This is a genomic window from Bacillota bacterium, from assembly GCA_030019365.1.
Taxonomy (GTDB): Bacteria; Bacillota; Sulfobacillia; order JACIYH01; family JACIYH01; genus JACIYH01.
The window spans coordinates 1-57,671 of record JASEFA010000002.1 but is presented as its reverse complement, the minus strand read 5'-3'; the positions used below and the strand labels follow the sequence as shown (position 1 = coordinate 57,671).

At 67.8% G+C, this 57,671-nt stretch carries 47 protein-coding genes, 1 other RNA gene and 2 pseudogenes (1 of these 50 running past the window's edge); 43 read left to right on the top strand and 7 right to left on the bottom strand.

Features of this window, described 5'->3' with window-relative positions:
- Together QME70_03665 and QME70_03660 are read left to right on the top strand one after the other, a co-directional pair.
- Positions 1-486, top strand: the 3' portion of a protein-coding gene (locus tag QME70_03665; protein MDI6893704.1) for a TPM domain-containing protein. The gene continues 531 nt to the left of window position 1, outside the view; 486 of the gene's 1,017 nt are visible here — the last part of the coding sequence; its start codon lies off the left edge, out of view; its stop codon occupies positions 484-486.
- Positions 487-603: 117 nt separating this feature from the next.
- Positions 604-1,176, top strand: a complete 573-nt coding sequence (locus QME70_03660) for a LemA family protein (protein ID MDI6893703.1) — start codon at positions 604-606, stop codon at positions 1,174-1,176.
- A gap of 110 nt (positions 1,177-1,286) precedes the next feature.
- On the opposite strand, the gene QME70_03655 is transcribed toward QME70_03660, so the two are convergent.
- Together QME70_03655 and QME70_03650 are read right to left on the bottom strand one after the other, a co-directional pair.
- Positions 1,287-2,999, bottom strand: a complete 1,713-nt coding sequence (locus QME70_03655; GenBank protein MDI6893702.1) for a S8 family serine peptidase — start codon at positions 2,997-2,999, stop codon at positions 1,287-1,289.
- Between the two features lie 159 nt (positions 3,000-3,158).
- The gene (locus QME70_03650; protein MDI6893701.1) at positions 3,159-4,424 is read right to left on the bottom strand and encodes a PucR family transcriptional regulator ligand-binding domain-containing protein; all 1,266 of its coding nucleotides are present in this window, start codon (positions 4,422-4,424) and stop codon (positions 3,159-3,161) included.
- A 312-nt stretch (positions 4,425-4,736) separates the two neighbouring features.
- Here QME70_03650 and QME70_03645 point away from each other — a divergent pair, with 312 nt between their 5' ends.
- The 15 genes and pseudogenes from QME70_03645 to QME70_03575 all read left to right on the top strand — a co-directional run bounded on the left by QME70_03645 (position 4,737) and on the right by QME70_03575 (position 23,513).
- Positions 4,737-6,320: an ABC transporter substrate-binding protein gene (locus QME70_03645; GenBank protein ID MDI6893700.1), complete on the top strand. Its 1,584-nt coding sequence runs from the start codon at positions 4,737-4,739 to the stop codon at positions 6,318-6,320.
- A gap of 21 nt (positions 6,321-6,341) precedes the next feature.
- Positions 6,342-7,460, top strand: coding sequence for a DUF917 domain-containing protein (locus QME70_03640; protein ID MDI6893699.1), 1,119 nt, complete (start codon positions 6,342-6,344; stop codon positions 7,458-7,460).
- Positions 7,461-7,522: 62 nt separating this feature from the next.
- Complete coding sequence (locus QME70_03635; GenBank protein ID MDI6893698.1) at positions 7,523-8,569, top strand: aminopeptidase; 1,047 nt, start codon at positions 7,523-7,525, stop codon at positions 8,567-8,569.
- Between the two features lie 5 nt (positions 8,570-8,574).
- The gene (locus QME70_03630) at positions 8,575-9,546 is read left to right on the top strand and encodes an aminopeptidase (protein MDI6893697.1); all 972 of its coding nucleotides are present in this window, start codon (positions 8,575-8,577) and stop codon (positions 9,544-9,546) included.
- A gap of 51 nt (positions 9,547-9,597) precedes the next feature.
- Complete coding sequence (locus QME70_03625) at positions 9,598-11,112, top strand: aspartate/glutamate racemase family protein (protein ID MDI6893696.1); 1,515 nt, start codon at positions 9,598-9,600, stop codon at positions 11,110-11,112.
- Between the two features lie 55 nt (positions 11,113-11,167).
- Positions 11,168-12,187, top strand: a complete 1,020-nt coding sequence (locus QME70_03620) for an ABC transporter permease (protein MDI6893695.1) — start codon at positions 11,168-11,170, stop codon at positions 12,185-12,187.
- Position 12,188: 1 nt separating this feature from the next.
- Entirely contained in the window at positions 12,189-13,103 is a 915-nt protein-coding gene (locus tag QME70_03615) for an ABC transporter permease (protein MDI6893694.1), read from the top strand.
- 5 nt (positions 13,104-13,108) lie between these two features.
- The gene (locus tag QME70_03610) at positions 13,109-14,131 is read left to right on the top strand and encodes an ABC transporter ATP-binding protein (protein ID MDI6893693.1); all 1,023 of its coding nucleotides are present in this window, start codon (positions 13,109-13,111) and stop codon (positions 14,129-14,131) included.
- On the top strand, positions 14,128-15,093 hold the full coding sequence (locus tag QME70_03605) for an ABC transporter ATP-binding protein (GenBank protein MDI6893692.1): 966 nt from the start codon (positions 14,128-14,130) through the stop codon (positions 15,091-15,093). The genes QME70_03610 and QME70_03605 overlap by 4 nt, the downstream gene beginning before the upstream one ends.
- 481 nt (positions 15,094-15,574) lie before the next feature.
- Positions 15,575-16,729, top strand: coding sequence for an alanine--glyoxylate aminotransferase family protein (locus QME70_03600; GenBank protein ID MDI6893691.1), 1,155 nt, complete (start codon positions 15,575-15,577; stop codon positions 16,727-16,729).
- A gap of 5 nt (positions 16,730-16,734) precedes the next feature.
- Positions 16,735-18,324: a phosphoglycerate dehydrogenase gene (gene serA, locus QME70_03595; protein MDI6893690.1), complete on the top strand. Its 1,590-nt coding sequence runs from the start codon at positions 16,735-16,737 to the stop codon at positions 18,322-18,324.
- A gap of 12 nt (positions 18,325-18,336) precedes the next feature.
- Entirely contained in the window at positions 18,337-19,599 is a 1,263-nt protein-coding gene (locus QME70_03590) for a DUF1015 domain-containing protein (protein ID MDI6893689.1), read from the top strand.
- A 464-nt stretch (positions 19,600-20,063) separates the two neighbouring features.
- Positions 20,064-21,239, top strand: a complete 1,176-nt coding sequence (locus QME70_03585) for a glutamine amidotransferase family protein (protein MDI6893688.1) — start codon at positions 20,064-20,066, stop codon at positions 21,237-21,239.
- Positions 21,240-21,259: 20 nt separating this feature from the next.
- Positions 21,260-22,741 (top strand): glutamate synthase-related protein, encoded by a 1,482-nt coding sequence (locus tag QME70_03580; GenBank protein MDI6893687.1) that lies wholly within the window; start codon positions 21,260-21,262, stop codon positions 22,739-22,741.
- A gap of 40 nt (positions 22,742-22,781) precedes the next feature.
- Positions 22,782-23,513: pseudogene (locus tag QME70_03575) on the top strand (hypothetical protein).
- Positions 23,514-23,628: 115 nt separating this feature from the next.
- Here the strand turns inward: QME70_03575 and QME70_03570 are convergent.
- From QME70_03570 to QME70_03560, 3 genes are all read right to left on the bottom strand, one after another.
- Positions 23,629-24,651: an ABC transporter permease subunit gene (locus QME70_03570; protein ID MDI6893686.1), complete on the bottom strand. Its 1,023-nt coding sequence runs from the start codon at positions 24,649-24,651 to the stop codon at positions 23,629-23,631.
- Positions 24,648-25,394: an ABC transporter ATP-binding protein gene (locus QME70_03565; protein MDI6893685.1), complete on the bottom strand. Its 747-nt coding sequence runs from the start codon at positions 25,392-25,394 to the stop codon at positions 24,648-24,650. Before QME70_03565 ends, QME70_03570 begins: the two co-directional genes overlap by 4 nt.
- A 77-nt stretch (positions 25,395-25,471) precedes the next feature.
- Positions 25,472-26,665, bottom strand: a complete 1,194-nt coding sequence (locus QME70_03560; protein ID MDI6893684.1) for an NEW3 domain-containing protein — start codon at positions 26,663-26,665, stop codon at positions 25,472-25,474.
- 589 nt (positions 26,666-27,254) lie between these two features.
- Here QME70_03560 and rnpB point away from each other — a divergent pair.
- The 26 genes and pseudogenes from rnpB (at position 27,255) to trpA (ending at position 55,023) form a co-directional block, all read left to right on the top strand.
- An RNA gene (rnpB, locus tag QME70_03555) (RNase P RNA component class A) lies at positions 27,255-27,644 on the top strand.
- A gap of 110 nt (positions 27,645-27,754) precedes the next feature.
- The gene (locus tag QME70_03550; protein ID MDI6893683.1) at positions 27,755-29,149 is read left to right on the top strand and encodes an amidohydrolase family protein; all 1,395 of its coding nucleotides are present in this window, start codon (positions 27,755-27,757) and stop codon (positions 29,147-29,149) included.
- A 118-nt stretch (positions 29,150-29,267) separates the two neighbouring features.
- Positions 29,268-30,611: a putative aminohydrolase SsnA gene (gene ssnA / locus QME70_03545; GenBank protein MDI6893682.1), complete on the top strand. Its 1,344-nt coding sequence runs from the start codon at positions 29,268-29,270 to the stop codon at positions 30,609-30,611.
- An 11-nt stretch (positions 30,612-30,622) separates the two neighbouring features.
- Positions 30,623-31,171: pseudogene (locus QME70_03540) on the top strand (UbiX family flavin prenyltransferase).
- A 508-nt stretch (positions 31,172-31,679) separates the two neighbouring features.
- Positions 31,680-32,699, top strand: a complete 1,020-nt coding sequence (locus QME70_03535) for an AIR synthase family protein (GenBank protein ID MDI6893681.1) — start codon at positions 31,680-31,682, stop codon at positions 32,697-32,699.
- Positions 32,696-33,877, top strand: coding sequence for a uroporphyrinogen decarboxylase family protein (locus QME70_03530; protein ID MDI6893680.1), 1,182 nt, complete (start codon positions 32,696-32,698; stop codon positions 33,875-33,877). Before QME70_03535 ends, QME70_03530 begins: the two co-directional genes overlap by 4 nt.
- A 5-nt stretch (positions 33,878-33,882) precedes the next feature.
- Positions 33,883-35,289 carry an 8-oxoguanine deaminase gene (locus QME70_03525; protein MDI6893679.1) on the top strand — a complete coding sequence of 469 codons (1,407 nt, stop codon included), beginning with the start codon at positions 33,883-33,885 and terminating at the stop codon, positions 35,287-35,289.
- A 281-nt stretch (positions 35,290-35,570) separates the two neighbouring features.
- Positions 35,571-37,151, top strand: coding sequence for an ABC transporter substrate-binding protein (locus QME70_03520; GenBank protein ID MDI6893678.1), 1,581 nt, complete (start codon positions 35,571-35,573; stop codon positions 37,149-37,151).
- Between the two features lie 105 nt (positions 37,152-37,256).
- A complete protein-coding gene (locus QME70_03515; protein MDI6893677.1) occupies positions 37,257-38,177 on the top strand; it encodes an ABC transporter permease in 921 nt (306 codons plus the stop codon).
- Position 38,178: 1 nt separating this feature from the next.
- A complete protein-coding gene (locus QME70_03510) occupies positions 38,179-39,006 on the top strand; it encodes an ABC transporter permease (GenBank protein MDI6893676.1) in 828 nt (275 codons plus the stop codon).
- A gap of 76 nt (positions 39,007-39,082) precedes the next feature.
- On the top strand, positions 39,083-40,825 hold the full coding sequence (locus QME70_03505) for an amidohydrolase family protein (GenBank protein MDI6893675.1): 1,743 nt from the start codon (positions 39,083-39,085) through the stop codon (positions 40,823-40,825).
- Positions 40,826-40,865: 40 nt separating this feature from the next.
- On the top strand, positions 40,866-41,699 hold the full coding sequence (locus QME70_03500) for a M55 family metallopeptidase (GenBank protein ID MDI6893674.1): 834 nt from the start codon (positions 40,866-40,868) through the stop codon (positions 41,697-41,699).
- 96 nt (positions 41,700-41,795) lie between these two features.
- Positions 41,796-42,284: a BlaI/MecI/CopY family transcriptional regulator gene (locus QME70_03495; GenBank protein MDI6893673.1), complete on the top strand. Its 489-nt coding sequence runs from the start codon at positions 41,796-41,798 to the stop codon at positions 42,282-42,284.
- Positions 42,281-43,240, top strand: a complete 960-nt coding sequence (locus QME70_03490) for a M56 family metallopeptidase (protein ID MDI6893672.1) — start codon at positions 42,281-42,283, stop codon at positions 43,238-43,240. Before QME70_03495 ends, QME70_03490 begins: the two co-directional genes overlap by 4 nt.
- 50 nt (positions 43,241-43,290) lie before the next feature.
- Entirely contained in the window at positions 43,291-43,911 is a 621-nt protein-coding gene (locus QME70_03485; GenBank protein ID MDI6893671.1) for a Fe-S-containing protein, read from the top strand.
- Positions 43,912-43,928: 17 nt separating this feature from the next.
- Positions 43,929-44,432: a hypothetical protein gene (locus QME70_03480; GenBank protein ID MDI6893670.1), complete on the top strand. Its 504-nt coding sequence runs from the start codon at positions 43,929-43,931 to the stop codon at positions 44,430-44,432.
- 156 nt (positions 44,433-44,588) lie between these two features.
- The gene (locus QME70_03475; protein MDI6893669.1) at positions 44,589-45,824 is read left to right on the top strand and encodes an ABC transporter permease; all 1,236 of its coding nucleotides are present in this window, start codon (positions 44,589-44,591) and stop codon (positions 45,822-45,824) included.
- A gap of 29 nt (positions 45,825-45,853) precedes the next feature.
- Positions 45,854-46,609, top strand: a complete 756-nt coding sequence (locus QME70_03470) for an ABC transporter ATP-binding protein (protein MDI6893668.1) — start codon at positions 45,854-45,856, stop codon at positions 46,607-46,609.
- Positions 46,606-47,748 carry an ABC transporter permease gene (locus tag QME70_03465; GenBank protein MDI6893667.1) on the top strand — a complete coding sequence of 381 codons (1,143 nt, stop codon included), beginning with the start codon at positions 46,606-46,608 and terminating at the stop codon, positions 47,746-47,748. Before QME70_03470 ends, QME70_03465 begins: the two co-directional genes overlap by 4 nt.
- Before the next feature lie 555 nt (positions 47,749-48,303).
- Positions 48,304-49,878, top strand: coding sequence for an anthranilate synthase component I (gene trpE, locus QME70_03460; GenBank protein ID MDI6893666.1), 1,575 nt, complete (start codon positions 48,304-48,306; stop codon positions 49,876-49,878).
- A 6-nt stretch (positions 49,879-49,884) separates the two neighbouring features.
- Complete coding sequence (locus QME70_03455) at positions 49,885-50,481, top strand: aminodeoxychorismate/anthranilate synthase component II (protein ID MDI6893665.1); 597 nt, start codon at positions 49,885-49,887, stop codon at positions 50,479-50,481.
- The gene (trpD, locus tag QME70_03450; protein MDI6893664.1) at positions 50,481-51,518 is read left to right on the top strand and encodes an anthranilate phosphoribosyltransferase; all 1,038 of its coding nucleotides are present in this window, start codon (positions 50,481-50,483) and stop codon (positions 51,516-51,518) included. The genes QME70_03455 and trpD overlap by 1 nt, the downstream gene beginning before the upstream one ends.
- Positions 51,515-52,348 (top strand): indole-3-glycerol phosphate synthase TrpC, encoded by an 834-nt coding sequence (gene trpC, locus QME70_03445; protein ID MDI6893663.1) that lies wholly within the window; start codon positions 51,515-51,517, stop codon positions 52,346-52,348. Before trpD ends, trpC begins: the two co-directional genes overlap by 4 nt.
- A 6-nt stretch (positions 52,349-52,354) precedes the next feature.
- A complete protein-coding gene (locus tag QME70_03440; protein ID MDI6893662.1) occupies positions 52,355-53,035 on the top strand; it encodes a phosphoribosylanthranilate isomerase in 681 nt (226 codons plus the stop codon).
- Positions 53,010-54,224 carry a tryptophan synthase subunit beta gene (gene trpB / locus QME70_03435; GenBank protein ID MDI6893661.1) on the top strand — a complete coding sequence of 405 codons (1,215 nt, stop codon included), beginning with the start codon at positions 53,010-53,012 and terminating at the stop codon, positions 54,222-54,224. The genes QME70_03440 and trpB overlap by 26 nt, the downstream gene beginning before the upstream one ends.
- A complete protein-coding gene (gene trpA, locus QME70_03430) occupies positions 54,214-55,023 on the top strand; it encodes a tryptophan synthase subunit alpha (GenBank protein ID MDI6893660.1) in 810 nt (269 codons plus the stop codon). Before trpB ends, trpA begins: the two co-directional genes overlap by 11 nt.
- A 195-nt stretch (positions 55,024-55,218) precedes the next feature.
- Here trpA and QME70_03425 read toward each other — a convergent pair whose 3' ends face one another.
- The gene (locus QME70_03425; protein ID MDI6893659.1) at positions 55,219-55,782 is read right to left on the bottom strand and encodes a biotin transporter BioY; all 564 of its coding nucleotides are present in this window, start codon (positions 55,780-55,782) and stop codon (positions 55,219-55,221) included.
- A 332-nt stretch (positions 55,783-56,114) separates the two neighbouring features.
- On the bottom strand, positions 56,115-57,032 hold the full coding sequence (locus tag QME70_03420; GenBank protein MDI6893658.1) for a DMT family transporter: 918 nt from the start codon (positions 57,030-57,032) through the stop codon (positions 56,115-56,117).
- Positions 57,033-57,671: the final 639 nt, after the last annotated feature.

Below are 57,671 nucleotides of genomic sequence, written 5' to 3'. Positions count from 1 at the left end.
GGCGAGGGGCTGTCCGCCTGCGCCCGCGCCCTGGCGGCCGAAATCGGGGCCGCTCCGGCGGAGGAGGCGGAGCGTGGGCCCGCCCGGCCCGCGCCGGTTTCGGCGGTGGCCTTCCCGGTGCTGTTCGGGCTGGGCATGGCAGCATTTGTGATCTTCCTGGTGTACGTCCTGGCCCGCGCCGGTTCACCCCGCTGCCCTTCCTGCCACGCCCGCCTGCTGGTCCGGGAGAAGGTGGTGACCCCGGCCACCATGCTGGCCACCGGCACGGCCCTGGTGCTGTACACATGTCCCCGCTGCGGCTACCGGCGGGAGAAGAAGCGGGTGCTGACCCGGCTGGTCCCCGTGTACGGGACGGGTACCTCCCGCCGGGGCGGGCCGTTCTGGGGGCCTTTCGGTGGGGGAGGCTGGTCCGGACGCTCGGGCGGCAAGTTCGGTGGCTTCGGGAGAGGGCGCAGCGGCGGCGGGGGAGCCGGCCGGGGCTGGTGACCGCACCCCGGGGCCGGGGAGTGCCGCCCGCGGGGGCCCACGCTCGATACCGGGCAACACCAGATTGACAGTACCGGGCCCGCGCTGCCCGGAAGAAGCGGAGGAAGGGTGAGGAGATTGCGGAGAACGATTGTGGTGGTCCTGGCCGTGGTGCTGGCTATCTTCCTGGCGGCCGGTGGCACGCTGGCCGCCACCTACAACCGCCTGGTGAATGTGTCCGAGCAGGTCAACGAGCAGTGGGCGCAGATTGAGAGCCAGCTGCAGCGGCGCTATGACCTCATCCCCAACCTGGTGGAGACGGTTAAGGGATATGCCGCTCACGAGCAGGAGGTGTTCACCGCCGTCGCAGAGGCGAGGGCCAGGCTGGCCGGGGCGGCCAGCACCTCCGAGCAGGTGCAGGCGGCCAACCAGATGGAGAGCGCGCTGGCCCGGCTGCTGGTGATCGTGGAGCGGTACCCGGACCTGAAGGCCAACGAGCAGTTCAACCGCATGATGGACGAGCTGGCGGGTACGGAGAACCGCATCAACGTGGCGCGCATGCGTTACAACGAGGCGGTGAAACAGTACAACCGCATAATCCGCACGTTCCCCACCGTCCTGCTGGCCGGGGCTCTGGGGTTCGACCAGCGGCCCTATTTCCAGGCCCAGGAGGGGGCCGAGACCGCCCCCCGCGTGAACTTCGGCAAGTAGCCGGCGTCCCCGAGTTCAACTTCTTTTAAAGGAGGATCACACGGGCGCATCCCGGTCCCGCGATGCGCCTGTGCATACTCTGTGAGCCGTTGGCCCGGCCTGGATCTCCCCTATTTCCAGCTCACGTTGAACCAGTAACTGCCCGAGCCCAGGAAGGAATAGACCCTGATCAGGTAAGTCCCGGTAGCCGTGGGCTGGTAGAGGATCTGCTCCTGCCGCTTGGTGCCTGTGGAAGAAGCCACCAGGGTCCCCGCGGGATCGTACAGGTAGACATCGAAGTCCCTGTTCACCGCCCAGTCGACGATAACCAGCGTGATGCCGACCGGCCGGGAGGCATCGGTGACGTCGAACTGCCACCAGTCGGCATCACCCCTGCCGGAAAGGTATCCGGAAGCGTAACCAAAGCTGAGGCCATCGCTCCAGGTACCCGAGTACCCGCCCGCCTGCTTGACGGCATTGTAGCAGAGGCTGATGCCGTAACCGAAGTCGATGTCCTTGCCCGCGGGGCCGAAGTCCTTCACGTTGGTGCCGCTGTACAGGATGTCCTTCACCTGGGCGTCCGTGAGGCCGTAGTTCGCGTCCAGCATCAGGGCCACCACGCCCGCCAGGAAGGGCGTGGCCATGGAGGTGCCGCTGTAAGTGACGTAGCCGTTCCCGGAGTTGGCCTGTGCAGCCGTTATATAACGTCCGGGCGTGCAGATGTCGGGTTTCGTGCGGCCATCGGCCGTGGGACCCCGGCTGGAGAACTCAGCCAGCACCCAACCCTTCTCCCCGGGATCGTACAGCGCCCCAACGGTGATGGCATCGGCTGCGGCGGCAGGAGAACCGATGGTGTACGTGGCCGGCCCGGAGTTCCCCGCCGCCACCGCCATGACGATCCCGTTGCTCACGGCGTTGTTGACGGCCAGGGACAGTGAGTCGGTACCATCGGACGACCCACTGGAACCCAGACTCATGTTACCGACGCGGATGCCGTACGTGCTCTTGTTCGCGATCATCCAGTCGATACCCGTGATGATCCCGCTGGTAGTGCCGCTGCCGTTGGCGTCCAGCACCTTGATGCCTACCAGGGCGGCCCCCGGTGCCACACCACGGTATGCCGAGTTCCCTTCGCCGGTGCCCGCAGCGATGCTGGCCACGTGGGTACCGTGGCCGTGGTCGTCGTAGGGGCTGGTCAGGCCGTTGATCACGTCGTACCAGCCAATGACCTTGCCCCCGTCCAGGTCGACGTGGGTGGCATCGATACCGGTGTCGAGGACGGCGATCACCACGTCGTTGTTCGAGTACGAGTCCGGGTTGCCATCCCGGTCACCGGTCACCCCGAAGTCAGCCCACGCCTGCCTGACGCCCGTCCAGTACGTCGCTTTATCCAGCAAGGCGTGGACCTCACGGTCCCGGTCGATACGCGCCACGAGCGGGCTGCGGGCCAGCGCTTCAATCTGGCCACGGGTGAGCGTAGCGGCGAAACCGTTGAGGGCGTGTTTCCACTGCGTCCTCACCTGGAACCCGCCGGCGGTTTCCTCGACCCGAGCCATCACACCTTCCTCTGGAGCCTCCCTGAGGACCACCACCACCGGGACGCCTTCCCCGGGACCGACCCCGGTGAGGCATTCATCCAGGTCGTCTGCCAGACCGTTCCCGTCCCGGTCGCCCAGGAAAGGTAACGGTGCCCCTTCCGCCGGCGCCTTTGCCCCGGGCGCCTGGACCGGGACTGCCGCGTCCCCAATGGGTGCTGCCGGCACCAGGCTCTCTCCGGCGGCCACCGGGGCGGCCAGCACGAGCGCACAGGTCAGGGCCAGCAACACCAACGCAACTCTACGCATGCCTTCACCTCCTCTGCCGTGTTCTGCCATTATTGTAATTATACTACACGCACCGACCAATTCCTTCAACGACTGGAAATACCCCTAACATCTCCCATGCACAGCGGGCCCGAGTGAGGTGTGGTGGGTGCCGGCGCAATCGCTTGCCTCGCAGCGGGGTCATCGGGCATCGGCCCGGTTGCGTTCGGTCAGGATGCGATGGGCCTTGACGGCGAAGGCGAGGGAGGCGAGGCGTTCGCCTTCCAGGCTGGTCAGCCGTAAGAGTTGCTTGATCCGGGTAAGGCGGTACTTGAGCGAATTCCGGTGGACGTAGAGCCGGGAAGCGGCCCTCTCCAGGTGACATCCGCTGTCCAGGAATACTTCCAGCGTGCGCACAAGCTGGGAGCCCCGGCGGCGGTCGTGTTCGATGAGGGGGCCGATTTCTTCGCTCACGAACCGCTCCAGTTCCGCCTGCGGTCCGATCCTCAGCAAGAGGCGATGTATCCCCAGGTCCTGATAAAAGGCGATGCGGTCGCCTCCCGCCAGCCCGAGGCTGATGTTGAGGGCATCTCCGGCGGCTGCAAAGCTTTCTGCGATCTGGGAGGGACAGTTGCACAAGAGGCCTATCCCCACCGAGAGAGTGAGACCGGGCAGGACACGCGCGGCCGCCTGCTTAACCCTGAGGGCCAGGTCCTCGATGGTCGCCCGCGGGGCGGGGGGCAGGGGGCAGGGATAGGGGGAGGTGGGGGATAGGTTATCGTCGGGTACCTGGGCCAGGATCACCACGCTGTCGCTGCGGGGAGCCACCACGTGCTCTCCTGCCAGGGTCCTGTGGGTGGTCTCCGCCACTACGGCCAGGAAGCGCCTCTTCAATTCCTGGATGGCCCGCTCGGAGAGGCGGCCTGACAGGCAGAACGATTGGAAATCGTCCAGGTCAACGATGAGCACCGTGCGCTTGCCATCCAGCTTCCAGGCCAGGTACCTGGCCCGTTGCTGGATCGCCTCGGGTTTGACGTTGCCCTCCAGGAGGTCTTCCAGGAAATCGTCCCGGCTGCGCTTGCGGGTGAACACCGCTTCCAGCACCGGAGTGATGATGTCGATGTAGCTGGCGTCTTCCGGGATCTCGATGACGGGAAAATCGCACGACTCCGCCACCTCGAGTACCTGCGGGGGAGCACCGTTGAGGTAGCTCTTGGTATCGAGCGCTATGGCGGCTGCCCCGTGCGCGGCCAGGTAACGGATGAGGTCCTGCTGGGTCCGTAGATTGTCCCTGATGGCGTAGAAGCTGGTCAGATACAGGACGTTCGCTCGTACCCAGGGGTCGATCTCGGGCATTTCGATGACGTCCACGTGCTCGATGAGCCTGCCGAGCCCCCGGCGGCCGGCCAGAACACGGGCCCGCTGGAGTTTGCCTATGCGCAGCGCCTCCATGACACTGATGGCCACGGCCAGTCCCCCTGAGGGTGATTTCGCGCTGCCCGGGGTATTTCCCTGTGTATATCGGACAAGGCAATGACCCACTTTTGGTGCAAAAGGGAGGACCAGGACGGCAGGATGCCAGGCACGGCTGCAGAACACTCGCTAACCAAACGGGTTGCGGTGTTGCCCCGTCCAGCGGTACTGGCACCTGCCCCGGTGCCGGGAGAGAGCCGGCCCATGCGGCGGAGCCCGGCGGGCGAGCGGGGGAGCACAGGACACCCGGAGTGAGCCGGGCCGGGGTGCGGGCCCGGCCCACGCGCAAGCAAAGGGGGGACAGGGATGAACGGGCGCAAAGGTAGGTTAGGCCCACTGCTGGTGGTGATCCTGACAGTTTCCCTGCTGGCTGCCTGCAGCAAGCCGGCCCAGCAGCCGGCCAAACCCCAGGTCGCGGTCTACGCCAACTCGAGCGAGGTAATGGTGTTCTGGGACCCGAGCGACAGCTTCTCCAACGAGATCGTCGCCATGAACAACATGTACGAGACCCTGCTCCGCTACGACCCCATCGCTCAGAAGTTCACCCCGGTGCTGGCCACGGACTATTCCCATTCTCCCGACGGGCTGGAATGGACGTTCCACATCCGCAAGGGTGTGAAGTTCCACACCGGCAATGCCGTGGACGCCCATGCCGTGAAGTACTCCATCGAACGCACCATCCAGCGGGGGAAGGGAGCGTCCTTCATATGGGATTCCGTGGACAGGATAGAGGTGCCCGACCAGTACACGGTGGTGTTCAAGCTGAAGTACCCGGCTCCGCTTGACCTCGTCGTTTCTTCGGGGTACGGAGCCCATGTATTCGACCCCCAGGCGGTGAAGGAGCACGGGGAGGACTGGTTCGCGGCCGGGCATGAGGCCGGCACGGGTCCTTACACGCTGGAGAGCTACGACAAGGCCGGGGACCTGGTGCTCACCGAGTTCCCCGACTACTGGGGAGGGTGGGAAGGTAAGCACTTCGACAAGGTGGTGTTCAAGCAGGTTACCGAACCCACCACCCGCCGCCAGATGATCGAGGCGGGGCAGGCTGACTACACCAACCAGCTTCCCCTGGATCAAATCGCCGACCTGCAGAAGAATCCCAAGGTCAATGTGGTGGTGACCCCCTCCTTCCAGAACCTCCTGGGGATGCTGAATACGGAGAAGAAGCCGCTGAACAACCCGGATGTCCGGCGGGCCATCTCGTGCGCCGTGCCTTACCGGGACATCATCTCCACGGTCATGCTCGGTTACGCTTCCCAGGCCCGCGGGCCGGTGCCCAAGGGCTTGTGGGGCTACTCCGAGGAAGTGCCCCAGTACGCGTACGACCCGGACAAGGCCCGCGCCCTGCTGGAGAAGGCCGGCTACGGCAAGGGCGGGTTGAAGCTGACGCTGACGTACACCAGCGGGGACGACCAGGAGCGCAGGGTGGCGGAACTCATGAAGGCGTCCTTCGCCGAGCTCGGTATCGGCCTGGAAATCCGGGTCATGAACTGGGAGCAGCAGTGGGAACTCGCCAAGAATCCGGACCCCCAGAAGCGTCAGGACATCTTCCTCTTTTACTGGTGGCCTGATTACGCCGATCCGTACAGCTTCCTGGTCAACCTCTTCCACTCCGAGCCTGAGATCGTCTTCAACCTGAGCTACTACAGGAATCCCGAGTACGACCGGCTCATCGAGGAGGGGCGCCGGGTTTCCGGCATCGACCGGCAACAGGCCATCGCCAAGTACGTGCAGGCGCAGAAGATCCTGGTGGAAGACGCAGCTGCCCTGTTCCTGTACGACCTGGAGTACGTGCGGCCCGTGGCGGCGTCGCTGAAAGGCTTCGTAGACAACCCGGCCTATCCGCACGCGGTGTGGTGGTACGACTGTTATCGCGAGGAGGCAAAGTAGCCTCCCTGGGGGTGGTCTTCGTTGCGCAAGCTGGAGATCCAGGAAGCCAGGGACGTGCTGGATGGTTGTGCCCTGCTCGCCACCGGCGGCGGGGGAGATCCCTCCCTGGGGTGGGAGATGGTGCGGCGCGAGCACGAGGCGGGACAGGTGTTCTGGTTGGCCTCGCCACAGGAGTTGCCGGATGACGCCTCCACCTGCTCGGTGTACTTCACGGGTTCCACGGCTCCCAAAAGCCCGGAGGCATCCGCCCGCTTCGCCCGGTTGCCACGGCCCCAAGAGCTGCCCGCATACCTGGCCATGCGCGCCCTGGAGCGGCACCTGGGCCGTCCGTTTGCTGCCCTGGTGTCCATTGAGTACGGCGGGCTTAACACGGCGGTGGGGATGGCCGTGGCCGCCCGGGCCGGGATTCCCCTCCTGGACGCCGATGCCGCGGGTCGGGCTGTTCCCGACCTGCAGTTCTCCACGTACTACCTGCAGGGGCTGCCTATCTACCCGCTGGCCCTGTGCACCGATTTCGGGGAACCCGTGGTCATCGAGCGGGTGGTGGACGATTTCCGGGCGGAAGACCTGGTGCGGGCCGTCGCCGTGGCCAGCGGGGGGATGGTGGCTACGGCGGATCACCCCGCTCGGGTGGGGCAGTTGCGAGCGGGCGGGGTGATCCCGGGGGCACTGACGCGGGCCCTGGCGGTGGGACGGGCGCGGCGCGAAGCCTGGGAGGCGGGCCGGGATCCTGTGGAGGCGGTGGTGCGGACCGGCGGAGGGGAACTCCTGTTCCGGGGTGTGGTGCGCACCGATCCCCGCTGGGAAGACAGGGAAGGTTTCCTGTTCGGGGAGATGGAACTCGAGGGTACCGGTGCTTGGGCGGGTAGCAGGTACCGCATCTGGTTCAAGAACGAAAACATCATCTCCTGGAAGGACGGGCACGTGGACGTCACCGTTCCCGATCTCATCTGCGTGCTCCGCCAGGAAGACGGCAGCCCGATCCTCAATCCTCATGCCCCGGCGGGGACGGAGGTGGCGGTGGTCGGATTCCCCGCTCCCCGGGAGTGGCTCAACGAGCGGGGGCTGGGTATCCTGGTTCCTCGCTTCTTCGGGTTCGACGTGGACTGGGATCCCGGCCGGTTCGCCCGGCAGGGGTAGGTAGGGCTCTTGCCGGTGCCACGGTCTGGGAGAGACGCCCGACACGAGGACGGGTGATACCAATGGGCGCCTACGAATTTGAGTTGAGCGCGGCCGCCGGGAAGCTGGTACGGGAGTCCCTGCGGGTCAAGCCGGGGGAAGTGGTGGCCATCACGGCGGACACGCTGAGTGACGAGGAGGTGGTGCGGGCCACGGCCGCCGCGGTGCTGGATTCGGGGGGCAAGCCCCTGGTCCTGAAAGTGGCGACTCCCCGCGGGGTGGGTAAGGCGGCCGACCCCGACCTTCCCGTAGAAGCTCTGGCCCGGGCGGTGGCATCCTCCCAGGCCTGGGTGGAGTATAACCTCCAGTGGCTGCTGTATTCGGGGGTATACGAGCATGCTACGGCCGCCAACCCGGAACTGCGCTACCTGTGCCTGTGCGGCATGACTGCGGACCTCATGGTGAGGGCTGTCGGTCGCGTGGACACGGCCGCCCTGCGTCGCTTCCTGGAGAAGGTGCGCGACCTGACCTCCCGGGCCACCAGTGTGCGGATCACCACCCCTGCCGGCACGGAGGTGTCATTCCAGAACGTGGGGCCTGACCACTTCATCAGTTGTGACTGGGGAGATGCGTCCACCCCCGGCGTGTGGATGCTGGCCGGGCAGGTAGGCTGGTCCCCCCGGCTGGAGACGGTGGAAGGAACCATCGTGTTCGACGGGTCGCTGTGCCCGCCTCTGGGCATTCTCAAGGCGCCGATTTCCCTCGAGATACGGGAGGGCCGCATAGTCTCCATCGCGGGTGGCCCCCAGGCGGAGGAGTTCCGGGCCTGGCTGGAATCCTTCCGGGATCCCAATATGCTCCGGCTCGGCCACGTCTGCTACGGGTTTAACCCTGGGGCCAGGCTCACGGGAAACGTGCTGGAAGACGAGCGGGTGTGGGGGTGCACGGAGTGGGGCATCGGTTACATGAGCCCCATTGATGTCCCGCCCGACGGCATCCGGGCCGCCTCGCACTGCGACGGGATATGCCTCAATTCATCTGTGTGGCTGGATGGGGTCCAGATCCTGGACCGGGGCCGGGTGGTGGGCCCGGAACTGGAGGATCTGGGCAGAGCTGCGCGGGGCGGGTGAGGGATATGGATGCGGTGGACGTGATGGCAGGAGCCCGGCGGGCCCTCCAGGTGTGCCTGGGGGTGAAGCCGGGCGAGGTGGTGGCGGTGGTCTGCGACGCGCCCAGCCTCGAATTGGGGCAAGCATTTCGCCGGGCTGCCCGGGAACTGGGTGCGGAGCCGGTTCTGGTGCTCATGGAGGTGCGCAACCGGGACGGGGAGGAGCCGCCCGCCGCGGTGGCCGCTGCCATGGCTCACGCGCACGTGGTGGTGATGCCCACCACCTTTTCCCTGTCCCACACTTCCGCCCGACGGGAGGCCTGTGCGCGCGGGGCCCGCGTCGCCTCTATGCCGGGGATAACGGCGGATATGATGGCCAGGGTGCTCCCCGCCGACTACCACCTGGTGGCCCGGCGAGCGACGACGCTGGCCGACCTCCTCACCCGGGCGGGGAGGGCCCGCATCGTGAGTGCCGGTGGTACCGGCGTCACCATGTCTCTGGCCGGGCGGGTGGGTCATGCCGACACCGGGCTTTACCTGACCCCCGGGAGCTTCGGGAACCTGCCCGCCGGAGAGGCCTACATCGCCCCGGTGGAGGGAACGGCCGAGGGTGTGGTGGTGATCGATGGATCTCTGCTGGACGTGCGAGTGGATCAACCCGTGCGGGTATGGCTGGAAGGTGGCCGCGCGGTGCGGATCGAGGGCGGCCGGGTGGCCGCCGAACTGAGGCGGCTCATGGAAGAGGTGGGCGAGGGAGCTGCCAACCTTGCGGAGCTGGGGATCGGTACCAACGACCTGGCCACGGTGAGCGGGAACGTGCTCGAGGACGAAAAAGTCCTGGGTACGGTTCACGTGGCCTTCGGGGACAACGCCAGCATGGGCGGGCACGTGCAGGTTCCCCTGCACGTCGACGGCATCATCATGTCACCTACCCTTTTCCTGGACGGAGAGGTCATTCTGCGCGCCGGAGTCCTGGCGGAGATGTCCGGGTGGGCGTGAGCCGGCAGGGTGACGCAAGGCCGGGGAGGGGCCGGTACTGGGGGGACGAGTGTGGCCAGGTACCTTTTTGTCAATCCCGTGGGGACGGACGTCTGGGACGCCCAGGATGAGGCATACCTCCGTTCCCTCGTCGCACCCGGGGACGAGGTACGGGTGGCCAGCCTGAGGTACGGGCCCCCGGCGGTGGACAGGGAGACGAGGCTGGTGGAGGCCGAGTACGGGGTAGCGGCGTTGCTGGACGCTCTGGCGGAGGCGGGCGGGGCACCGGAACGGGGCCCGGGCAGAGACGCGTATGACGCCGTGGTCATCAACTGCTGCGCCGACCCCGGCCTGGCCCCCGGCCGCGAACTCCTCGCCTGTCCGGTGCTGGGGGCGGGCGAGACGGCCCTGGCCCTGGCTCCCCTTTTCGGGGAAGGGGTGGCGGTGCTGGCTCCCGACGAGACCGCCGCGGTCATGTTCCGCCGTTACGTGCGTCGCCTGGGTCTGCAGGGGACGGTGGGCGGCGTTTACCCCCTGGGCGTGGCGGTGGCGGATTTGGAACGCCAGCCCGACCGCACGGTGGAGTGCGCGGTGCGGGCCGCCTTGCGCGCCCACGAGGAGGCGAACGCCCAGGTAATGGTGCTGGGCTGCACCGGCCTGGCCCCGCTTGCCCCCAGGGTGGCTGCCGTCCTGGAGGGGATGGGGCTGGTGGTGCTGGAGCCGATGGCCCTTGCCTTCCGGGCCGCGCAGGTCCTGGCCAGGCTGGGATTGTCCCATTACCGGGGGGGCCTGTATGCCCCTTACCGGGAGCCGCGGGTTGGGAGGATCCAGGGTTGCGGCGCTGAAGGTACCAGCGGGCCTGGGGAGCAAGCAGGGGTGTTCGCGGGCGGGCCTGGCGGCAGGATCGGCGGGGATCCTGATCCCGTAGATGTTTTGCTGGTGAATCCGGTAGTCTCGCCCGGCCTGCTATCATGGGTACCGGAATATGCTCGCACCGTGCTGCCGCCCTGGACCAGGGCAAACGTGAAGGACATCAGCGCAGGACCGCGATGTATAGAAACCTTTTACCAGGAGGCATGTGCCCGTCCCGGTGTGGTGCGGGCAGCGCGCGGTGAGGGCGGGGCATTCGACGTCAGTGTGGTAAACTGCTTCGCCGACCCGGCCGTGCTGGCCCTGCGGGAGTCCACGGGCAGACCTGCTATTGGCCTGGCAGAGGCCAGCTGCAGACTGGCTCTGCTGCTGGGGCACCGCTTCGGGGTGGTATCGACGGGGCGGAACGCCGGCCCCTGGGCCGAGCTGCAGGTCAGGGAGATGGGGTTGACTCATCGGCTGGCGGGTGCGGTGGGGATCGACATAGGGGTCCTGGAACTTTCCAGTGACGAGGCCGTCACGGCGGAAGCAATCCTCTCGGAAGCCCGGAATCTGGTAGGACGGGGGGCGGAGGTGATTGTGCTGGGCTGCGGTGCGATGGCGAAGATGGCCCACGCGGTAGCCGAGAGACTGGACGTACCCGTCCTGGAGCCATTGGCGGTAGCTCTTAACCTGGCCGACCTGGTGGGGAGGGCGAGGCCTTGGCGGAAGAGATGACGCTGTCGGGAGGAAGTGGCGCTTATCGTGACACGGTCGGGAGGTACGGCAGGGGTTGAGAGCGTATATTGTTCGCAGGTTGCTGCTGGGAGTTGCGGTATTATGTGGGGTGACACTGGTGACCTTCTTCATCGCCAGGGTCATCCCCTCCGACCCCGCGGCGCGCTGGGTGGGAGGCCACCCCACCGCGGAGCAGATTGCCCGCGCCCGGGTAGAGCTGGGCCTGGACAAGCCGCTGTACGTGCAGTACCTGCGCTACATGGGGGACCTGTTGCGGGGGGAGTGGGGCAGGTCCATCCGCACCCACCGGCCGGTCATCGCGGATATTCGCGCCTTCCTGCCCGCCTCGCTGGAGCTCATACTGAGCGGCATGTTGATCGCCGTGGCGGTGGGGGTGCCGATGGGCATCCTTTCCGCCACCCGCAAGGATAGGCTGCCCGATCACGGTGCCCGGCTGCTGTCCATCGGGGCGGTTTCGGTGCCCACCTTCTGGCTGGCCATGCTGCTGCAATTGCTCTTTTTCGGCTACCTTGGGATTCTACCCCTGGGGGGCCGGGTGGACACCGTGGTGCGGCTCACCTATCCCATCCACCGCATCACCGGGTCGTATTTGCTGGACTCCCTCCTTACGGGTAACTGGCCGGTATTCAGCAACGCCCTCAGCCACATGGTGCTGCCGGCCGTCACCATGGCCGCATACCCCCTGGGGCTCATCACCAGGATGACCCGCTCCTCTCTCCTCGAGGTGATGAGCGAGGAGTACATCGTGGTGCCACGGGCGTACGGCATCCCGCGCCCGGTGGTGTATTACCGGTACGCCCTCAAGAACGCGCTGGGGCCCACCATTACCGTACTGGGGCTCACCTTCGCGTATTCCCTGGCGGAGACGTTCCTGGTGGAAAGCGTCTTCAACTGGCCAGGGTTGGGGCAGTACGCTTCCCAGTCCATCCTCTCGGCGGACTACCCCGCCATCATGGGAGTCACCATCGTGGTGGCATGTACCTACGTGATTGTCAACCTGGTGGTTGACCTCATCCTGGCCTGGCTCGATCCGCGCATCCGGCTGGAGGGATGACATGAGCGACGAGGCAACGCGCACTCCGGACGCCACACCGGATCACAACAGTCAAGAGCGCAGGAGGGCGGGGCTCGGCTATACGTGGTACCTTTTCCGGCGCAACCGCCTGACGGTGGCCGGCACGGCGGTGGTGCTGCTGCTTATCCTGGTGGCGCTGGCCGCCCCCTGGCTGGCGCCCTATCCAGGGGATGCCGGTACCGACGTGCATCCGGAGAGGGCCCTGCTTACGCCCAGCCGGGAGCACCCGTTTGGCACGGACGAACTGGGGCGCGACCTGTTCAGCCGGGTATTGTTTGGCTCCCGCATATCCCTGACGGTGGGGGTCATTGCCATCGGGCTGGCCCTGCTCATCGGGGTGCCCGTCGGCCTGGCGGCCGGGTTCTTCGGGGGAACGGTGGACGAGGTGCTCATGCGGGTGTGCGACGTGTTCATGAGCTTTCCGCCCTTGTTACTGTCGGTGGCCATATGCGCCATGCTGGGTCCCAGCCTGACCAACGTCATGATTTCTATCGGCATAGCGTGGTGGCCCTGGTACAGCCGCCTCATCCGGGGCCAGGCCCTCTCGGTGAGGGAGCGGGGGTTCGTGGAGGCCGCCCGCGCGGCGGGGGTCAAGCCCTGGGTGGTTATCTGGCGCCACATCCTGCCCAATACCATGGCTCCGGTGGTGGTGCAGGCCTCCATGGACTTCGGCGGGGTGATCCTCACTGCGGCGTCTTTAGGGTTCCTGGGGATGGGGGCGCAGCCCCCTACGCCTGAGTGGGGGCTGCTGGTGAGCATCGGGCGCAACTTCTTTCTTAACCAGTGGTGGTATGTTACTTTCCCCGGCCTGGCCATATTTGTGGCCGTGCTGGCATTCAACCTGGTGGGAGACGGGATCAGGGAGATTTCCGATCCCCGCACACGGGAGGCGTAGCCTGGTTGGAGCGGTTCCTCACGGCACCTGGTGCACCTGCGGCAACGGATGAGACCCTGGCCAGCGATCTCATGTCCATCCGGGATCTGAAGGTGGGTTTCCGCGTTTACGGCGGCACCGTCCAGGCGGTTGACCTGCACTACCTGTCCCTGGGAGCGGGTGAGGTGCTGGCCCTGGTGGGCGAGACCGGCTGCGGCAAGTCGGTGACGGCACGCGCCATCCTGCGCCTGCTGCCGCCCGGTAAAGCGGTGGTTTCGGGCAGCATCCTCTTCCGCGGGGAGGATCTCCTGCAAAAAGGTGAGCGGGAGATGGATCGCATGCGGGGCAAGGAGATATCGATGGTTTTCCAGGACCCCATGTCCGCCTTCAACCCCGTTTTCCCCGTGGGTGACGTCATGGTGAGGGCCATCCGCCTTCACCAGGGCCTGGGCGCGAGGGAGGCCCGGGAGCGGGCGGTCGAGATGTTCCGTCTGGTGCGCCTTCCCCGTCCGGAGGCCACCCTGCGCCTGTACCCCCACGAACTGAGCGGCGGCATGCGGCAGCGGGTGATGATCGCGATGGCCCTCTCGTGCCGGCCGTCGCTGCTCATAGCGGACGAACCCACCACCGCCCTGGATGTGACGATTCAGGCCCAGATCCTGCGGCTGCTGGTGGAACTGAGGCAGCAGGTGAGGGCGGCAGTCATATTCATCACTCACAACCTGGGGGTGGTGGCCGAGATCGCGGAGAGGGTGGCGGTGATGTATGCCGGAGACGTGGTGGAGTGGGGGCCGGTCGAGGACATCTTCTGTCATCCGACCCACCCCTACACCTGCTTGTTGCTGGCGGCAATTCCGCGCCGGGGCGGCCGGGGTAGGCTCAAGGTGATCGGGGGCGAGGTGCCCAATGCCCTGCGTTTGCCCCCTGGTTGTCGCTTCGCTCCCCGGTGCCCGCGGGCGCAAGAGGTGTGCGGCCGCGAGCGGCCGCTCCTGATGATCCGGGGTAGTCGGGCGGTGGCCTGCCACTTTCCGGGGGAGGGAGCCCCATGACCCCGCTCCTCGAGGTGAGGGGGCTGAAGAGGTACTTCCCCATCAGGACGGGAATGCTGCGTCGGGTGACGGGCTGGGTCCGGGCCGTGGACGGAGTCACCTTCACTGTTTCTACCCGGGGGGAATCACTGGGCATCGTGGGGGAGTCGGGTTGCGGCAAGAGCACCCTGGCCCGCACCGTGCTGCGTCTGGTCGAGCCCACGGAGGGGCGGGTGCTGTTCGAGGGTCGCGACCTCACTTCCCTCAGGGGGGAAGAGTTGCGCCGCATGCGCCGGCACGTGCAGATGGTGTTCCAGGACCCGTACTGGTCCCTGGATCCGCGTTTGCGGGTCCTGGACATCGTGGCGGAGCCCCTGCGCGCTCACGTGCCCATGGGCGGGCGCCAGCTGCGGGAGCGCGTGGCAGAGTTGTGCGCCCTGGTGGGTCTCCCCGGCGAGTTCCTGAACCGCTACCCGCACGAGATGAGCGGGGGCCAGCGGCAGCGGGTGGGCGTGGCCCGCGCCCTGGCGCTCAACCCCTCCCTGCTGGTCCTGGACGAGCCCACCAGTTCCCTGGACGTTTCCGTGCAGGCTCAGGTGCTGAACCTCCTCGCCGACCTGCAGGTCAGGCTGGGACTCTCGTATCTGCTGATTTCCCACGACATCGCCGTAGTGGAGCACATGTGCGACCGGGTGGGGGTGATGTACCTGGGGGTGCTGGTAGAGAGCGGGCCGGTTGAGAAAGTGCTGGGCACGCCGCTGCACCCATACACCCAGGCCCTGATCGGGGCGGTCCCCGTACCCGATCCCCGCCGGCGCACCCTGGGGGTTCCCCTCGAGGGCGACGTTCCCGACCCCTCGTCTCCGCCGCCGGGATGTCGGTTCTGGCCTCGCTGCCCGAGGGCCAGAGACGAGTGCCGGCGCGAAGTACCGGTCCTCCGTCCCTTTGCCCCTGACCACCAGGTAGCCTGCCACCTGGTCTGACCGGCTTCTTTCTCCACGGTGTCGACCGGGGCACGGTGCAAGCCGCCCCGGCCGGAGCGGGCGTGGGGCGAAGTTGCGGTACACTGACGATAGACGCCATCACGATAGAGGAATAGAGGCCTGCATGTTGACATTTCGGCGGCAAACCTGGTAGACTTTGCGCCAAGTAGCCTGATGAACCGTTGAGGGGCACAGTACCTGGAAAGCGTGGGGAATCAGAGAGCCAGCGGGAGGTGCGAGCTGGCCCCCCGTCTGGGGAATCCAGCCCCGAGGGCAGGCACAAGGCGGGTGCCCAAGCCCGGACGGAGGGCCCGTTATCGCCCAATGAGGGGTCGCGGCCGGAGCGCGCTCGGTTTCGGGAGTGCGCGCTTTCCGGCGCGACAAGCGGGGTGGCACCGCGGGAGAAAGCCTCTCGTCCCCGATCAGTGGGTGGCGAGTGGCTTTTTGCATGCAAGGGACGGTTTAGGAGAGGAGGTAGGACATGTTGCAAAGGCAGTGTCTCATGATCCCGGGGCCGACGCCGGTGCCGGCGCGGGCGGCGCTGGCCGAAGCGGCACCCATGATCAACCACCGGGGTCCCGAGTTCGGTGCCCTGCTCGGGGAAGTGACGGACGGACTGAGACGCGTGTTCATGACGGGCCATACCGTGCTGGTGTTCCCCGCCGCCGGTACCGGGGCCATGGAGGCGGTGGCCGCCAATCTGGTGGGACCGGGGGAGCGGGTGCTGGTGGCGGTGGCCGGCGAGTTCGGAGCGCGTTTTGCCGAAATCATGCGGGTGGCCGGCGCCGGCGTCCGCACCCTGGAGTTCGCGTGGGGGACTGCGGTCGACCCCGGGTCCGTGCGCGAGGCGCTGGAGGCGGATCCGTCCATCGGGATGGTGGTGGTGACCCACAACGAGACTTCTACCGGGGTGACCATGGACCTTCCCGCCATCAGGGCTGCCATTCCCCGGGACGACGTGCTGTTCGTGGTGGATGCCATCAGTTCGGTGGGCGCCATCGAGCTGCGCACGGACGATTGGGGCATCGACGTGGTGGTGGGAGCCTCCCAAAAGGGTCTCATGGCTCCGCCCGGCCTGGCCGTGGTGTCCGTGAGTCCCCGGGCGTGGGACAGGGCGAACCGGACCACCTGCCGCAGCGTTTACTGGAGTTTCGGGGCGGCGCGGCGCTTCCTGGAACGCCCCACGCCCCAAACGCCCTACACCCCGGCCGTGTCCCTGCTGTATGCCCTGCGGGAGTCGTTGCGGATGCTCGAATCCGAGGGCCTGGAGAGCGTGCTCCGCCGTCATGCCACCGTGGCCCGGGCCGTGCGCGCGGGGGTGCGCGCCCTGGGGCTCGGGACCCTGGCCCGCGACGAGTGCGCTTCCCACACCGTGACCGCGGTCACGGTGCCGTCATGGCTCGACGGGCAGAAGCTCCTCGGCCTCCTTCGGGAGAAGTACGGGGTGATCCTGGCCGGGGGCCAGGGACCGCTGGCCGGGCGTGTGTTCCGCATCGGTCACGTGGGCCAGGTGAGCTGGCAGGATGTGGTGGTGACGCTGGCCGCGCTGGAAATGGCCTGCCTGGATCTGGGGGCAGAGGTTGAACGCGGCCGGGCTGTGGCTGCTGCCGAAGAAGTGTTCGGCTGGGAAGGGTGAGGGCCATGCGCATCCTGGTAACCGACGGTATAGCGGAGGAAGGGGTTAAGGTCCTCAGGGAGGAGGCAGAGGTTGACGTCTGCGGGCCCCTGCGCGAGGAGCAGCTGATCGAGCGCATCGGCGAGTACGACGGGATACTGGTGCGCAGTTCCACCCGTGTCACCTCCCGCGCGATTGCGGCGGCGCCCCGGCTGCGGGTGATCGGACGGGCGGGGGTAGGAGTTGACAACATTGACCTGGAAGCAGCCACCCGCGCGGGCATCGTGGTCGTGAACGCTCCGGGTGGAAACACGGTGGCCGTGGCCGAGCACACCATCGGCCTTATCCTCTCCCTGGCCCGCAGGATCCCCCAGGCCCACCTGCACGCCAGATCGGGGAAGTGGGAGAGGAGCCGCTTCCTGGGGACGGAAGTGCGGGGCAAGACCCTGGGGTTACTCGGTTTGGGACGGATCGGTTCCGAGGTGGCCAGGCGGGCCCTGGCCCTGGGGATGAAGGTGATGGCATATGACCCCGCCGTCTCGCCCGAGCGCATGGAGGCCGTGGGTGTAATCCCGGCTGAGCCCGCCGTCATTTTCCCTGCCGCGGACTTCATCAGTGTGCACGTCCCCCTGACCCGGGAAACGCAGGGCCTGATCGGCGAGGAGGCCATCTCGCGGATGAAGCCGGGAGTGCACATCATCAACTGCTCCCGAGGCGGTGTGGTGGACGAGGAGGCCCTGGCCCGAGCGCTCCGGGAGGGAGAGGTGGCAGGGGCGGCGCTGGACGTGCTGGCGTCGGAGCCCCCTCCGCCCGACCATCCCCTTTTGGGCCTGGACAACGTGGTGATCACTCCCCACCTGGGTGCTTCCACCGCCGAGGCCCAGGCGAGCGTGGCCGTGGAAACGGCCCGCGCCGTGCTGGCCGTGCTCAGGGGAGAACTGGTACCCACCGCCGTCAACGTGCCCGCTCCCGCCCCCGAAGACGGCCAGCGCCTTGCCCCCCTGCTGCCGCTGGCGGAAACTCTGGGTGCCTTTTCGGCCGGGTGGTCAGAAGGCATGATCGGCGGCGTGCGCGTGGCCTGGTCGGGCGAGGTGGCGAGGATGGACACTCGTCCCCTGCTCTCCGCCGTGCTCAAGGGGCTGCTTCGTCCTCTCCTGCAGGACCATGTCAACGCGGTGAACGCCCCCCTGCTGGCCCGGGAGAGGGGAATCCGGGTCAGCGAGGTGAGGATGGATGAAGGCGACGGCTACCCGGGTGAGATATCTGTCTCCACGGTCACCAGTCGGGGCGAGCGGAGCGTGGCCGGGAGCCTGTCCCCCCGGGGGGAACCGCGCCTGGTGCGCATAGACGGATATCGTACAGATACCCCCCTGGCCGAGTTCATGCTGGTCTGCCCCCACGTGGACCAGCCGGGCATCATCGGTCAGGTGGGCACCATCCTGGGGGAAGCCGGCGTGAACATCTCCGGCATGCAGGTGGCGAGACTGGCGCGAGGCGGAGAGGCCATCATGGTGCTGGGCATGGACTCTCCCGCGCCCCCCGAGGCCCTTGCCCGCATCGCCCGGGTGCGGGGCGTCATTTCCGCCCGTCCCGTGTACCTGCACCGGCCGGCGTGAGGGGGAGTGAGGATGCCGCGACTTATGCCTTTCCGGGCGGTTCACTACGACCCCCGGCGCGTGGGAGTGGATCTCGGTGCTCTGATTTCACCGCCCTACGATGTGGTGGACGGGGAAGCGGCGGGCGGCCTTGCGGAACGGCATCCGTACAACTCCGTCCGCCTTGAACTCCATATCCCAAGCGCGGAAAGCCCTGCTGACCGGTACTGCCGGGCCGCAGCGCTGTGGGAGGCATGGCGCCGAGAGGGTATCCTGGTGCAGGATGAGGTGCCATCCCTCTACGTCTGCGAGCACGCCTTCTTCCACGAGGGCCGCCACCTGGTCCGCGCCGCCCTGGTGGGTTGCCTGGCGCCCGGCGTCATGGCTCACGAAGAGACGATGGCCGTGCCCAAACAGGATCGCCTGGAGCTGCTGCGTGCCTGCCACGCCCAGTTCAGCCCCATTCTCGTCCTGTACGAAGACCCCCACGGCCGGGTGGCGTCAGCGCTGCGTTCCGGGGTGGCGGGGAGACCGCCCGAACTGGAGGTGCACACAGGGGAAGAGGTTTTGCGGGTGTGGCGCCTGAAGGAGGACGCGGTCGCCCGGGTAACCGGGGTTGTGGCTCCCCTGCCCGCCGTGATCGCCGACGGGCATCACCGTTACGAGTCCGCGCGCCGGTTCGCGGAGGAAACGGGGGAAGAACGGCACGAGCGTGTGCTGGCTGCCCTCGTATCCACAGCTGATCCGGGGCTGCTGGTACTGCCCACCCATCGCCTCGTGCGCAGGGCGGGCCCGGGCGGTGCCGAGGGTCTCGTCGACGCCGTGGCTGCCGCGTTCGGCTGCGCGGAGGTCGTCGCCCGTGCCCCTCGGGCAGGGGCGGCTGCCTGGTGGGCACGCTTGGAGTCCCTCGTATCCTCTCGTTCTGGCCTGGTATCCTTGGCGGCGGTGACCGCAGGTGGGGCACGGGTGCTGAGCTATCAGGGCGAGACGGCTGAGGCCCTGAGGGTGCTGGATGGCGTCGTGCACGGGGGGCAGGGGGCAACGCAGCGGGCGACGCAGGGGCCGACGGCTGATGGTGAGGCGGGTGCCGCCCGGGCCGTGGAGTACACCAGGGATGCGGCTTACGCCCTGGACGAGGTCCTGGCCGGGCAGGCCGAGGTCACTTTCCTGGTCCCTGCTGTCTCGGTGGGCGAGGTATTCCGCAAGGCTCGGGAGGGTTACCGGTTCCCCCGGAAGACCACCTATTTCCACCCCAAGGTGCCCGCCGGGCTCCTGGTGTGCGACCTGGACGGCTGAGGGGGGAATTGCCTCCTGGCATCTGTTTTCTTGGAATGGTGCCAGAGATTTACTATGCGCGAAATCGTATGTTTAGCCACTTGAGCGGCAGGAGCTCAGATCTTGTCAGGGAACCTGACGCAGGATATTGACATTGCCTCCAGATGTGACTAGAATTCGCATCAAAAGGAATATGGATCTGGGGCCAAATCGCAGTGCTGGGGCGGGAGTGCGCCTAGGGTTCCGCATTTCCAGGCCGGTCTGGCGTGCTGCAGCCGGGGAATGGTCTGGACCAAGCGGCGCAATGCAGCGGATGCTGCAACACCGTGGGTAGTAGAAGACCCGAGCGGAAGGTTCCGTCTGTCGGAATTCCGCGCGGGTTTTTCTTATCCTCGGGTGACAGCCCCACAGCCTTCTGCAAGGCGAAGACAGCATGTGGGGGCGGGGAGCACCCGGCAGACGCGACGGGAGGGAGGACGGTAGGGATGGGAGCCAGAGTTGGGCTGCGCCGGGGTGAGACTGCGGACGGGATGCGCATCCCGTCCGGGTGCGGGGTTGCCGCCGTGGCGAGCACGAGGGGACGGCTCATTTCGGGGGCCACGGTCGCGTGCATGGTCTGCGCCATGCCCGAACGCACCAATGGCCTGGGGGCGGGATTTGCCGCCTACGGGATATATGCGGACCTGGCAGAGTGTTACGTGTTCCACCTCATGTATGAGGACGGCCAGGCCCGCACGGCGACCGAGGATCTGCTGCGGGCGAGGTTTCAGGTGGATGCTGCGGAACCCATCCCCACCCGGCCCGGAGTCCTGCCCGGGGCCCCCATGCTCTGGCGCTACTTTCTCAGGCTGCCGGAAGAGGTAGCCGCGCACTCCTGGGACGAACGCCCGGCCGAACGGGCACAGCGCGAGTGGTGCGGTCCGGACGAGTACGTGGTGCGGGCGGTGATGGAGATCAACACCGGGATTCCGGGGGCGTTTGTCTTTTCCAGCGGCAGGGAGATGGGCGTGTTCAAGGCGGTCGGTCACCCGGAGGCAGTGGCAGACTTCTTCATGCTCGACCAGTACCGGGGTTACTCCTGGCTGGGGCACTCCCGGTTTCCCACCAACACCCCTGGCTGGTGGGGCGGGGCACACCCGTTCTCGCTGCTGGAATGGTCGGTGGTGCATAACGGGGAACTGTCGTCTTACGGGACCAACCGCCGCTACGTGGAGTCGTTCGGGTACAGGTGCACACTGCTGACCGACACCGAGGTGATCGTCTACCTGGTTGACCTGCTGGTGCGCAGGCACGGCCTGGCCCTGGAAGTTGCATGCCGCGTCCTCACCCCTCCCTTCTGGAAGGAGCTGGACGGGTCGGGGGATCAGGCGGCGCTGCTCCGTGCTGCCCGCATCGTATACGCGGGAGCCCTGCTGAACGGCCCGTTCACTACCATATTGGGGCACTCCCGCGGGTTGGTTGGGCTTACCGACCGCCTTATGCTGAGGCCGCTGGTGGCAGCTACCCGGGGCGACCTGTCTTACCTCGCCTCTGAGGAAGCGGCCATCCGCGCCGTCTGCTCGGGCCCCGACAGGGTTTGGGCTCCCCTCGCGGGGGAGCCGATCATGGTCGAGGTGGGGCGGCCGCAGGTCGCCGTTTCCGTGGGGGTGGCGCGATCATGAGCGGCGCCATCCGGGACAGGATGCGCCACGCGTCCTACGTTCCACCCCAATTCAGTGTCAGGGTGGACGAGGCCCGCTGCAGGTCCTGCCACCTGTGCGTGCGGCAATGCTCTTTTGGTGCCTTGAGCTTCCAGGAACGGGTGACGCCGCAGGAGGGCAGCTGCGCCGGTTGCCTGCGCTGTGCGGCCGTCTGCCCCGCGGGGGCCATTTCGGTGGCGCCGAACCTCTGGCCCCTGAAGCCCAACGGTTTCTGGCCGGAGTGGGCGGTCCGCGGCATATGGCAGCAGGCCGCCAGCGGCGCGAAGAGCCTGACCGGATGCGGCAACGACAAGCCCTACCCCATCCTGTGGGATCATCTCCTGCTGGACGCCGCCCAGGTTACCAATCCCTCCATCGATCCCTTGAGGGAGCCCATGGAGTTACGGACCTACCTGGGGAGGAAGCCGGACAGGCTGGTACCGGGTGAGGCTCTGCAGCCACAGCTCGAGCTGGAGATCCCCATCATGTTCGCGGCCATGTCGTACGGGGCGGTGAGCCTCGACGTGCACCGCGCTCTGGCCATGGCTGCCCGCGAGATGGGTACGTTCATGAACTCGGGGGAAGGCGGCCTGCACCGGGACCTGCTGTCCTGTGGCGACCGCATCATCGTCCAGTGCGCATCGGGCCGGTTCGGCGTCGACCCCGATTACTTCCGGGCGGCGGCGGCAGTCGAGATAAAGATCGGGCAGGGGGCCAAACCCGGCATCGGCGGGCACCTGCCGGGGGAGAAGGTGACGCCCCAGATAGCGGCCACCCGCATGATCCCGGTGGGCACGGACGCCATCTCCCCTGCCCCGCACCACGACATCTACTCGATCGAAGACCTGCGCCAGCTCATCTACGCCATCAAGGAGGCCGTGGACTACCAGAAGGCGGTAGGGGTGAAGATCGCCGCCGTACACAACGTGGCCGCCATAGCAAGCGGCATCGTCAGGGCAGGGGCTGACTTCATCACCATCGACGGTTTCCGGGGCGGGACCGGTGCGTCACCCCTGGTTGTGCGGGACCACCTGGGTATCCCCCTGGAGGTTGCCCTGGCGGCAGTGGACCGGCGGCTGCGGGAGGAAGGCATCCGGCACCTGGTGTCGCTCGTGGCGAGCGGCGGCATCCGCAGCGCCGCTGATGCGCTGAAGGCCATTGCCCTGGGTGCGGACGCGGTGGCCATCGGTACCGCTGCTCTGGTAGCCCTGGGATGCCGCCTCTGCCAGAGGTGCTACACGGGCAGGTGCGCGTGGGGCATCACCACGCAGGATCCGGAGCTGGCCAGCCGCCTCGACCCGGAGGCAGCGGCTCTCCGGTTGGGTAACCTCCTGCGGGCCTGGGGCCTGGAGATAAAGGAGATGCTCGGGGCCATGGGCATCAACGCCATCGAGAGCCTGCGGGGCAACCGGGACCGGTTGCGCGGGCTGGGCCTGGACTCGTTGACCCTGGACATTCTCGGCGTGCAGCCCGCAGGCAGGTGAAGGATCTCTGGGCATTTTGCGAGGCAGCGAGGTGATCTCAATGGGCAGTGCCGACAGCGGAGGCGCGTACACGATCTGCGCAGGCGGGATGGACTTCCGCGAGCTGGGCAGGAATATCCGCCAGGCGGTGGCCGGGGGGGCACGGAGGATCTACGTGGAGGGCGTCTGCGGTCAGCGTTACATAGCTGCGGGCCTGGCCGGGGACGCCTCCGTCGTGGTGCGGGGGGTCCCGGGGAACGACCTGGGGGCCTTTATGGATGGGCCCCACATCAGGGTGATCGGCAATGTCCAGGATGCCGTTGCCAACACCATGAGCGGCGGTGAGATCGTGGTCCACGGCGACGCCCGCAACGTGCTCTGCTATGCCATGCGGGGCGGGCGGGTATACATCCGGGGTGACGTGGGTTACAGGGCCGGCATAAACATGAAGGCTGCGGGCGACCGGTGCCCCGTGCTCGTCATCGGCGGTGCGGCCGGGGGTTTCCTGGGTGAGTACATGGCGGGTGGGCGCATAGTCGTACTGGGAACGATTACCGGAGACTGGACGGGAGCGGGCATGCACGGCGGGGCTATCTGCCTGCGGGGAGGAGCCAGCGCGGATCGCCTATCACCGGACGTGCGCGTGTGCGAACTGGAAGACGCGGACTGGAGTCAGGTGCAGGAAGACGTATCGCAATACTGCCGGTTCTTCGACCTGGATCCGGACCAGTTCCTGGCCTCCTCCTTCGTCAAGCTGGTGCCCAGGCGCCTGCGGCCTTATGGCGACCAGTACACCCACGACCACAGCGTGCTCCGAGGCAGTGCCCTCCCTGAGGCGGGGAAATCACCAGCGGACAGTAACGGCGCCCCCTGGCGAGGCCGTGGAGGCCGCAGAGAATCGCCCGGGGTCAGGCCCGGATTTCCTGGCGGATGAAGAGGTAGTAGGCGACCCCGAAAACGCCCGCGGTGAGAGCGACGAGGGTCACCAGGTGGGGCCACACCAGGAGCAGGCTTTGCCCCGGGGACAGGAACCCGGCGATGGCGCCCTGCACCTGTTCCAGCAGGAAGGGACCCAGGGTGCGAATGCTGGGGTTGAGCAGGGTTATGATGGCCTCTTCGTAGAGGACGGTGGGGGAGAGGCGAGCCAGGCCCAGGTGCCAGCGGGCGTTGCGCAGGGCCACGTCCACCGGGGTGTCTTGCGTTACGGGGAAGAAGGTGTCCGCTATCAGACCGGCCAGCAGGCGGGCGAAGACGGCGAAGAACAGCCACACCGCGATGCCCGCCAGTGCCGAGCTGGCCGCCTGCCGGAATATGACCGAAAAGAGGATACCCAGGGCCAGCCAGAAGGCCACGTAGATTACCGTCACCACCAGGTAGGCCAGGACCCGCACCACCTCTTCCGTGGTGGGTGGCACTCCCGTCAGGATGAGACCCAGCCCGGCCACCAGCAGGCCCAGGGATCCCATCATCCATCCCAGCATGGAGATGCCAGCCAGGAACTTGCCGTTGATGACGTCATCCCGATATATGGGCTGGGACAGCAGGCGGCTGAGGGTGCCGCGAGTACGTTCGCCCACGATGGCGTCGAATCCCATGGCCAGTCCCACCAGGGGGCCCAGGAAGGACACAAAGGCGATGAAGGGGGGCAGGCTGCCCGAGGTGGTGAACAGGCGCAGGAAGACGAAGTGGCTCCCCTCCTGGGCCACGGTCTCGCGGATGCTCTGGGCCCCGACGTACATGCTGCTCAGTCCGGTGATGCCCACCAGCAGAAAGAGGATGAGGAAGCGGATGCTGGAGGTGTGATCCCCTATCTCTTTGGCGCACACCACTCCCAGGCCTCCGCTCGACCAGGAGGAAGTGCTGTGCTTCACCCTTTGCCATAGAGAGGAGAGCGCAGCCGGCGTAACGCTTGCACCCATGCCCGGCTTCACCGGGAGTCACCCCCCTGGAAATACTGGCGGTAGTAGTGATCCAGGCTCCGCCCGCTGGCCACCAGCTCCCGCACGGAGACGGGCCCGGGGTCGACCAGCCGTCCCCGCACGAAGATGGCCACGCGGTCGCATATCTCCTGCACCTGATACAGCAGGTGGGACGAGATCAGGACCGCGCGCTGTTCCTCCTGGGCCAGGCGGACGATGAGGGCCAGCACCTCCTGCACCCCCTCGGGGTCGATCCCCAGGGTGGGTTCATCCAGGATGAGCAGGCGGGGATCTTTGACCAGGGCGTCGGCCATCCCCAGGCGCTGGCGCATGCCCCGCGAGTACTCCCGGACGGCCCGGTCACCGACATCCCCCAGCCCCACCGTCTCCAGCAACCGCGCGATTTGCCTTTCTGCCTCCGGGAGCGGGATGTGGTTCAGTCGGGCGGTATAGCGGAGGTTCTCCCGTCCGGTCATGTCCTCGTAGAATCCCACGTTGTCGGGAAGGTATCCCACCATGGCCTTTACCGCCAGGGGCTCGCGGGCGGGATCGTGGCCCGCCACCCGCACCGTCCCCTCGGTGGGCTCGGTGAGGCCCAGGAGCATGAGGATGGTGGTGGTCTTGCCAGCCCCGTTCGGCCCCAGCAGCCCGAAAACCTCACCCCTGTAGATGTCCAGATCCAGGTGGTCCACCGCCACCAGGTTGCCGTATTTCTTCGTCAGTCCCCGCAGGCTGACGATGACGTCCTTTTCCATGGCACTACCCGCCTCAAGTGACCGACTTACAGTTCCGGATACCTGGGGCCCGCGCAGCTCGTGCTGTCCCGGGCGGGTCAGCGGCGGCCGTACTTGCGGAACGTGGCCCACACGCCCGCCATCACCGCTGCCACCAGGGCGATCCCCACCATCCCCCAGGCGGTGGGGGTGAGGACCGTCACCCGAAAGTCCGCGCTCTCCCACGCGCCCTGAGAGCTGGTGCTGAGGGTCACCACGTAGTCGCCGGCGATGGCGCGACTGTCAGGTTTGATGTAGGCGGTGACCTCCCGGCTTTCCCCCGCCCGCAGAACGTCAATGCTTTCGGGATCGAAACGCACCGACCAGCTGGGGGGCGGGCTGGAAGAGAAGGTGACCCGTCCCAGGTCGGCGCTGCCGGTGTTGTCCACCACCAGTTTGACCGGGGTTTCCCGCCCCGGGTTGGCGTCGGCGCTGAGCCGCCCCGAGGGGGTGGTGAGCTTCAGCTCGAAGGTTCCCAGGATGTTGAGCTCGAGGGCCGCGGACGCCTGGCTGGCTGCGGAGAGGGCCTGCACCGTGATGTTGTACCGGCCGGCCGCCACCTTCTGGGGGGGCCTGACCTGCACATCCAGGCCTCTGGTTTCCCCCGCGCCCAGGGTCAGGCCGGCGATCTGCTTCTGCTCGTATGCGGGACTGAAGGTGACCTGCCATCCGTCCGGGGCGTCGGCGCGCAGGCTGTAGGAGCGCTCGCGAGGCCCATTGTTGGTCAGATCCAGGCGGAAACTGAAGGTGGCGTTGCTCGGGCCGGTGAGGGAAGGATACTGGGTCACCAGCCGGTCGGGACCCGCCTCCTCGGTACTGACCCGGATGCTCACCTGCAGGCTGGCGGTTCCGGCGGCGGAACGGGCGCTCACCGTTACGTGCGCCTCGCCGGGCCGGGCATCATCAGGTACCTTGACCTGTAGCTGGACCTCCTGCTCCTGATCTGCGGGTACGTACACCTGGTAGACCTGGCGGCCCTCACCCAGGAGGAAGGCCTCCCATCCCTTCGGTTGCCCGGTCACGTACAGAGTCACTTTCTGGCCGCCCGGGCCCCGGGCAGAAAGGTGCAGCTGAAAGGTGAGGGTTTCTCCCGGCCTGGCCACCACCCCGGGGAAGGGCGTGAAAAGGACCAGGCCCTGGGCGCGGGCCCGTGCCGGCAGGCCCAGCGTGGCGCAGAGGAACAACACTGCAACCAGGGCGGGAACCAGCCGCTTCCCCCACCCGACTCCAACGACGCGATGCGCACCACCCATGGAACATCGACCTCCGTGCAAAAGCTCAAGACCGGCTACCCCCTTGAGTGCCGGCTCTTCGTCAGTATTCGACGTCGACCGCCCGCACTCCTTCTCGTGCCCGCTGCTCCAACCACCCCTCCTGGCCTCTGCCCTGTGCCGGTAGCAGGAATTCGTAGTACACCGCTGGGCCCGCATCAGGCAGGTCGCCGGGGCCGGTGAAGTCCCTCAACAAGGGGAGTGCGCCGAAAACTGGCGAACTCCCCTTCCCAGTATGAGCCAGATTCTGGCATACTGGTCCGCCTCTCCTGAGGCCGGAGGGTTCCTGCGAGATATGGAGGCTGGTGTCTCCAGAAAATGGTGGTATATACTTGAGTAACTGGGGTAGTTGTGCTCAGGTTTGGTAAGGGCAGATGGACAAGGTGGGTGGACTGGTTGGCGGACTCGTCCGTGCGCGCTTTTTCTGGCGCAGTTATTGGCTGAGTCTGGGCCAGTTTTCGGCACATTGCGCTGCCATGGCGGAAGTAGTACAGCAGTAGTGCTGTGCGAAGCAGTGGTGCAGCAGTACAGGGAAGTTGACGAGGTGGGGAAGGGATGTTAAGCTGTTCATAGAGCAGGTTGGGCAACCGCGGGCACAATGACCGCGAGGTCGTGTTCGAGGAAAGTCCGAACTCCACAGGGCAGGGTGCTGGATAACGTCCAGCGGGGGCAACCCCAGGGACAGTGCCACAGAAAGAAACCGCCTGCGGGAGTGTATGTCCCGAAGGTAAGGGTGCAATGGTGGTGTAAGAGACCACCAGGAGCCGGGCGACCGGCTCGCTAGGTAAACCCCACCCGGAGCAAGACCAAGTAGGGGGAGAATGAGGCGGCCCGTGGACTCCCCGGGTTAGGTCGCAGGAGGCCCCGGGCAACCGGGGTCCCAGATGGATGGTTGCCGCCCCGCCCACCGGTGCGGCCGGTCGCGGGGGCACAGAATTCGGCTTACAGACCTGCTCACCGCATTCGGGCGCGGACCCGCGAGGGTCCGCGCAACTGTTACATGGTGGCGGAGGAAAGACGCCGGGATGGGGCGAACTGTGAAGTGGCAGCGACCAAGGGGTGGGGTGGCCCGTGGATTTTGACCTGGTGGTGCAGGGCGGACGGGTTTACGGGCCTCGGGATTGGGGCGAAATCGACGTGGGTGTCCGGGCCGGACGGGTGGCTGCTCTGGGTCAGCTCGGGCGTTTCCGGGCCGGGAAGGTGGTGGACGCCCGCGGCCTCCTGGTGCTGCCCGGTTTGATCGACCCCCACACTCACATTGCGATGTCTTTGGCCAGCGGCATTGCCACCTGCGATGACTGGTACACCGGGACGGTGGCCGCCGCCTGCGGCGGCATCACCACGGTGAGTGACTTCGCTCAGGCGCGGCCCGGTCAAAGCCTTGCTGAGTCCCTCCAGGAGAGGCGGACGCAGGCCGGGGGACGCGCGGTGGTGGATTATGCCTTCAGCGTGACCATTACTTCCCCCGACCCCGACACCCTGGCCGAGGTACCCGCTCTGGCCGGCGGGGGAGTGCGTTCGTTCAAGCTATATACGGTCAATCCCGGCCTCATGGTGGATGACCGGGGCCTGCTGGCGTCCCTGGGTGCTGTCGGGCGTACGGGGGCCCTGGCCACCGTCCATGCCGAATCGGCTGCCGTGGTGGAGGCGATGACCGCGCGGGTGAGGGAAGCGCACGGCGGAGCTGCCCGGTTTCCCCACACCCGGCCCGCACTGGCGGAAGGAGAAGCGGTGTATCGTGTGCTCACCCTGGCGCGGCTGGAAGGGGCTCCCGTGTGCATCCGCCACCTGTCCAGCAGAGAAGGGCTGGCGGCGGTGATAGCCGCCCGCCGGGAGCAGGGGGCACTGCGCCGGAGAGGCGGCTCCGGCCGGGTCGCCTGGGTGGAGACGGCCCCCCACTACCTGGCCCTGGACGATTCGGTGTACGCGCGAGAGGACGGCCACCGCTTCATCTGCAGCCCGCCTCTGCGGACCTTGGAGGATCAGCATGCCCTCTGGCGGGGGATTGCCGCCGGCCAGGTGGATTTCCTGGGCACGGACCATTGCGCCCTGAGCGTGGCCCAAAAGGACGCCGCTCCCCACTTCCTCCGGGTTCCGGGTGGTCTCCCCGGGTTCGCCACCTTCCTGCCCCTGACGTACACGCTGGGAGTGGTGGCGGGGCATATTGACATTCCCCGGCTGGCGGAGCTGACCAGTACGGCCGCGGCCGGCGCCTTCCGCCTCTATCCCCGTAAGGGGACGCTCCTCCCCGGGGCGGACGCCGATCTGGTGTTGGTCGACCCCTGCGCCAGGCAGAAGGTGGGTATAGCGGGGTCAGGGCCTGCGCTGCGCTGGTCTCCCTATGAGGGGTGGGATCTGCAGGGCTGGCCGCGCATGGTGATCTCCCGGGGAGAGGTCATCGTAGAGGAAGGCGAGTTTTGCGGGCGGCCGGGCCGCGGCCTCTATCTGGACGTCCCGGCTGCGTGATGACGCCGGCTGGGGGCCTCCATCTGGACGCGCCGGCGGTGTGATGACGCCGGGTGCCCGACCGGGGCCGGCAGGCAGGGGCCAGTGAGGGAGCTGTCCGAGACCAGGGGGTGGGGAAGTGGGGACGGAAACGAGGACGCTGGTGGGCAACGGCATCCTCATCACCATGGAGGAACGCAACCGGTTCTTCCCCGACGGGGCGGTCCTGGTGGAAGGAGAAATGGTGAAAGAGGTCGGTGCCACGGCCGAGATGCGGGTCCGCCACCCGGGGGTGCCCTTCGTCGATGCGGGCGGGATGCTCATCCTGCCCGGGCTGGTGACGGGGCACACCCACCTGTACGGGCAGTGGGCGCGCGGCATTCCCGGCCGGGGGGAGCCGGCGGGGAGCTTTCGCCAGATCCTGGAGCGGCTGTGGTGGCGGCTGGACAAGGCCCTGACGCCGGAAGACAACTACTACCAGTCCCTGGCCGGGCTGCTGGAGGCCGTCCGGCACGGGGTCACCACGCTCTTCGATCACCATGCCAGCCCCCGCGTCTGCCCGGGAAGCCTGGACCAGGTGGCACGTGCCTTCACCGACCTGGGGGTGCGGGGCTGCCTGTGCTACGAGGTGTCGGACCGGGACGGCCCGGACGTGGCGCGCCGGGGGCTGGAGGAGAACTGCCGCTTCGTCGAGCGGTGCCGGAAGGAAGGTGGACCGCTCCTCAGAGCAGCCTTCGGGCTGCACGCTTCCTTCACGGTGGGCGAGGAGACCCTGCACATGGCCGCGGCGATGGGTAACAGTCTGGGGGCCGGGTTTCACGTCCATGTGGCGGAGGGGGAGGCCGACGTAGAGGAGTCGCGGCGCCAGTTCGGGAAGCATCCCGTGCGGCGCCTGGCGGAAGCGGGGGTGCTGGGGGAGAATAGCATCGCGGCTCACTGCGTCCTGGTGGGCGAAGAGGAGATCGCCACCCTGCGGGAGAGGGGATGCACGGTGGCCCACAACCCCCAGTCGAACATGAACAACGCCGTGGGTACGTCGCCCGTCCCCGCGCTGCTGGAGGCCGGGATCAACGTGGTGCTGGGCGGCGATGGCTTCCTCGACCTGTGGCGGGAGATGAACCTCGCCGCCATGGTCGCCCGCCTGGACCGGGAGGATCCCCGCGTGATGGGGGGCGAAGAGCTCAGGCGAGTGACCTGGGTGAACAGTGCCCGCCTGGCGGCCCGGTACTGGGACCGTCCCCTGGGACGGATCACGGAAGGAGGATACGCCGACATCATCCTGGTGGATTACCGGCCCTTCACTCCCCTGGACGAGACCAACTACATGGGTCACCTCACATACGGGGTGCCGGGGTCGGCCGTGGACACCGTGATGGTGGGGGGGCGCATCCTCGTGCGCGGTGGTGAGTTCCAGGCCGTGGATGAAGAGGCCATCCTGGCCCGGTCGCGGGAACGGGCCCGGGCCCTCTGGCAGCGGTACTGATGGTGGCAGAGATGGCGCGGGTCATAGTGGCCATCACGGGAGCTTCGGGGGCGGTGTACGGCGTCCGCCTCCTGGAAGTCCTGCGGGAGGCGGGAAGGGAAACCCACCTCATCGTCAGCCGGTGGGGATGGGAGACCGTGCGCCTGGAGACGGGGCTTCCCCCTGACGGGCTGAGGGGGATGGCCACCCATACCCACAGCCCCGACGACCTGGGCGCGCCGGTGGCGAGTGGAAGCTTCCCCGTAGACGGGATGGTCATCGCCCCCTGCAGCATGAAGACGGCGGCGGCCATCGCCCACGGCTACTCCGCCGATCTCATCGTCCGGGCGGCCGACGTGTGCCTGAAGGAGCGGCGGCGGCTCATCGTGGTTCCCCGGGAGACCCCGCTCAGTGCCGTTCACCTGGGGAACCTGTTGCGGCTGGCGCGACTGGGAGTGGTGGTCCTTCCCCCCATGCCCGCCTTTTACTGCCATCCTGCCTCCCCGGCCGACCTGGTCGACCATACCGTGGCACGGATCCTGGATCACCTGGGTATATCCCACCGGTTGAGCCCGCGCTGGGAAGGCCAGGGTGAAGCGGAGCAGCGCGAGGAGGCTGCCGCCCGGCCGCAGCACGAAGCAGGCACGAGCGGGGGCGGATGGTGGGAGCGCGAGGCGGGGGCGGCGGAGGGGCGCCTGCGGGAGTGGGAGGCGCGGGCGGGTGAAGGGCACCTGCGGGTGCAGGCCCGGGCCTGGGCCACCGACGACGGCTACGTGGTGGGGCTGTTCGGGGGCGACCGCACCCACGTGGGCACCGTGGTGGTGAGCGTGCCGCGACCCAGCCTGGCCGACCCGGAGAGGTCGAGCTGCACCTCCTCGGTGATCAACCTGCCGGCCCACAAGGAGGAAGAGGTGATCCGTCCCCTGGCCGACGAGCTGGCGCGGGTGACGTGCTCGCCGGTGGTGGGAGTGGCGGGCGTCCATGTGGACGGGGCTGACCCTTCCACCCTGGATTTGCTGGCCCGTAACTGCCGGGAGGCGGGAAGGCTTCTCCTGGGCCTCATCACCGCTAGATCCGGAGGCTGATTTCGTGGAAAGGCAGAAAACAGCGAGGGCGCCGGGGGGTAAGCTCCCTCCGGTGATCCTGGAGAAGATGGTGCTCGCCCATCAGGGCGCCCGGCGGCCGGAGGTCATCCGGGGTGCGGGCATCGGTGTGGATGCCGCCGTCCTGCGGCTGGGGGGCGGGATGTGTGTCTTTTCGGTGGATCCCATCACCGGCAGCAGCACCCGCACGGGCGAGCTATGCATCTACGTGGCGTGCAACGACCTGGCCGCTGCCGGGGCCGAGCCGGTGGCCGTGGGCATCACCCTGCTGGTTCCCCTCGAACTGGGAGAAGAGTACGTGGCCCGGTTCATGGCCGAGGCTGACGCCGCCTGCCGGAAGTTGAAGGTGGCCATCGCCGGGGGGCACACGGAGCTGGTGCCCGGCCTCCCCTTGCCCCTTGTATGTGTTGCCGCCCTGGGGCAGCCCTGGCCCGGTTGCCGGTTGCCCGAGGGGCCGCAGGCGGGCGATGCCCTGGTGCTCACCAAGGGGGCGGGGATCGAAGGGGCTGCCGTACTGGCTGTGGATTTCCCCGCCCGGCTGTCCGCTCTGGTCCCGGCGGATGTCATCGACCGGGCGCGGTCCCTGTTTGACTCATTGAGCGTTTTGCCCGAGGCGAAGGTGGCCGTGGGGTGCGGGGCTACCGCCATGCACGACGTGACCGAGGGTGGCGTTCTGGGAGCGGCCTGGGAAATGGCATACGCCGCCGGGCTGGGTGTGGAAATCCGGGCCGAGGAGGTCCCCGTCCCGCCCGAGGTGGATGCCATCTGCCGGGCTCTGTCGGTGGACCCCCTGCGTCTGGTTTCCAGCGGTTCACTCCTGGTGGCAGTGCCCGACCCGGGGCCGCTGCTGGGTGCTCTGGGCGGGGCGGGTATCCGGGCGGCGGTGGTCGGGCGTGTGGTGCCGGAAGGAAACTGGCTGCTCAAGGAAGGGGCGCGGGTCCCCATTCTTTCTCCGGAAGGTGACGAGCTGTGGCGGGCCCGAGAGATGCTGGCCGGGAGGGAATGACCGGTTACCGGCGGGTGCGGGAGGCCCTTGAGGGCCGGCCGCCCGATCGCGTGCCCCGGGGGGAGTTCCGGATGGCGGGAGTGCTGGTCCGGGCCCTGCTGGGAGGGCACGCACGTCCTCTCCCTGCCGGCGGGCCCGGCCGCTGGCAGGCGGAAGAGGAGGCCCTGCGCCTCCTGGGTGCGGACATGGTGGGCGTGCCGGTCCCATCGCTCCCGCCGCCAGGTCCGCGGGCGGTAGCGGCTGCGTGGCCGCCGGCGGGGTCTGCCGCCGGCGACAGCCCACCCCTGATCGCGCCCGTTGAGCCGGCGCCCCACTCGTCCTGGATCCAGGAGATTGCTCATTGGGCGGGGCGTGATCTCTTCGTATGGGCGGTGGTGGATGGGCCCTGGCAGGGCCTGGCGGGCCTGCTGGGCTGGTCGCAGGCCTTGCTTCTCCTGACCGGGGCGCACCGCCGCCCGCGGAGCGATGGGAGTGACTCTGGGTTGGGGGACGCCGGCTCGGAACTGGGTGAGGCGGGCTCCTCGTCGGGGCATGTCGGCTCGGGACTGGGGGATGCGGACTCGTGGTGGGAGGATGCGGACTCGTGGTGGGAGGATGCGGACTCGTGGTTGGGGGATGCGGACACGTTGCTCCTCGTGCAGCTTGACCGGGTGCTCGGCCAGGTGGCGCAGGCCCTGGCGGCGGGTGCCGACGGCATCGTGATGGGGGAGGACCTGGCATACACCGGGGGCCTGCTGCTTTCTCCCCGGGTCGTCCGGCATCGGCTCCGGCCGCTCTGGGCGGAGGTGGCCGCCCGTTGCCGCACTGCCCGCACCGCCAGGGGAGACATCCCCCTCCTGGTCTTCCACAGCGACGGGGCGGTAGCACCATTGCTGGCCGACATCGCGGCGGCGGGCTTCCACGGCCTGCACTCCCTGGAACCGGAAGCCGGGATGGACGTCGCCCGGCTGGTGGGGATGTGGCGGGGCCGACTGGGGCTGCTGGGAGGCCTGTCGGTAGACCTGCTCAGCCGCGGCACCCCGGAGGCGGTGGTGCGGGAAGCGATGCGGTTGGCCCGGGCCGCCCGGGACGGAGGGCTGGTGGTCGGTACCTCCTCGGGTCTGGTCCCGGAAGGGGTCTCGCCGGCCAACCTGGTCGCCGCCTACCGGGCCCTGGACATTCATGCCATGCGGGAATGAGACCCATGCGGACGTTGATCAGGAATGCGGACTGGATAGTGACCATGAACCCCCTCCGGGAGCGTGTCCGGGGCGGGAATGTCCTCATCGACGGCTGCCGGATTGCTGCCCTCGGTCCTGGCGCCGGGGAAGGGGAGACCGTGGACCGGGTCATCGATGCCTCCGGGTGGGCGGTGTTCCCCGGGTTCGTGAACACGCACCATCATCTCTACCAGACCCTCACCCGGGCCATCCCGGCCGTGCAGGACATCCCCCTCTTCCCCTGGCTGCTCGCCCTGTACGAGATATGGCGGGGGATCACGCCGGAAGCCGTGTATCTGGGCGCCCTGGTGGGGCTGGGGGAGCTGCTGAAGAGCGGATGCACCACGTCCACCGACCATCACTACGTCTTTCCCCGGGATCGGCCAGAGGGGTTCATCGAGGCCGAAATCGCGGCCGCCCGGCAGCTGGGCATACGGTTCCATCCCACCCGGGGGAGCATGTCCCTGGGGCGCAGCCAGGGGGGTCTGCCCCCCGACGAGGTGGCCCAGGACGAGGACGCCATCCTGGCCGACTGCGAGCGCCTGCTCGACCGTTACCACGATCCCGCCCCCTATGCCATGTGCCGCCTGGCCCTGGCGCCCTGTTCGCCCTTTTCCGTCACTCCCCGCCTGATGAAGGAGACGGCGGAGCTGGCCCGCTCCCGGGGGGTTCTCCTGCACACCCACCTGGCGGAGACCAGGGACGAGGAGCGCTTCTGCCTGGAGAAGTTCGGATGCCGGCCGGTGGCCTACCTGGAGCAGTTGGGGTGGCTGGGTCGGGACGTCTGGTTCGCCCACGCCATTCACCTGGACGATGGCGAGGTCCGCCTCCTGGGTGAGACCCGCACCGGGGTGGCCCACTGTCCTGCGTCCAACATGAAGCTTTCCTCCGGGGTGTGCCGGGTGCGCGACCTGCTCGCCGCCGGGGCGCGGGTGGGGCTGGCGGTGGACGGCAGCGCCAGCAACGACAGCTCCCACATGTGGGGGGAGGTGAGGGTGGCCTACCTCCTGCAGAAGCTGGCCCTGGGTGAGCGGGGTCTCTCCGCCGAAGAGGTGCTTTACCTGGCCACGGCGGGCGGGGCGGCGGTTCTGGCCCGGCACGAGATCGGGTACCTGGCCCCTGGTATGGCCGCTGACCTGGTGTTGATCGACCTGGGCCGGCTGGAGTTCGCCGGTACTGCCGGGGACCCGGTGACTGCGCTGGTCACCACGGGACCCGGTACGGTGGACATGGTGATCGTGAACGGCCGCGTGGTGGTGGAGGACGGCCACCTGGTGGGGCTGCCGGACGAACGGGAGGTGGCCCGGCGGGCGAGGGAGATGTCCCGCCGCATGGCGGAGCGGGCCGCTTCGGGCACGGCAGGGAGCCCTCTGCCCAGACGGCGGGAGTGATAATGGCGCGGCTTACGTCTTTGCGGGCCGACCCGGCCTTCCCGGGGGCTGGTCCGCCGCCTGGTGGTGCACATTTTGATTGACAGCGGTTGTGAGCGAGTTTTATACTGTAAAAACAAGCACCCCTTCTATGCATAAATCGAAGGCGGCGGTCATTCCTGTTGCAAGGAGGTGGGGCCGGTCACAGCTCGAGGTGCGCGCGCTACGCGCTACGCCTGTCTTGGTTTCCGAGGGTCAGAGGGAATTCGGGAGTCGCGGCCCGGAAGGAGGACACAACGCAGATGAAGAGGGTTGCCATGGTTGCGCTGGTGGCGGCGCTGGCAGTCGGCCTGGTGCTGGCCGGTTGTGGCGGCCAGCCGGCGCAACAGCAGAAGGTGCTCAGGGTGGGCATCGTCAACGACCCTGCCACCTTCGATATCGATCGCACCACCTGGATTGAGGACCCGTTCATGGTGCTTTACGACTACGGTTTGGTGTCGATGGATTTCGACGGCAAGTTCGTACCCAACATGGCTGAGTCGTGGGACGTGTCGCCTGACGGCAAGGTGATCACGTTCAAGCTCAAGCCCGGCCTGAAGTTCCAGGACGGCACCAAGCTGGACGCCGAGGCGGTGAAGTTCCGCCTGGAGCGCATGCGGGACGACCCCAAGGGGCTCAACCGGGAGATGGTCGGTTCCATCAGCGACATCAAGGTGCTGGACGAACGCACCGTGCAGCTTACCTGCTCCCAGGTGGACGTCTCCCTGTGGACCACCTTCGCTCTGACCTTCGCCTCCTTCATGTCTCCCACAGCCATCAAGAAACAGGGGGAGGACTACGGCCAGCATCCGGTGGGGGCGGGACCCTTCAAGTTCGTCTCTCACACCCGCGGGTCGGAGATCGTCTTCGAGAAGAATCCCGACTACGGGTGGGCTCCCCCGTTCGCGAAGAACCAGGGTGCTCCCAAGGTGGATAAGCTGGTGTTCCGGATCATACCGGACGAGGCCACCCGCATCCTGGAGCTCGAGAAGGGCAACATCGACCTCTTGCTCACCGTTCCCCCGCAGCAGGTAGCCAAGCTCAAGCAGGACAAGGATATCCAGCTGGTGGAATTCCCCGAGAACGGCATCCGCTACCTGGGCTTCAACTGCCAGAAGTGGCCCTTCGATGACGTGAAGGTGCGCCAGGCCATGAACCTGGCCATTAACCGGGACGAGATCGCCCAGGTGGGCTATGACGGGCTGGCCACTCCCGTCTACACCGCTCTGCCTCACCACCTGCCCGGCCACTCCAAGACCCTGGAGGAACAGGCGAAGACCGAATATGGCTACAATCCCGCGCGGGCGAAGCAGGTGCTGGCCGAAGACGGCTGGAAGGACAGCAACGGGGACGGCATCGTAGAGAAGGACGGCAAGGCCCTGGAGTTCTCGCTGTGGATCACCAACGACCCCGTGGACCAGAGGGCAGCTCAGCTCATCCAGAAGCAGGTCGCCGCCGCGGGCGGCAAGGTGAACATCCAGGTAATGGAGGACGCCGCCATCCGGGACGGCACGCCCAAAGGCTTGCACCAGTCCATCCTGTGGATGTACGGGTGGACCGACCCCGATATCCTGTACTTCCTGTTCCACAAGGACAGCGGGCGCGTGCGCATGCACTGGGGTACGGACGAGCTGGACGACCTGCTGATGAAGGGACGCACCACGGTGGATCCCGCCCAGCGCGCCCAGTACTACGAGCAGGCCCAGAACCTGATCCTGGACGGCGCCCCCTGGGTGCCCCTGGTGGTGCGGAAGGGCTTCGTGGCGGCCCGCACCTCGGTGAAGGACCTGCGCTACAACCCCTTCGTGGGCATCCTGTACAACGACATCTCCATCGAGAAATGAGACTGCATCCGGCTGGGGCTCCGGCCGGGGCGGGCGGGGGCGTCCTGAGGCGTCCCCGTCACTGCGGCCGGAGCCCCTCCCCGGGGCGGGGGAGGTAGAACGGGTCTGCGTTACCAGTACGTCGCCCGGCGTCTCTGGCAGGGATTCCTGGTCCTGGTCGGCATATCCATAGTGGTGTTCTTGATGATCCACATGGTGCCGGGTGACCCGGTGCAACGGATGCTGGGCGAGCGGGCTACTCCTGAGGCTGTTGCTGCCCTGCGCCACGGACTGGGCCTGGATCTTCCCCTACACCTGCAGCTGGCCCGGTTCTTCCTTCATCTCGGCCACGGGGACCTGGGTCGTTCGCTCCTCACCGGGATCCCGGTGGCCCGGGAACTGCTCCAGCGATACCGGGTCACCATGCAGCTGGCCATCTATGCTCTGCTCATCGAGACCGTGCTGGGGGTGACGGCGGGCATCCTGGCGGCGGTGCGCCGGGGCAGCGCCCTCGACTACCTCACCACCTCGGTGGCGGTGCTGGGGATGTCCCTGCCCTCGTTCTGGCTGGCGCTGGCCCTCATGTGGCTGTTCGGCTTCCTGCTGGGATGGTTCCCCATCAGCGGGTATGGGGGACCGTATCACCTGGTGCTTCCGGCATTCACGCTGGGCATCCTCTCGGCCGCCTACATCGCCCGGGTTACCCGCTCCAGCCTGCTGGAGGTTCTGGGGCAGGATTACGTGCGCACCGCCCGCTCCAAGGGTCTGTCCGAGCGGGCGGTGCTGTACCGGCATGCCCTCAAGAACGTCCTCATCCCGGTGGTGACCATGGTGGGGCTGGATCTGGGGTACCTGCTGGGAGGTGCCATCGTGACCGAGACGGTGTTCGCCCTGCCCGGCGTCGGCTCCTACGTGGTGCAGGGTATCCTCACCCGTGACTTCCCGGTGGTGCAGGGAGGGGTACTGGTGGTGGCGGCCACCTTCGTGCTGGTGAACCTGGTGGTAGATCTCCTCTACGGGGCCCTGGATCCCCGGGTGAAGGCCTGACATGCGCAGGCTGCGACGCATCGCCGGGCACAACAGAGGGATGATCGCGGGCGCACTCATGGTGCTGGCGGTGGTGGCGTGCGCCATCCTGGCCCCTCACATTGCCCCCTACGGACCGGTCGACATGCGCGTGGAGCAGCGTCTTCAGCCTCCTTCCCTGGAGCACCTGTGCGGGACCGACGAGTTCGGCCGGGACGTGTTCAGCCGCATCGTGTGGGGCTCACGCATTTCCCTCACCATGGGCCTTGCGGCCACCGTGCTCACCGTGCTGCTGGGCACGCTGGCCGGGGTTCTCTGGGGCTATTTCCCCGGCCTGGGCACCTTCATCGCGCGGGTGGTCGACCTCTGGCTGGCCTTCCCCACCATGCTCTTTGCCATCGTCATCGTGGCCGTACTGGGGCCGTCCCTCCGCAACGCCATGCTGGCGGTGGTGCTTTCCATGGTGCCCGGGTTCGCCCGGGTGGTGCACAGCGCCGTTCTCCCCCTGCGGGAGAAAGAGTTCGTGGAAGCAGCCTCGGCGGCCGGTGCCGCCAGCCCGCGCATCCTGGGGCGGCACGTCCTGCCCAACATAGGGAGCACCATCATCGTGCTGGCCACCCTCCACTTTGCCAGCGCCATCCTGATGGGGGCGGCGCTTTCCTTCCTGGGGCTGGGTGCCCAGCCTCCCCAGCCGGAGTGGGGGGCCATGATCAACGCGGGCAGGCAGTGGCTGGGCCTGGCCTGGTGGCTGTATATCTTCCCCGGCATCGCCATCGTGGTGGCGGTGCTGGGTATCAACCTGTTCGGGGATGGGCTGCGCGACCTGCTCGACCCCCGCCTGAAAGTGTGATCGGCCTGCGGTGGCCGGGACGGGCCTTGCCCCCGGTAGCTCGGGCGATGACAGGAACGGTATGGGAGGAGAGAGTATGAGCCGTTTCGACCTCATCGTTTCTGACGGCCTGGTGGTAGACGGAACCGGCAGCCCGGGATTCCGGGGATGGGTGGGGTTGCGGGGTGACCGCATCGCCGCGGTAGGCCCGCCGCCCCTGCCCGAGGGAGTGGAGGCCGCCCGGGTGCTGGATGCGGCCGGGCTGGTGGTTTCTCCCGGCTTCATCGACATCCACTCCCACGGGGACGAGACCCTGCTCCTCTACCCCGGTGCCCCCAGTGCGGTGCGACAGGGCATCACCACCTTCGCGGGGGGCAACTGCGGCTTTTCGCCCGCCCCGTTGGGCGACCAGTGGGTGCTCTCGTTCTGGGAGTTCGACTGGTGGCACGAGGTGGCCCCCTATAAGTATTACGAGCCCACCATGCGACCGCTGGAAGCGGTGCGCCGCAAGGCGGCCGAGAAACACGACCTGGACATCGACTGGCGCTCCTTCGGGGACTTCCTGGCCCGGGTGGAGGCGGCCCGCCCGGCCGTGAACTACGTCCCCCTGGTGGGGCACAATGCCCTGCGCACCATCGTGATGGGCACCGACTACGCTCGGCCCGCCCGGCCCGAGGAAATCTCCGCCATGCGCGATCTCCTCCGGCGGGCCCTGGAGGAGGGAGCCCGGGGCATGTCCACCGGCCTGGACTACGAACCCGGTGGGTACGCGGAGACCTCCGAAATCGTAGAACTGGCCCGGGTGCTGCCCGGGTTCGGGGGCATATATGCCACGCACTGGCGGCGGACGGGCATCCGCAAGGGGACTCCCGAGCCCGCCCTGGCGCGGGGGCTGAAGGAGGCGGTGGAAATCGGACGCCAGGCGGGGGTGAGGGTGCAGGTTTCCCACCTGCTTCCGGCATACCGGATCTTCCCCGATCCGCCTGCCTCTCTGCTGAAGGCGGCGGCCGAGGCCACCCTGGAGATACTGGACGAAGGACTCCGCCAGGGGGTGGACGTGTCCTTTGACGTCATCCCCAACGTGGACGGAGGAGTGGTGATCGCCCCCTATCTGGTGTCGCTGCTTTCGCCCTGGCTGCGCGATGCCGGTTCCCCCGAGCGCCTGGGGGATCTCCTGGCTGCCCCGGACTACCAGGCGGAGGTGCGCGAGTTCGTCGAGGCGGGGAAGTGGTACTCCCTCAACCCGCGCGGGGATCCCCGCTGGGCGGAGGCCGTCGTGATCCTGCGGTGCGAGGATACCTCTCTGGAGAGGAGGAGCCTGGCGGCCATCGCCCGCGAGGGGACGGGCGACTCCCTGGCCACCCTGTTCGACCTGGTGCAGCGGTATCCGCGTACCCGGGCGCGCATGGGGATGCTGGGCCGGGAGGAAGCCCTCCCCGTATTCTTCAGCCACCCCCGCTCCATGGCCTGCAGCGACAGCTTCATCTTCGACGACCGCTGGGAGGTCCGTCATCCCCCGTATTTCCTGCCTCACCCCAATACGTACGGGGTGTTCCCCAGGTACCTGCGCCGTTACGCGGGACCTTCGCTGGAAGAGGGGGTCGCCCGCATCACCTCCCGCCCCGCCCGCGCCCTGGGCCTGGATGACCGGGGTGTGATCCGGGAAGGCGCATATGCCGACCTGGTGGCCTTCGACCCCGCCACCGTGGACGAAGGGGGCGACTACCTGGAGCCCCGGCGCTACCCGAAGGGGATCAGGTGGGTGCTGGTGAATGGTCAGGTGGTGGTGGAGGAGGGCGGGCAGCGTGATGCTCGTCCCGGCCGGGTCCTCGCCCGGTGAGAGCGCCTGGCCCGCCGACTGTGTGAAGGAGGTTCTCGGGATGAAAGTCTACATCTCCGCGGACATGGAGGGCGCTACGGGAGTGGTGGTGCGTCCCCACACCGACAGCTCCCATGCCGAGTACCAGCGCATGCGTAAGCTGCTCACCGGCGACGTCAACGCTGCCGTCGAAGGGGCCTGCCAGGCGGGCGTCACCGAGGTGGTGGTCAACGACGCCCACGGGAACATGATCAACATCCTGATCGAGGAACTCGACCCCCGGGCGCGGCTGGTCGCGGGCGTGAACAAGCAACTCCTGCAGATGGAGGGAATCGACGATTCCTTCGCCTGTGCCTTCCTGGTGGCATACCATTCCCGCGAAGGCACCGACGGCGGCGTCCTCAATCACACCCTGCTCGGCCGCCTGGTCAACGAAGTGAGACTCAACGGCCAGCCCGTAGGTGAGACGGCCATCAGTGCCGGCATCGCCGGCGCTTTTGGCGTTCCCGTGGTGCTGGTCACCGGTGACGAAGCGGTCTGCCGGGAGGCCAGCTCCCTGCTGGGGGATATCGAGGTGGTGCCGGTGAAGACGGGGATCGACCGGCTCAGCGGCGCCAGCCTGCCTCCCGCCCGCACGCGGGAACTCATTCGCGATGCCGCTGCCCGGGCGGTGGCGGGCCGGGGCACGGTCAGACCCTTCGTGGTGAGCGGGCAGGTGGAGTTCCAGGTGGATTTCAAGACCTCGGCGGCGGTCACCAGCGCCACCCTGTTCCCGCAGGTGAAGAAGGCCTCCGCCAAGACCGTAGCCGTGTCCGCCCCCACCTACCTGGAGGCATTCCGCATGCTCTGGGGCACCCTTCTGCTGGGGATGGCCGGCTCCGAGGGCTCCCTGTAGCACCCGGCTTGCGGGACTGCGGTGGGTGAGTGGTCAGCAACTACGATTGACTGTAGTAGATGCGGAGTGTATAATGCACCCGCAGGGGGTGGGAGGATGGCGGGGGACATTCCCTTCGAGTTTCGTCCCCGGGAAACGGGGCTGACCAAGGTCCTGGGAGACCTGGAGACCGACGTCATGGAAGTAACCTGGCGCCTGCGCCGGGTCACCGTGCGGGACGTGCATCGGCATCTCGCCGGCAGGCGGCCCCTCGCCTACACCACTGTGATGACCACCATGACCCGCCTGGCGCAGAAGGGTCTCCTGGAGAGAGAGCAGGAACGGAACTACTACGTTTACCGGCCCGCCCTGAGCAGGGAGGAGTTCAGGGATAAGGTGGCCAGGACGGTGCTGGACGGCCTGTTGGAAGAGTTCGCCCGGCCGGTCCTGTCCCACCTGGTAGAAAGGCTCGGTACCGAGGATGAAGCCAGGTTGAGGGAGCTGGAAGAGGTCATCAGGCGGCGGCGCTCAGCAGAGCCCGGGTCGCCACGGTCGAGCCAGGGAGCGGCGGAACCGCGAGGGTCGGAGGAACAGACGCGAGGATGAGCTACCTGCACCCGTTCATTGTTTACGCTTTCTTCGGGATCCTCGTGGGCACGGCCCTGGCCGCGCTGGTGACGAGGCTACCGGGGCTGTCCTCTGGTGTCCGGCGCGGGGCGTGGTGGGCTCCTCTGGCGGTGCCCTTCGTCCTGTACGCTGCCTCCTGGACGTGGCGCTGGCGGGTCGAGTGCTGGGTCCCGGTGTTGGGAGGGCACCGGTCCGCAGGCGTCTTCCTGGGCTGGTTGTGCTGGGCGGGCACCGTGCTCGCTCAGTTGCTGGCGCCCTTATTCGCGGTGTTCCTGGTGGCGGGGCTGGGCAAGGCCATCGCGGGAGCGGTACTGATTGGCCGCCTCTGGCACCGTTTCGGGCCCGAGCCCGATGAGAGCAGGGTGGCCCTGGCGCTGAGGGCTGTGGCCGAGGGCATGGGCATGAGGCCGCCGGCGGTGATGGTGGTACCGCGTCCCGTCTCGCAGGCGTTCACCGCAGGCATCCTCCGGCCGGTGGTGGTGCTTTCCCGGCCCCTGGCGGACGGGCTCGACGATGAAGAGCTGGAGGCGGTGCTGGCCCATGAGCTGGCTCACGTGAGGGCCGGCGACCACTGGAAGAAGTGGTTGGCCGCCACGCTGCGGGACATCCTGTTGTTCACCGGGTTCTCTCCTCTGGTGTCCCGACGGCTGCAGGCCGAGACGGAAGTGATGGCCGACGCCGTATCTGCCCGCGTCACCGGCAGGCCCCTGGCCCTGGCAGCCGCCCTCCTCAAGAGCTACCGGCTGGGTGCTGCCGGAGGCTGGTGGCAGCTGGCCCTGGACAACTTCACGCCTCTCACGGGCGCCGGAGAGGTGCAACGTAGGGCCGAGCGGTTGCTGGGGGGACTATCGCCCGTGGAGGAAGGCAGCAGGGCGCGCTGGGTCGTGCTGGCCGTGTGGCTGCTCACGGGAGCGATTCTGGTCCCGCTGTGCTGACGGTCTCTTTTATGCCCCAATCTACTACGCGCTGTAGGAGGGTGGCACAGGTGAGCACGAACGCCGACAAGAAGGCCAGGGTGTTGGGTGGTCCAGGCGGGCAGCGCCGCCGGTTCCCTGCCATCTCCGTGCTCGGGGGGGCGGCGGCGCTGGTGGGGATCCTGCTGGCGGGTATCCTCATGGCGGGTAACCGGGATACCCCCGGCCGGGCAGCCCAGGGAGAGTCCTACCGGCTTGCGCCCCGGAGGTACGACCCGGGCGTGAGCACTGGGCAGACGGAGATCGTGCCGGAGTTCCGCGACGGCAAGATATACGTTGACCTGCCAACCGTCGAGGAGAAGGGGATGGTGTGGTTCAAGATTCCGGACCAGCCCGTCAGGTTGCCCAACGGGAGCAGCTTCGACTACCTCCCCGTAACCGTGTTCGTGGCTCCATCGGGCCGGGTGGTGGCGGCGGTTTCCTTCTGTGAGCCCTGCAGCGGTACCAGTTTCCACATCCGGGGAGACCGCCTGGTGTGCAACGTCTGCGGTACCCAGTGGCGACTGGAGGATCTCAAAGGAGTGTCCGGAGGGTGCCTGCTGTTCCCGCCTGATCAAGTCAACTACCGGGTGGATGGCGGCAGACTTATCCTCGATGAACAGGAGCTGCGATCCTGGAAACCCAGGATCTAGAAAGGAGAGGGACGGGGATGCCAGGAGGCTACCTTACCGGGCGGCGGGCCGGACCGGTGCTCATTGTCGCACTGGTCCTCGCGGTGGCGCTAATGGTGGGGTTCCGTAGTTGGGGCGGGGTGGCGGCAGCCGGGCTGCGCGGCGTCGCTGCCGCATATGGAGGTGCCTTTGCGCCTCTGGTCCGGGGGACGGGTGCAGGTGACGCCGCACCCTCCGCCGGACCGGGCGGGGGCGGTTTCTGGGGCCGCGGGGGGACGGGTTTCGGGTGCTGCGCCGGTGGGCCGGGCGGTTGCGGCTTCTGGGGTCGGAGCGGGGCCGCCTGGGCCGGCGGGTCCGGGCCGGATCTGAAGGCCCTGGAGCAGGCTGCCCTGGAGGTGTACCGCGAGCAAACGGGGGACACGGGACCGGTCCGGGTGCAGGTGAGAGATTTCGGCTGTCACCTGCAGGCCGACGTTTACAAGGACGGGCGGCTGGTCGAGAGCTACATTTACCGCTACGGCCAGTGGCAGGAGATCGACTAGCCGTTGCTACGGCGGGCGGCTGCAGCTCTCCTCGCCGTGCTACGGCCGGTGGCAGGAGATCTGCCGCCCACGGTGCGGCGGGTGGCAGGAGATCTCGCGCCCGGGGCTGCCAGCCCGGCACAAGCGGGCAGGGCCGGCGGGTAGGAGGTGGGGTGGTTGAGCCTGGCTGATATCGCCTGGGGCAACCTGCGTCGCACCGCGGGGAGGGCGGCCTTCCTGGTCCTGGTCATAGCGGTGGGCGTGGCCACGGTGACGGCTATGTTCGCCCTTACGGGAGCCATGCGAAGGGCGGTCGGGGACGCGTTTGACCGGATAGGGGCCAACATCCTGGTCCTTCCCCGGGCCGGGAGGCGGTTCAGCTACGCCGGAGTTGCCCTGCCCGCCGCGGCGGTCAGGGAGCAGTACCTGGTGGAAGGCAGCACGGAGGCGGTGCGTTCCATCAGAAACCGGGACAGCATCGCGGTGGTGGCACCCAAGCTCCTGGCCGTGGTCCGGAGCCCCGAGGGACCGGCCCTGGCCGTGGGCGTGCGCTTTGGGGCCGAGCTGCGGCTGAAGAAGTGGTGGAGGATAAGGGTGGTTCGCGCGATGCCCGGCAGCCAGGCTCCCTCCGCCGGCCATACTCCCGATCGGGACGCGGGCTACGCTCCTGCCTATCCCGTGCTGTCCCTGGCTCCGGACCAGGTGTTGCTGGGGGCGCGGGTGGCGGAGCGGTGGCAAAAGGACGTGGGTGACACCGTCTATCTGGCGGGCCGGGCGTTCCGGGTCGCAGGGGTGATCGATCCCGTGGGCTCCGACGAAGACCGGGCGGTCTGGATGGACCTGGGGGTCCTGCAGGAACTCAGCGGCAGAGCGGGCCGGGTCAGCCTCCTCGAGGTGGCCGCCCTGTGTAACAGCTGCCCCATTGACGAGATCGTGAGGCAGGTTGCGGAGAAGATTCCGGACGCGCAGGTGAGTGCCATCAAGGAGGCAGTGGCGGCCCGCCGCGCAGTGGTGGACCGCTTCGGCCGTCTCGCCCTGGCGCTGGCCGCGACCGCAGCAGGACTCGGTTTTCTGGCGGTGGCCCTGGCGGTGCTGGGCGCGGCGAAGGAGAGAACCAGGCAAATCGGCATCATGCGCGCCCTGGGTTTTGGGCAGCGTCAGGTGCTGGCTCTCTTCTACCTGGAAGCGGGGTTGGTCGGTCTGGCGGGAGGGGCTACGGGTGCCGTTCTGGGTGGCGCGGTGGCCCGTCTCATGGGACCGTCCCTGGCCTGGGTGAACCAGCCGGTCTCCGCGAGTCCCCTGCTCCTGGCAGGGGGAGTGGTGGGTGCGGTGGTGATGGCCCTGCTGGCGTGCACTGTACCCGCCTGGCAGGGCGCCCGTGTGGATCCGGTAAGAGCGTTACGCTTCCTGTGAGAAGAGCGCAGGCAGGGGGTATGGGCGGCATGAGCATGATGCGAGCGCACAACCTGACCGGGGTGGACGTCCTGACGCGGGCGGAAAGCCTGACCGGGGTGGAGAGCCTGATCCGGGCGGAGAACCTGCGCAAGGAGTATCCCAGCGGGGACGGGCCCGTGGTCGCCCTCGGCCATGTCTCGCTGGAGGTCAGGCCGGGGGAGTTCGTGGGGGTGACGGGGCCGTCGGGTTCCGGCAAGAGCACTCTCCTCGGAGTCCTCGGCGGTCTCAACCCGCCTACATCCGGGCGCCTGGTGGTCGATGGTATGGACATTTACCGGCTACATCCGGAAAGGCTGGCCCGCTTCCGCAACGAGTACGTGGGCTTCGTCTTCCAGGAGTTTCAACTCATCCCCTATCTCACCGCCTTGCAGAACGTGATGCTCCCCCTGGTGGCGGGGGCCGTGCCCCGGAAGCGCCAGCGGGAGATTGCGGAGGAGGCTCTGGCCAGGGTGGGACTGGTCGACAGGCGTCACCGCCTGCCCCATCAACTGTCCGGGGGCGAGCAGCAGCGGGTGGCCATTGCCCGGGCCGTCGTCAACGGGCCGGCCGTGGTGCTGGCCGACGAACCAACCGGCGCCCTCGACTCGCGCACGGGGGCCCAGGTCCTGGATCTCTTTGCGGCGCTGAACGGAGACGGCGTATCCGTCGTGATGGTGACCCATAATCCGGAGAACCTGCGTTACGCCGGCAGGGTCCTTTCCATGCGAGATGGTGCCCTGGCCGGGGGGACGGGGTCGCCATGACCCGAACCGCTCTCGCCCTATGTCATCTGCGACGCCGGCCGGGCCTGAGCCTGCTCTTACTCCTGGGCCTGGCGGCCGGCGTGGCCACGGTGGTGGGGCTCCTGGCCATCACTCGCACCATGGAGGGCGAGCTGGGGGAAGAGTTGCATGCCGGTGCCCTCAGGGTGGTGATTTCGGCCCCGCGCCAGGAATGGGACTTCACTTACGCGGGCTTCCCGGTGGGACCGGGCCTCAGCTACCGGGCGGAGGACCTCCCCACCGACACTGTTGCCAGGGTGGAGCAGGCGGGCGGCATCGATGTGGTGGCTCCCAAGCTGCTGGAACTGATACCGGGACCGGCGGGCGATGAGACCCTGGCCGTGGGTGTCGACTGGGAAGCGGAGCGGAGGATGAGAACTTACTGGCAGGTCCGGGGGAGATATCCCGAACGGGAGGACGAGATCCTGCTGGGCTCCCATCTGGCCGATCTGTGGGGAACGGGCCCTGGAGGGCACGTCCGGCTGTCTGGCAGGGCCTATTGGGTGGCGGGAGTCCTGGAGGAGACGGGCAAGGAAGAGGACGGCGTCCTTTTCCTTTCGCTGGCCGAATTACGCCGTCGCGTGAGCCGGCCCGCGGGCCTGACTTTCGTGGAACTACGGTCCGCCCCCGGGGCGGACCCGGTGGCCCGCCTGAAGGCGCTCCTGCCAGGCGTAGAGATTACTCCCATACGCACTGAGGGAGAGGCTCGCCTGGCCATCCTCGGGCAGATCAGATCGATGGTGCCGCTGGTGGCGGTCCTGGCCGCCATGACAGGCTGTCTGCTGGTGGGTGCCACGGAGGCTGCCAGTGTGCGAGACCGGACCAGGGAAGTGGGGGTCCTGCGGACCCTGGGGTACGGGCAGCGGGATGTGTTGGAGATCATCCTGGTTGAGGTGCTGATGCTGGGGAGCGGGGCGGCCGTGGTGGGTTACGGAGCCGGGATATCCCTTGCCCGCCTGCTGCTTCCCGCATTGGACCCGGCGTCGCCACCGGTGGGCTGGCATCCCCTCCTGGGGCTTCTGGCCTGGCTGGGGACCCTCGCCGTGGCCGTCGCCAGCGCCTGTTTCCCTGCCCGGCACGCGTCCCGCATCGATCCCGTGCGCGCGCTGCGCTTCCTGTGAGGCAGTCGGCCGCCGTCGGGGCAGGTTCTCCCTGGCAGGTGCTACCCTTGGACAGGTCAGAGCGCCGACCCAGCGTGCTTGACAGACGGTGTTCTGGCCGCTAAAGTATGAGTCAAGCAAGAGGCGAAGAAGGGGAGGAGTACCCGCACCAGTCGCCGCCCAGAGAGCCGGGGTGAGGTGAGAGCCCGGCCGGAGCCGATGCGGGGAATGGGCCCCGGAGCCGCCGCCCCAACGAGGCCGTGCCTCCAGTATGGGTGGCCGGATTTCCCCCGTTAGCGGGAAGCGGTATCGGCTGCCTGGCAGCCCGTACCGGCAGAGTGGGGATTCCTCACTTGGGTGGCACCGCGGAACGACCTTTCGCCCCAGGGCGAAAGGTTTTTTGTTTCGCGGGCCGGGGGACCCCAGTTGGGTGGTACCACGGGGGAAAGGCCCTCGTCCCAGCGGCGGGGGCCCTTTGCTTTGTGGGACGGGCTGTTGGGTCGTGCAATCGGGGTGCCTCGGGGTCGGCGGCGTTCCCGGGTAGCAGATGGAGGGCAGTACTGGGGAGGTGGGAGTGTGGCGAGGCCGTCGCGGGAAGAGTTCGTGCGACTGGCACGCGGGGCGGATGGCGAGGCGGGGGAGGTGGTGATTCCGGTATGGGAGGAGGTGGTGGCGGATGTGGAAACCCCGGTGTCGGCGCTGCTAAAGCTGGCCCGGCACAGGCCCGTCTTCTTGCTGGAAAGCGCCGAAGGGGGCGAGCATGTGGGACGTTACTCGTTCCTGGGACTGGACCCTTTCTGGGAGGTGAGGGGCGAGGGCGACACGGTGACGATTCGGCACCGGGGCGGCGAGGAGTGCCTGAGCGGGGACCCGGTGGCTGTCCTGCGCTCCCGCATGGCCCGCTACCGGCTGCGGGTGGTGGGAATCCTGCCGCGGTTTTGCGGGGGAGCGGTGGGCTATGTTTCGTACGAATGGGTCCACCGGCTGGAGAAGCTGCCCCGGCCGCGTGGGGGGAGCGCGGGGTGGCCGGAAGCGGTGTTCGTGATGGCGGAAGTGGTGGTGGTATTCGACCACCTGCGCCACACCCTGGGGATCGTCGTCAACGCCCTTCCCGGTGATGACGCCGAGTCGTGTTACCGCAGGGCAAGGGCGCGCATTGAGGAGATCAAAGGCGACCTGGCCCGCCCTCTGGAAGGCGGCGTCCTGGCCAGTCCGGTGACGGCGGGCGGCCCCGGTACTTCGTTTCGCAGCAACCTGAGCCGGGAGGAATTCTGCCAGGCGGTGCGCCGGGCCAAGGAGTACATCCGGGCGGGGGAAATCTTCCAGGTAGTGCTTTCCCAGCGCCTGGAGGCTCCCCTCCACTCAAGCCCCCTTTCCGTTTACCGGGTGCTGCGGGCCGTCAACCCTTCCCCTTACATGTTCTTCCTCGACCTGGGGGACATGCAGCTGGCGGGGGCGTCACCGGAGATGCTGGTGCGGGTGGAGGATGGCTGGGTGGAAACTCGTCCCATCGCGGGGACGCGCCTGCGGGGCCGGGATGCTGTCGAGGACGAGGTGCTGGCGCGGGAGTTGCTGTCCGACCCCAAAGAGCGGGCGGAGCACGTCATGCTGGTGGACCTGGGCCGCAACGACGTGGGCCGGGTGTCGCAGCCCGGCACGGTGCGGGTCACCGAGTTCATGACGGTCGAGCGGTACTCTCACGTGATGCACATCGTCTCCGCCGTGCGGGGGAAGCTGTGTCCCGATGCCGACGCTTTCTCTGCGCTGGCGAGTTGCTTCCCCGCGGGCACGCTCACGGGAGCGCCCAAGGTCCGGGCCATGGAAATCATCAGCGACTTGGAGCCGGTCGAGCGCGGCCCCTACGGCGGTGCCGTGGGGTATTTCGCTTTTTCCGGGAACGCGGACATGTGCATCACCATTCGCACGGTCCAGATGCGCAGGGGCAGGGTGGTGGTGCAGGCCGGTGCCGGCATCGTGGCGGATTCCGACCCTGACCGTGAGTATGAGGAGACTCTGGCCAAGGCGCGGGCCCTGCTTCTGGCGGTGGAGGCGGCCGGTGGGTCGGGTGTGCCCGCGAGGGCTTTTGCTGACGGATCTCGCCCCGCAGGGGGGAGGCACGTCTCTGGGGCGCTGAAACGGGGAGGGAGGTGAGGGGGCTTGGTGGTGATCCTGGACAACTACGATTCGTTTACCTACAACCTGGTGCAGTATCTGGCCGAGCTGGGGGCCGAGGTGACGGTGTATCGGAACGACGCCGTCGATGTGCAGACCCTGGCCGGGATGCGCCCGGAGGCCGTCGTGATATCGCCCGGCCCGGGCCGGCCGGAGGAAGCGGGCATAAGCATTGCGCTGGTGCGGGCCCTGGGGGCGCGCGTCCCCCTCCTGGGGGTGTGCCTGGGCCATCAGGCCGTGGCGGTAGCATACGGGGGGAAGGTGTGCCGGGCTCCGGAGCCCGTCCACGGGAAGGTCTCCGCCATCTGGCACCGGGGGGACGGCCTGTACACGGGCCTTCCCGTACCCTTTGAGGCCGCCAGGTACCATTCGTTGATCGTGGACCGATCGGGGCTGCCCCCTGATCTGGAAGTCACCGCCTGGACGCAGGACGGACTGGTCATGGGGATCAGGCACCGCCTGTACCCGGTGGAAGGGGTGCAGTTTCATCCCGAATCGGTGCTCACAGGGCCCGGGAAAACCATCCTGGCCAACTTTCTGGGACGGCCCGGGATGGCGGCGAGCGCGAGGGGGATGCAATGATGCTGCAAGAGGCGCTGCATAGGGTAGTCGAAGGGGTTTCCCTTTCCGCTGGGGAAGCGGAGGCGGCCATGCGCGAGATCATGGAGGGCCGCGCGACGGAAGCTCAGATCGGGGCGTACCTGACTGCGCTGCGCATGAAAGGGGAAACGGCGGACGAGATCGCCGGGTCAGCGCGGGCCATGCGGGCGCTGGCGACCCCGGTGGTGTGCCGGCACCCGCGGCTGGTGGACACCTGTGGCACGGGGGGCGACGGGAGGGGGAGCTTCAACATATCCACGGCCGCCGCACTGGTGGTGGCGGGGGCGGGCCAGCCCGTGGCCAAGCACGGCAACCGGGGCGTTTCCAGCCGGTCCGGGAGCGCCGACGTGCTGGAAGCGCTGGGTGTCAGGATAGACCTCGATCCGGGCCAGATGGCGTACTGCCTGGACGAGGTGGGAATCGCGTTCCTGTATGCTCCCCGGCTCCACGCGGCCATGAGGTTTGCCGCCCGTCCCCGCAGGGAGCTGGGGATGCGCACGATCTTCAATCTGCTGGGACCGCTGACCAATCCGGCCGGGGCCCGCCGGCAGTTGCTAGGCGTATACGATGCCTCCCTGGTCGGGCTGGTGGCCCGCGTGCTGGCCCTCGTGGGCACCGAGCATGCCCTGGTGGTGCACGGTGATGGCTTCGACGAGCTGACCACCACCGGTCCCAATCTGGTGGCGGAGGTGACACCGCGGGGCGTGCGCGTGGATGAGGTGGACGCCAGGGACCTGGGTCTTCCGCGGGCGGGCCGCGGGGACCTGGTTGGAGGTACCCCGCAGGACAACGCCGAGATGATCGTGGCCCTGCTTTCGGGAGAGAGGGGGCCGCGCCGGGACGTGGTGGTGCTCAACGGGGGTGCTGCCCTCTACGCGAGCGGTCAGGCGGGCAGCCTGCGGGAGGGAATCTCTCTCGCCGCCCGGGCCATCGATACCGGCCGGGCGATGGCCACCCTGGGTGCCCTGCAGCGCTTCACGGCGGAAGCGGCCGATGGGGCCGCGGGTGGGGAGCCATGAACGGGGGAGGGTTTCTCGATCTGCTGGTGGCGGCGGCCCGGCAAGATGTGGAAGTCAGGAGAGCGCGCGTGCCCCTGCCCGCCATCAGGGATCTGGCCGAGCGTTCGCGGGACCTGAGCGAGCGCTGCCGGGATCGCCCCCGGGGGTTCAGGCAGGCCCTGCTGGCGGGTCCCTCCGGGTGGGTGAGCATCATCGCCGAGATCAAGCGGGCTTCGCCCTCCCGGGGGGTGCTCATGGGCGGGACGGTCCGGCCCGTCGATCTCGCCCTCGTCTACGAGAGAAACGGGGCCCGCGCCCTGTCCGTTGTCACCGAGAGCCGCTTCTTCCGGGGGGATCCCGAGGAATTGCCCCGGGTGAGAAAGGCAGTCGGGTTGCCGGTGCTGCGGAAGGATTTCGTAATCGACGAGTACCAGGTGTACGAGACGGCAGCCCTGGGGGCTGACGCCATCCTGCTGATCGCCGCAGTGCTCCCGCCGCCGAATCTGGGGGATGTGCACGCGCTGGCCCGGGAGCTGGGTCTGGACGTGCTGGTGGAGGTGCACGACGAGGCCGAGCTGGAAGCGGCCCTCGCTGCGGGTGCGGAGCTGGTGGGCATCAACAACCGCGACCTCCGTACCTTCCGGACCGACCTGGCCGTGACCGAGCGACTGGCTCCCCTGTGCCCGCCCGGGGTCACCGTGGTGGGCGAAAGCGGCGTGCGGGACCGTGGTGACGTCGAACGGCTGGCCCGGGTGGGAGCCAGGGCGGTGCTGGTGGGGGAAGCGTTGCTCACCACACCCGACCCGGGGGGCCGGTTGCGCTCGTTTGCTGGTGCGGGTACCGGGAGGTGAGAGAACGTGAGGGTATTCGTGAAGATATGCGGGCTGACCCGGCCCGAAGAGGTGGCGTGGGCAGCGGAAGCCGGTGCCGACGGGGTGGGCTTGGTGTTCCACCCGGCCAGCCGGCGGGCGGTGACGGTGGAGCGCGCCCGGCGGCTGGCGGCTGAGGCACCGCCCGGAGTCATCAGGGTGGGCGTGGTGGCGGGCCCGTCCCTGGAGGAATTGCTTACCCTGGTGGATGGAGTTCCTCTGGACGCGGTGCAGTGGCACGGTCCCTACCGGGAGGCGGTGATGGAGGAGCTGCGGCGGCTGCGGCCCCGGGTAAAGATGGTGGTGGCGGCGGCGCTTTCCGGCGGGAAAGACGGTTACCGGGACGCCCTGCGCCTGGCCGGCCTGGCCGACTACCTGCTCCTGGACACTCTGGTCGGGCGGGGAGGGACGGGAGTGCCCTGGGATTGGGACCTGGCCACAGGCCTGGCGTTACCCTTGCCGGTGATCGTGGCTGGGGGCCTGACCCCGGAAAACGTGGGCACCGCGCTGGAGCGGGTGCGCCCCGCCGGGGTGGATGTGTCCAGCGGGGTGGAGTCGGCGGGCGTCAAGGAGCGGGGCAAGATGCACCGGTTCGTGCAGGCGGTGCGGCAGTGGGAGCAGCGCTTCAGGGGAGGTGTTCGGGATGGCAGTGTACCCGTGGCCCGATGAGCGGGGCCGGTTCGGGGAGTTCGGGGGCCGGTTCGTGCCGGAGACCCTCATGGCCGCCCTCGAGGAGCTGGAACGGGCATACCGGCGCGCCCGGGGCGATGCCGCCTTCGGGGCGGAGTTCCGGTACTACCTGGAGAGGTACGTGGGCAGGCCCACGCCCCTGTACCCGGCGCGCCGGCTTGCGGAGCATCTGGGGCGGGGAAGGGTGTACCTGAAGCGGGAAGACCTGGCCCACACGGGGGCCCACAAGATCAACAATGCTCTGGGGCAGGTCCTGCTGGCCAGGTGGATGGGCAAGCGGCGCATCATCGCCGAGACCGGGGCGGGCCAGCACGGGGTGGCCACGGCCGCCGCTGCCGCCCTCCTCGGGCTGGAGTGCCACGTCTATATGGGGGAAGAAGACATGCGCCGGCAAGAGCTCAACGTCTTCCGCATGCGCCTGCTGGGTTCTGAAGTGGTACCGGTGGGCACGGGCAGCCGCACCCTCAAGGACGCCATCAACGAGGCCATCCGTGACTGGGTGACCAACGTGGAAACCACGCACTACGTGATCGGCTCCGTGGTGGGGCCCCACCCTTACCCCGCCATGGTGCGGGACTTCCAGTCCGTCATAGGTCAGGAGGTGCGGGAGCAGGTCGTGGCCCTGGAGGGCAGGCTTCCCGAGTATCTGGTGGCGTGCGTGGGGGGCGGCAGCAACGCCATGGGCCTGTTCCACCCCTTCTACTCCGATGACGTGCGCATGGTGGGGGTGGAGGCGGCGGGGGAGGGGATCGAGACGGGGAGGCACGGCGCCAGCCTCACCGCGGGGTCGCGGGGGGTGCTGCACGGGTCCTACAGCTACCTGCTTCAGGATGAAGACGGCCAGGTGCGCGAAGCCCACTCGGTTTCGGCCGGGCTCGACTACCCCGGGGTGGGACCCGAGCACGCCTTCTTCAAGGCGACGGGAAGGGCGGAGTACGTGGCAGTCACCGACGGGGAGGCCCTGCAGGGATTCGAGCTGCTGAGCCGGCTCGAGGGGATTATCCCGGCCCTGGAAAGTGCTCACGCCGTGGCCTACCTGGAGAAGCTGGCCGGGCGCCTCGAGCCCGACGACGTGGTGGTGGTCTGCCTGTCCGGCCGGGGGGACAAAGACGTGCCCATGGTGCTGGAGAGCTACCGCCGGCAGGGAGGTGGGCAGGGTGCGCGATAACGCGCTGGTGGAGCGGATGAGGAGCCGGGTCGCTGCCGGTGGTAAGGCGCTGGCCGCCTACTTCACCGCGGGTGACCCTGACCTGGAGACGACGGTGCGGGTGGTGGGGGCCGCTGCGGCGGCCGGGGCGGATTGCGTCGAGATCGGCATCCCGTACTCCGACCCCCTGGCCGACGGCCGCGTGATCCAGGCGGCGGCCGTTCGTTCCCTGCGGGCCGGGTTCCGCCTGCGGGACACCTGGGAAATCGCCCGCCGGGTGAGGGGAAGTGGAACACCCCTGGCGGTGATGACATACTTCAACCCGGTGCTGCAATACGGGCTCGACAAGTTCTGTCGCGACGCCGCTTCCGCGGGGATAGCGGGGTTGCTGGTGCCCGACCTGCCCCCCGAGGAGGCAGCGGATCTCGGGCAGGCGGCGCGGGGCCATGGAGTGGCGCTGGTCCCCTTCGTGGCTCCCACCAGTCCCGATGAGCGGATGAAAATGGCCGTGGAGGCCGGCGACGGTTTCGTCTACTGCATCTCCGTCACCGGCGTAACCGGGGCGAGGGATTCAGTTTCGGCCCGGGCCCGGGATCTGGTGGGTCGCGTGCGGGTGTATACCTCGCTCCCCGTGCTGGTCGGTTTCGGGATTTCGTCGCCGGACCAGGCCCGCGAGGTGGCGGGCTGGGCGGATGGGGTGGTCGTGGGGAGCGCCCTGGTACAGCGCGTGGCCGCGGCTTCTTCCCCGGAAGAGGCGGCCTCTTCGGTCCACGGCTTCGTGGCCGCACTGCGAGAGGCACTACCGCTGGCGGCGCCGTGATTCTGTGGGCCGGGGGCGGTCCAGGAGCCCCACTTCCACCCCAAGGTGCCCGCCGGGCTGCAGCCGCGCGTGTGACCGGCGTGCCCCACATCATGGAGCTCGACGCGGAAGAATCGGCGAGACTGCTTGCCGGGAGGGCCACGGGCGAGGGCGGAGAGGTTCGGCACGTGGCCAGCTGATGCTGGCATACCTTCGTCAGCGACGCCCGCTGGACCGGCTCGGGAGCAGGTGGGCCGCCTCAAGAGAACGCCGTACCGGCACGGCCACCCCGGCGGCAATTGCGAGCTTTGCCAGGTCCAGGGGGAGGAAGGGAAGAACTCCCGCCCCCAGGGCCTTGGCCGGGGGAAGGTGCAACACCAGGGCCAGCTGGGTGACACCGGCCCCGTAGGTAACCAGCAGGCAGAGGGCCATCGCGGCGGCGGTGGTGAGGTACCCCGGTCGCTCTCGCCTCTCCAGGACCCTGCCCGAGGCGTAGGTGCCGAGGACGAATCCAGCCAGGTAGCCGCCGGATGGCCCCAAGAGGACCCCCGGGCCCGCCCGGCCCTGGGCAAACACAGGCAGGCCGAAGGCCCCCAGCAGGACGTAGACAAGCACCGAGAAGCTGCCCAGGCGGCTACCCAGAACCGCACCGGCCAGGAATACCCCGCACATCTGCCCGGTGACGGGGACGGGGGAGAAGGGAATGGGGATGGCAAGCCGGGCCAGAGCGGACAGCACGGCGGCGAAGAGTGCGGCCAGTATCAGCGGCCTTACTTTCATGGTCACTACCTCCGGATCGAGTATCTGCGAGGCCCCGGTCTGCTGAGTTCCCGGCCCGCAGCTGTTTTCCCTGCCCGAGTGTCTTCAGGGATGACCTTTGAGGAGATCCAGGAGGAGTACGGATTGGAGCGGGAGGAGGTTCTCGCTATACTCGCGCATGCTGCCAGGGTGGTGGGTCAGGAACAGGTGCGGGTGACCGCATGATGCGTCTCCTGGTAGATGAGGACCTGCCCCGTTCGGCGGCGCTGACTCTGAGGCAGGCCGCTGTCATTCTGAGATGAGAGTTGTGCGAACCGGCAACGGGTGCTGCATTGGCTGAACGAGGACCGGGTTTAACGGGCGAGGCCCAGCAAGACGACTCCCAGGCAGATGGCCGCCCCGGCTGCCCAACGGTGAGCGCTGATCGGTTCTTTCAGCACCAAGCGCCCGAGCAGCATCGAGAACAAGACGCTGCTCTCGCGTAGAGGGGCCACATAGGAAAGCTGGGAAGCCCGCATGGCGAACAGCACGAGCAGGTAAGTGAAGAGCATGAAAAAGCCCGCAGCGACTGCCCGGGTTCCGTTGCGGTTCCATTCGGAAACCAGTCCCTCTCGCCAGCTTCTTCCTCCTACCGCCGCACACCGCTGCTGACCGAGGGAGACAAACAGGATGATGACTGCGGCAAAGGCCATCGCCAGGTACACGTAGGCGAAGGGATGGCTGACGGACACGCCCACCTTGTCCACCAGGCTGTAGGTGGCGATCGACACCCCGGTACCCAGTGCCCACCATAGCCCAGGGATGCCTTGTGGTCGCCGCCTGCTCGCCCCGGGCACGGAACGAAGATGGCCATCCACATGTTCGGACACCCAAAGGACACCCATCCCGACCAGGACCGCTGCTATGCCGGTCCACCCCGTGGCATCCGGCCTCTCCCCCAATATTGCGGTGCCCCCCAGGGCTGCCAGCGCGGCGCCCGACCCCCGTGCCACGGGATAAGCGAGGGATAGATGAGCACGGCTGTACGATATCGACAGCAGGGTAAAGTACAACCCGTGGACCGCACCACTGCCCACCACACATAGCCAGGCTTTGCGGGTAAAGCCTCCCAGGTCGTGTACGATCAGGAAACCAGGCAGGTACAGGACCACCGTGGCCGTGAGCATGATGATGGTGAAGGCCATACCCCCGCGTGCGGTCTTGAGCAACATGTTCCAGGCCGCGTGCAAGAAAGCGGCAATCAAGACTACCAGGAACCAGCCCGAGCTCACGGCGGCATCCTCCTTCGTAGATTCAGGCCTGGGACTCGGGCGGGAAATTGCCCGGAAGAAGAGCCTGTTGCCGAAGCCGGCGAGCGGGCGGCAACCAAGAGCGGCCCTCCCGAAGCCGGTTCCTTGACCTTGATGCCCCGGCTGACGAGGTAGTTCTCGACGGCATCCAGGGTCAGGGAGGTGTTTCTTTGCCAGTTCGAGGTGGTCCTTCACGTCGGTGGGGCTGGTGCCGGTGATCCGGTGCGTGACCGTTCTGGCAGGTGAGAGCGGTTGCCGCATCCTGTCAAGGACCTGTGGCCGCCCTCCGCCGGTTGGTCTTTGGTTCGTACTGTTCTTCTTTTGCGACGTGCACGAGGGAAGGGGCCTGGTGACCACTGCCCGGCACCGTGTCGGCAGAAGGCGTCCACTTTCATGCCTCCCTTGAGGCGCTTAACCTGGCGTTCGCTGAGGCCGAGGAGTTGAGCCGCTTGAGCGATCGTGAGTTTACCCTGGAGCACCTGCTCCATCACGTAGAGCCTTCTCGCTTCCTTCCCTTTCAAGAAAATGTCTCCTCTCATGGGTGACATTTTCTCAGTCCGCTTAGACCGGCCTTCGACAGTTTGTAGGAAGGCATGAGGTGTAGATTGGCTTCGCTGAAGG

Excerpts from the sequence above, each read along its gene's own strand:
- QME70_03655 (MDI6893702.1), bottom strand. The coding sequence starts at position 2,999 with ATGCGTAGAGTTGCGTTGGTGTTGCTGGCCCTGACCTGTGCGCTCGTG.
- QME70_03645 (MDI6893700.1), top strand. The coding sequence starts at position 4,737 with ATGAACGGGCGCAAAGGTAGGTTAGGCCCACTGCTGGTGGTGATCCTG.
- QME70_03635 (MDI6893698.1), top strand. The coding sequence starts at position 7,523 with ATGGGCGCCTACGAATTTGAGTTGAGCGCGGCCGCCGGGAAGCTGGTA.
- QME70_03630 (MDI6893697.1), top strand. The coding sequence starts at position 8,575 with ATGGATGCGGTGGACGTGATGGCAGGAGCCCGGCGGGCCCTCCAGGTG.
- QME70_03615 (MDI6893694.1), top strand. The coding sequence starts at position 12,189 with ATGAGCGACGAGGCAACGCGCACTCCGGACGCCACACCGGATCACAAC.
- QME70_03605 (MDI6893692.1), top strand. The coding sequence starts at position 14,128 with ATGACCCCGCTCCTCGAGGTGAGGGGGCTGAAGAGGTACTTCCCCATC.
- QME70_03600 (MDI6893691.1), top strand. The coding sequence starts at position 15,575 with ATGTTGCAAAGGCAGTGTCTCATGATCCCGGGGCCGACGCCGGTGCCG.
- serA (MDI6893690.1), top strand. The coding sequence starts at position 16,735 with ATGCGCATCCTGGTAACCGACGGTATAGCGGAGGAAGGGGTTAAGGTC.
- QME70_03590 (MDI6893689.1), top strand. The coding sequence starts at position 18,337 with ATGCCGCGACTTATGCCTTTCCGGGCGGTTCACTACGACCCCCGGCGC.
- QME70_03585 (MDI6893688.1), top strand. The coding sequence starts at position 20,064 with ATGGGAGCCAGAGTTGGGCTGCGCCGGGGTGAGACTGCGGACGGGATG.
- QME70_03580 (MDI6893687.1), top strand. The coding sequence starts at position 21,260 with ATGCGCCACGCGTCCTACGTTCCACCCCAATTCAGTGTCAGGGTGGAC.
- QME70_03565 (MDI6893685.1), bottom strand. The coding sequence starts at position 25,394 with ATGGAAAAGGACGTCATCGTCAGCCTGCGGGGACTGACGAAGAAATAC.
- QME70_03560 (MDI6893684.1), bottom strand. The coding sequence starts at position 26,665 with ATGGGTGGTGCGCATCGCGTCGTTGGAGTCGGGTGGGGGAAGCGGCTG.
- QME70_03530 (MDI6893680.1), top strand. The coding sequence starts at position 32,696 with ATGACCGGTTACCGGCGGGTGCGGGAGGCCCTTGAGGGCCGGCCGCCC.
- QME70_03525 (MDI6893679.1), top strand. The coding sequence starts at position 33,883 with ATGCGGACGTTGATCAGGAATGCGGACTGGATAGTGACCATGAACCCC.
- QME70_03520 (MDI6893678.1), top strand. The coding sequence starts at position 35,571 with ATGAAGAGGGTTGCCATGGTTGCGCTGGTGGCGGCGCTGGCAGTCGGC.
- QME70_03510 (MDI6893676.1), top strand. The coding sequence starts at position 38,179 with ATGCGCAGGCTGCGACGCATCGCCGGGCACAACAGAGGGATGATCGCG.
- QME70_03505 (MDI6893675.1), top strand. The coding sequence starts at position 39,083 with ATGAGCCGTTTCGACCTCATCGTTTCTGACGGCCTGGTGGTAGACGGA.
- QME70_03500 (MDI6893674.1), top strand. The coding sequence starts at position 40,866 with ATGAAAGTCTACATCTCCGCGGACATGGAGGGCGCTACGGGAGTGGTG.
- QME70_03495 (MDI6893673.1), top strand. The coding sequence starts at position 41,796 with ATGGCGGGGGACATTCCCTTCGAGTTTCGTCCCCGGGAAACGGGGCTG.
- QME70_03490 (MDI6893672.1), top strand. The coding sequence starts at position 42,281 with ATGAGCTACCTGCACCCGTTCATTGTTTACGCTTTCTTCGGGATCCTC.
- QME70_03480 (MDI6893670.1), top strand. The coding sequence starts at position 43,929 with ATGCCAGGAGGCTACCTTACCGGGCGGCGGGCCGGACCGGTGCTCATT.
- QME70_03470 (MDI6893668.1), top strand. The coding sequence starts at position 45,854 with ATGAGCATGATGCGAGCGCACAACCTGACCGGGGTGGACGTCCTGACG.
- QME70_03465 (MDI6893667.1), top strand. The coding sequence starts at position 46,606 with ATGACCCGAACCGCTCTCGCCCTATGTCATCTGCGACGCCGGCCGGGC.
- trpD (MDI6893664.1), top strand. The coding sequence starts at position 50,481 with ATGCTGCAAGAGGCGCTGCATAGGGTAGTCGAAGGGGTTTCCCTTTCC.
- trpC (MDI6893663.1), top strand. The coding sequence starts at position 51,515 with ATGAACGGGGGAGGGTTTCTCGATCTGCTGGTGGCGGCGGCCCGGCAA.
- trpB (MDI6893661.1), top strand. The coding sequence starts at position 53,010 with ATGGCAGTGTACCCGTGGCCCGATGAGCGGGGCCGGTTCGGGGAGTTC.
- QME70_03425 (MDI6893659.1), bottom strand. The coding sequence starts at position 55,782 with ATGAAAGTAAGGCCGCTGATACTGGCCGCACTCTTCGCCGCCGTGCTG.